Annotated in this window: 58 protein-coding genes, 3 tRNA genes and 1 riboswitch (1 of these 62 cut by a window edge); of the genes, 14 read left to right on the top strand and 47 right to left on the bottom strand. The window is 43.4% G+C overall.

Translation table 11 applies throughout. The annotated features are described in order from the left end of the window. Positions 1-173: 173 nt before the first annotated feature. From C4B60_RS06935 to acpS, 19 genes are all read right to left on the bottom strand, one after another. Positions 174-248, bottom strand: a tRNA-Glu gene (locus C4B60_RS06935). A 15-nt stretch (positions 249-263) separates the two neighbouring features. Then, a tRNA-Ser gene (locus C4B60_RS06940) sits at positions 264-354 on the bottom strand. A gap of 7 nt (positions 355-361) precedes the next feature. Then, positions 362-436, bottom strand: a tRNA-Asn gene (locus C4B60_RS06945). A gap of 292 nt (positions 437-728) precedes the next feature. After that, the gene (locus C4B60_RS06950; protein WP_104057288.1) at positions 729-1,208 is read right to left on the bottom strand and encodes a SprT family protein; all 480 of its coding nucleotides are present in this window, start codon (positions 1,206-1,208) and stop codon (positions 729-731) included. 324 nt (positions 1,209-1,532) lie between these two features. Next, complete coding sequence (locus C4B60_RS06955) at positions 1,533-1,946, bottom strand: hypothetical protein (RefSeq protein WP_104057289.1); 414 nt, start codon at positions 1,944-1,946, stop codon at positions 1,533-1,535. A 14-nt stretch (positions 1,947-1,960) separates the two neighbouring features. Beyond that, positions 1,961-4,141 (bottom strand): Tex family protein, encoded by a 2,181-nt coding sequence (locus C4B60_RS06960; protein WP_104057290.1) that lies wholly within the window; start codon positions 4,139-4,141, stop codon positions 1,961-1,963. Positions 4,142-4,230: 89 nt separating this feature from the next. Then, entirely contained in the window at positions 4,231-4,824 is a 594-nt protein-coding gene (locus C4B60_RS06965) for a PP2C family serine/threonine-protein phosphatase (RefSeq protein WP_104057291.1), read from the bottom strand. Next, the gene (gene sigB / locus C4B60_RS06970) at positions 4,824-5,618 is read right to left on the bottom strand and encodes an RNA polymerase sigma factor SigB (protein WP_104057292.1); all 795 of its coding nucleotides are present in this window, start codon (positions 5,616-5,618) and stop codon (positions 4,824-4,826) included. Before sigB ends, C4B60_RS06965 begins: the two co-directional genes overlap by 1 nt. Further along, on the bottom strand, positions 5,596-6,066 hold the full coding sequence (gene rsbW, locus C4B60_RS06975) for an anti-sigma B factor RsbW (RefSeq protein WP_135122099.1): 471 nt from the start codon (positions 6,064-6,066) through the stop codon (positions 5,596-5,598). The genes sigB and rsbW overlap by 23 nt, the downstream gene beginning before the upstream one ends. Then, the gene (locus tag C4B60_RS06980; protein WP_104057294.1) at positions 6,066-6,401 is read right to left on the bottom strand and encodes an anti-sigma factor antagonist; all 336 of its coding nucleotides are present in this window, start codon (positions 6,399-6,401) and stop codon (positions 6,066-6,068) included. The genes rsbW and C4B60_RS06980 overlap by 1 nt, the downstream gene beginning before the upstream one ends. Positions 6,402-6,481: 80 nt before the next feature. Continuing rightward, positions 6,482-7,492 carry a PP2C family protein-serine/threonine phosphatase gene (locus tag C4B60_RS06985; RefSeq protein ID WP_104057295.1) on the bottom strand — a complete coding sequence of 337 codons (1,011 nt, stop codon included), beginning with the start codon at positions 7,490-7,492 and terminating at the stop codon, positions 6,482-6,484. A gap of 16 nt (positions 7,493-7,508) precedes the next feature. Further along, positions 7,509-7,910 carry an anti-sigma regulatory factor gene (locus C4B60_RS06990; protein WP_104057296.1) on the bottom strand — a complete coding sequence of 134 codons (402 nt, stop codon included), beginning with the start codon at positions 7,908-7,910 and terminating at the stop codon, positions 7,509-7,511. Between the two features lie 4 nt (positions 7,911-7,914). Beyond that, positions 7,915-8,271 carry an STAS domain-containing protein gene (locus tag C4B60_RS06995; RefSeq protein ID WP_041056372.1) on the bottom strand — a complete coding sequence of 119 codons (357 nt, stop codon included), beginning with the start codon at positions 8,269-8,271 and terminating at the stop codon, positions 7,915-7,917. Further along, positions 8,268-9,101 (bottom strand): STAS domain-containing protein, encoded by an 834-nt coding sequence (locus C4B60_RS07000; RefSeq protein ID WP_104057297.1) that lies wholly within the window; start codon positions 9,099-9,101, stop codon positions 8,268-8,270. The genes C4B60_RS06995 and C4B60_RS07000 overlap by 4 nt, the downstream gene beginning before the upstream one ends. Before the next feature lie 128 nt (positions 9,102-9,229). Beyond that, positions 9,230-9,580, bottom strand: coding sequence for a type II toxin-antitoxin system PemK/MazF family toxin (locus C4B60_RS07005; protein WP_104057298.1), 351 nt, complete (start codon positions 9,578-9,580; stop codon positions 9,230-9,232). Between the two features lie 4 nt (positions 9,581-9,584). Next, positions 9,585-9,866 carry a CopG family ribbon-helix-helix protein gene (locus tag C4B60_RS07010; RefSeq protein WP_104057299.1) on the bottom strand — a complete coding sequence of 94 codons (282 nt, stop codon included), beginning with the start codon at positions 9,864-9,866 and terminating at the stop codon, positions 9,585-9,587. A gap of 156 nt (positions 9,867-10,022) precedes the next feature. Beyond that, entirely contained in the window at positions 10,023-11,180 is a 1,158-nt protein-coding gene (gene alr, locus C4B60_RS07015; RefSeq protein WP_104057877.1) for an alanine racemase, read from the bottom strand. Between the two features lie 69 nt (positions 11,181-11,249). Continuing rightward, positions 11,250-12,266, bottom strand: a complete 1,017-nt coding sequence (locus C4B60_RS07020) for a LolA family protein (RefSeq protein WP_104057300.1) — start codon at positions 12,264-12,266, stop codon at positions 11,250-11,252. Positions 12,267-12,606: 340 nt separating this feature from the next. Beyond that, on the bottom strand, positions 12,607-12,966 hold the full coding sequence (gene acpS / locus C4B60_RS07025) for a holo-ACP synthase (RefSeq protein WP_104057301.1): 360 nt from the start codon (positions 12,964-12,966) through the stop codon (positions 12,607-12,609). Between the two features lie 76 nt (positions 12,967-13,042). Here acpS and C4B60_RS07030 point away from each other — a divergent pair, with 76 nt between their 5' ends. Then, positions 13,043-13,645 carry a rhomboid family intramembrane serine protease gene (locus tag C4B60_RS07030; RefSeq protein WP_104057302.1) on the top strand — a complete coding sequence of 201 codons (603 nt, stop codon included), beginning with the start codon at positions 13,043-13,045 and terminating at the stop codon, positions 13,643-13,645. 570 nt (positions 13,646-14,215) lie between these two features. Here C4B60_RS07030 and C4B60_RS07035 read toward each other — a convergent pair. Next, positions 14,216-15,748 (bottom strand): PH domain-containing protein, encoded by a 1,533-nt coding sequence (locus C4B60_RS07035; protein WP_104057303.1) that lies wholly within the window; start codon positions 15,746-15,748, stop codon positions 14,216-14,218. Beyond that, positions 15,741-16,223, bottom strand: a complete 483-nt coding sequence (locus C4B60_RS07040) for a PH domain-containing protein (RefSeq protein WP_104057304.1) — start codon at positions 16,221-16,223, stop codon at positions 15,741-15,743. The genes C4B60_RS07035 and C4B60_RS07040 overlap by 8 nt, the downstream gene beginning before the upstream one ends. A gap of 246 nt (positions 16,224-16,469) precedes the next feature. On the opposite strand from C4B60_RS07040, the gene C4B60_RS07045 reads away from it, so the two are divergent. Continuing rightward, the gene (locus tag C4B60_RS07045) at positions 16,470-17,030 is read left to right on the top strand and encodes a hypothetical protein (RefSeq protein ID WP_104057305.1); all 561 of its coding nucleotides are present in this window, start codon (positions 16,470-16,472) and stop codon (positions 17,028-17,030) included. Between the two features lie 53 nt (positions 17,031-17,083). Here the strand turns inward: C4B60_RS07045 and cshA are convergent, their stop codons facing one another. From cshA to C4B60_RS07065, 4 genes are all read right to left on the bottom strand, one after another. Next, the gene (gene cshA, locus C4B60_RS07050; RefSeq protein ID WP_104057306.1) at positions 17,084-18,565 is read right to left on the bottom strand and encodes a degradosome RNA helicase CshA; all 1,482 of its coding nucleotides are present in this window, start codon (positions 18,563-18,565) and stop codon (positions 17,084-17,086) included. Between the two features lie 398 nt (positions 18,566-18,963). Continuing rightward, a complete protein-coding gene (locus tag C4B60_RS07055; protein ID WP_104057307.1) occupies positions 18,964-19,677 on the bottom strand; it encodes an alpha/beta hydrolase in 714 nt (237 codons plus the stop codon). Between the two features lie 128 nt (positions 19,678-19,805). Then, positions 19,806-21,179, bottom strand: coding sequence for a UDP-N-acetylmuramoyl-tripeptide--D-alanyl-D-alanine ligase (locus C4B60_RS07060; RefSeq protein ID WP_104057308.1), 1,374 nt, complete (start codon positions 21,177-21,179; stop codon positions 19,806-19,808). Between the two features lie 12 nt (positions 21,180-21,191). Continuing rightward, positions 21,192-22,274, bottom strand: coding sequence for a D-alanine--D-alanine ligase (locus tag C4B60_RS07065; protein WP_104057309.1), 1,083 nt, complete (start codon positions 22,272-22,274; stop codon positions 21,192-21,194). 284 nt (positions 22,275-22,558) lie between these two features. Between C4B60_RS07065 and C4B60_RS07070 the strand changes: the two genes are divergently transcribed. Continuing rightward, entirely contained in the window at positions 22,559-23,734 is a 1,176-nt protein-coding gene (locus C4B60_RS07070) for a dicarboxylate/amino acid:cation symporter (RefSeq protein ID WP_104057310.1), read from the top strand. A 62-nt stretch (positions 23,735-23,796) separates the two neighbouring features. Here the strand turns inward: C4B60_RS07070 and C4B60_RS07075 are convergent, their stop codons facing one another. The 3 genes from C4B60_RS07075 to C4B60_RS07085 form a co-directional block, all read right to left on the bottom strand. Then, positions 23,797-24,114 (bottom strand): DMT family transporter, encoded by a 318-nt coding sequence (locus C4B60_RS07075; protein ID WP_104057311.1) that lies wholly within the window; start codon positions 24,112-24,114, stop codon positions 23,797-23,799. Further along, positions 24,115-24,459 (bottom strand): DMT family transporter, encoded by a 345-nt coding sequence (locus tag C4B60_RS07080; RefSeq protein WP_104057312.1) that lies wholly within the window; start codon positions 24,457-24,459, stop codon positions 24,115-24,117. Positions 24,460-24,786: 327 nt separating this feature from the next. Continuing rightward, positions 24,787-25,167, bottom strand: coding sequence for a VOC family protein (locus tag C4B60_RS07085; RefSeq protein ID WP_104057313.1), 381 nt, complete (start codon positions 25,165-25,167; stop codon positions 24,787-24,789). A gap of 401 nt (positions 25,168-25,568) precedes the next feature. On the opposite strand from C4B60_RS07085, the gene C4B60_RS07095 reads away from it, so the two are divergent. Next, a complete protein-coding gene (locus tag C4B60_RS07095) occupies positions 25,569-26,654 on the top strand; it encodes an FAD-dependent oxidoreductase (protein WP_104057315.1) in 1,086 nt (361 codons plus the stop codon). Positions 26,655-26,688: 34 nt separating this feature from the next. On the opposite strand, the gene C4B60_RS07100 is transcribed toward C4B60_RS07095, so the two are convergent. The 7 genes from C4B60_RS07100 to C4B60_RS07130 all read right to left on the bottom strand — a co-directional run bounded on the left by C4B60_RS07100 (position 26,689) and on the right by C4B60_RS07130 (position 32,778). Beyond that, positions 26,689-27,270, bottom strand: a complete 582-nt coding sequence (locus C4B60_RS07100) for a CDP-alcohol phosphatidyltransferase family protein (RefSeq protein WP_104057316.1) — start codon at positions 27,268-27,270, stop codon at positions 26,689-26,691. 22 nt (positions 27,271-27,292) lie between these two features. After that, the gene (locus C4B60_RS07105) at positions 27,293-27,955 is read right to left on the bottom strand and encodes a TVP38/TMEM64 family protein (RefSeq protein ID WP_104057317.1); all 663 of its coding nucleotides are present in this window, start codon (positions 27,953-27,955) and stop codon (positions 27,293-27,295) included. Next, a complete protein-coding gene (locus C4B60_RS07110; protein WP_104057318.1) occupies positions 27,948-28,943 on the bottom strand; it encodes an ABC transporter ATP-binding protein in 996 nt (331 codons plus the stop codon). The genes C4B60_RS07105 and C4B60_RS07110 overlap by 8 nt, the downstream gene beginning before the upstream one ends. After that, a complete protein-coding gene (locus C4B60_RS07115) occupies positions 28,940-29,737 on the bottom strand; it encodes an ABC transporter permease (protein WP_104057319.1) in 798 nt (265 codons plus the stop codon). The genes C4B60_RS07110 and C4B60_RS07115 overlap by 4 nt, the downstream gene beginning before the upstream one ends. A 10-nt stretch (positions 29,738-29,747) precedes the next feature. Further along, positions 29,748-30,614: an ABC transporter permease gene (locus C4B60_RS07120; protein WP_167578596.1), complete on the bottom strand. Its 867-nt coding sequence runs from the start codon at positions 30,612-30,614 to the stop codon at positions 29,748-29,750. Beyond that, a complete protein-coding gene (locus tag C4B60_RS07125) occupies positions 30,595-31,836 on the bottom strand; it encodes an ABC transporter substrate-binding protein (RefSeq protein ID WP_245153901.1) in 1,242 nt (413 codons plus the stop codon). The genes C4B60_RS07120 and C4B60_RS07125 overlap by 20 nt, the downstream gene beginning before the upstream one ends. A 159-nt stretch (positions 31,837-31,995) precedes the next feature. Further along, complete coding sequence (locus C4B60_RS07130; RefSeq protein ID WP_104057321.1) at positions 31,996-32,778, bottom strand: hypothetical protein; 783 nt, start codon at positions 32,776-32,778, stop codon at positions 31,996-31,998. A gap of 298 nt (positions 32,779-33,076) precedes the next feature. Here C4B60_RS07130 and C4B60_RS07135 point away from each other — a divergent pair, with 298 nt between their 5' ends. Continuing rightward, positions 33,077-34,258, top strand: coding sequence for an FtsW/RodA/SpoVE family cell cycle protein (locus C4B60_RS07135; protein ID WP_104057322.1), 1,182 nt, complete (start codon positions 33,077-33,079; stop codon positions 34,256-34,258). Between the two features lie 29 nt (positions 34,259-34,287). Here C4B60_RS07135 and C4B60_RS07140 read toward each other — a convergent pair whose 3' ends face one another. Both C4B60_RS07140 and C4B60_RS21815 read right to left on the bottom strand, forming a co-directional pair. After that, positions 34,288-35,238 (bottom strand): diacylglycerol/lipid kinase family protein, encoded by a 951-nt coding sequence (locus C4B60_RS07140; protein WP_245153902.1) that lies wholly within the window; start codon positions 35,236-35,238, stop codon positions 34,288-34,290. A gap of 244 nt (positions 35,239-35,482) precedes the next feature. Then, positions 35,483-35,617, bottom strand: coding sequence for an Lmo0850 family protein (locus C4B60_RS21815; protein WP_280632257.1), 135 nt, complete (start codon positions 35,615-35,617; stop codon positions 35,483-35,485). 289 nt (positions 35,618-35,906) lie between these two features. Here C4B60_RS21815 and C4B60_RS07145 point away from each other — a divergent pair, with 289 nt between their 5' ends. Continuing rightward, positions 35,907-36,311, top strand: coding sequence for a CBS domain-containing protein (locus tag C4B60_RS07145; protein ID WP_104057323.1), 405 nt, complete (start codon positions 35,907-35,909; stop codon positions 36,309-36,311). 119 nt (positions 36,312-36,430) lie between these two features. Next, on the top strand, positions 36,431-38,737 hold the full coding sequence (gene helD, locus C4B60_RS07150) for an RNA polymerase recycling motor HelD (RefSeq protein WP_104057324.1): 2,307 nt from the start codon (positions 36,431-36,433) through the stop codon (positions 38,735-38,737). 130 nt (positions 38,738-38,867) lie between these two features. On the opposite strand, the gene C4B60_RS07155 is transcribed toward helD, so the two are convergent. From C4B60_RS07155 to C4B60_RS07165, 3 genes are all read right to left on the bottom strand, one after another. Continuing rightward, the gene (locus C4B60_RS07155; RefSeq protein WP_104057325.1) at positions 38,868-41,276 is read right to left on the bottom strand and encodes a heavy metal translocating P-type ATPase; all 2,409 of its coding nucleotides are present in this window, start codon (positions 41,274-41,276) and stop codon (positions 38,868-38,870) included. Positions 41,277-41,357: 81 nt separating this feature from the next. Further along, positions 41,358-41,567 carry a copper chaperone CopZ gene (copZ, locus tag C4B60_RS21600; protein WP_104057326.1) on the bottom strand — a complete coding sequence of 70 codons (210 nt, stop codon included), beginning with the start codon at positions 41,565-41,567 and terminating at the stop codon, positions 41,358-41,360. A gap of 14 nt (positions 41,568-41,581) precedes the next feature. Next, positions 41,582-41,872 (bottom strand): metal-sensitive transcriptional regulator, encoded by a 291-nt coding sequence (locus tag C4B60_RS07165; protein WP_104057880.1) that lies wholly within the window; start codon positions 41,870-41,872, stop codon positions 41,582-41,584. A gap of 234 nt (positions 41,873-42,106) precedes the next feature. After that, positions 42,107-42,211: riboswitch (SAM riboswitch) on the top strand. Between the two features lie 144 nt (positions 42,212-42,355). On the opposite strand from C4B60_RS07165, the gene C4B60_RS07170 reads away from it, so the two are divergent. The 5 genes from C4B60_RS07170 to cls all read left to right on the top strand — a co-directional run bounded on the left by C4B60_RS07170 (position 42,356) and on the right by cls (position 47,696). Continuing rightward, complete coding sequence (locus C4B60_RS07170) at positions 42,356-43,384, top strand: methionine ABC transporter ATP-binding protein (protein WP_104057327.1); 1,029 nt, start codon at positions 42,356-42,358, stop codon at positions 43,382-43,384. Beyond that, positions 43,374-44,024: a methionine ABC transporter permease gene (locus C4B60_RS07175; protein WP_104057328.1), complete on the top strand. Its 651-nt coding sequence runs from the start codon at positions 43,374-43,376 to the stop codon at positions 44,022-44,024. Before C4B60_RS07170 ends, C4B60_RS07175 begins: the two co-directional genes overlap by 11 nt. A gap of 21 nt (positions 44,025-44,045) precedes the next feature. Then, complete coding sequence (locus C4B60_RS07180) at positions 44,046-44,861, top strand: MetQ/NlpA family ABC transporter substrate-binding protein (RefSeq protein WP_104057329.1); 816 nt, start codon at positions 44,046-44,048, stop codon at positions 44,859-44,861. A gap of 21 nt (positions 44,862-44,882) precedes the next feature. After that, positions 44,883-46,085 (top strand): M20 family metallopeptidase, encoded by a 1,203-nt coding sequence (locus C4B60_RS07185; protein ID WP_104057330.1) that lies wholly within the window; start codon positions 44,883-44,885, stop codon positions 46,083-46,085. 162 nt (positions 46,086-46,247) lie between these two features. Beyond that, entirely contained in the window at positions 46,248-47,696 is a 1,449-nt protein-coding gene (gene cls, locus C4B60_RS07190) for a cardiolipin synthase (RefSeq protein ID WP_104057331.1), read from the top strand. A gap of 57 nt (positions 47,697-47,753) precedes the next feature. Here cls and C4B60_RS07195 read toward each other — a convergent pair whose 3' ends face one another. From C4B60_RS07195 to C4B60_RS07225, 7 genes are all read right to left on the bottom strand, one after another. Then, positions 47,754-48,746, bottom strand: a complete 993-nt coding sequence (locus tag C4B60_RS07195) for an NAD-dependent epimerase/dehydratase family protein (RefSeq protein WP_104057332.1) — start codon at positions 48,744-48,746, stop codon at positions 47,754-47,756. A gap of 423 nt (positions 48,747-49,169) precedes the next feature. Beyond that, complete coding sequence (locus tag C4B60_RS07200; RefSeq protein ID WP_104057333.1) at positions 49,170-50,366, bottom strand: YsnF/AvaK domain-containing protein; 1,197 nt, start codon at positions 50,364-50,366, stop codon at positions 49,170-49,172. Between the two features lie 209 nt (positions 50,367-50,575). Beyond that, the gene (locus C4B60_RS07205; RefSeq protein WP_245153903.1) at positions 50,576-51,454 is read right to left on the bottom strand and encodes a M15 family metallopeptidase; all 879 of its coding nucleotides are present in this window, start codon (positions 51,452-51,454) and stop codon (positions 50,576-50,578) included. 108 nt (positions 51,455-51,562) lie between these two features. Then, positions 51,563-52,711: a mannitol-1-phosphate 5-dehydrogenase gene (locus C4B60_RS07210; RefSeq protein WP_104057334.1), complete on the bottom strand. Its 1,149-nt coding sequence runs from the start codon at positions 52,709-52,711 to the stop codon at positions 51,563-51,565. Further along, positions 52,711-53,142 carry a PTS mannitol transporter subunit IIA gene (locus C4B60_RS07215; protein ID WP_104057335.1) on the bottom strand — a complete coding sequence of 144 codons (432 nt, stop codon included), beginning with the start codon at positions 53,140-53,142 and terminating at the stop codon, positions 52,711-52,713. The genes C4B60_RS07210 and C4B60_RS07215 overlap by 1 nt, the downstream gene beginning before the upstream one ends. Further along, entirely contained in the window at positions 53,142-55,247 is a 2,106-nt protein-coding gene (locus tag C4B60_RS07220) for a BglG family transcription antiterminator (protein WP_104057336.1), read from the bottom strand. Before C4B60_RS07220 ends, C4B60_RS07215 begins: the two co-directional genes overlap by 1 nt. Positions 55,248-55,330: 83 nt before the next feature. Then, positions 55,331-56,782 (bottom strand): PTS mannitol transporter subunit IIBC, encoded by a 1,452-nt coding sequence (locus tag C4B60_RS07225; protein ID WP_280632258.1) that lies wholly within the window; start codon positions 56,780-56,782, stop codon positions 55,331-55,333. A gap of 245 nt (positions 56,783-57,027) precedes the next feature. On the opposite strand from C4B60_RS07225, the gene C4B60_RS07230 reads away from it, so the two are divergent. Continuing rightward, positions 57,028-57,444: an organic hydroperoxide resistance protein gene (locus C4B60_RS07230; protein ID WP_104057337.1), complete on the top strand. Its 417-nt coding sequence runs from the start codon at positions 57,028-57,030 to the stop codon at positions 57,442-57,444. A 162-nt stretch (positions 57,445-57,606) separates the two neighbouring features. Continuing rightward, on the top strand, positions 57,607-57,671 hold the 5' end (the start) of the coding sequence (locus tag C4B60_RS07235) for an MFS transporter (protein ID WP_104057338.1). Its footprint extends 1,075 nt past the window's final position; only the first 65 of its 1,140 coding nucleotides appear in the window; it begins with the start codon at positions 57,607-57,609; the stop codon falls past the right edge of the window.

Below are 57,671 nucleotides of genomic sequence, written 5' to 3' on the forward strand. Positions count from 1 at the left end.
TTGATTATGAAAAGCGGCGAATCTCTTCGTCAGTTTCTCTCTTCACATCCTCACGCACCCTAGTGCGCTCCGGTGTTCATCGATTCACTTCCTCGACCTTCTTGCTTCTCACAACCCTCACTGGGTTTAATAATTCGTTAGTGCTAATTGATAGCTTTTAAGAATAAGTAAATTGGTGACCCGTACGGGATTCGAACCCGTGTTACCGCCGTGAAAGGGCGGTGTCTTAACCGCTTGACCAACGGGCCTATGTAAAAAATGTCTGGCGGAGAAGGAGGGATTTGAACCCTCGCGCCGCTTACACGACCTACACCCTTAGCAGGGGCGCCTCTTCAGCCACTTGAGTACTTCCCCATAAAAATGGCTCCACAGGTAGGACTCGAACCTACGACCGATCGGTTAACAGCCGATTGCTCTACCACTGAGCTACTGTGGAACGATAAAAAAGTCTATTAAGTTACCCTGTTGAAATTATGTATGCAGCTTCAAAAAAACATTATGTCATCTTACCGACGTTTAACATCTTAACAGAACCAAACAATGACTGTCAATAACTTTTCAAATGTTTTTTAAAAAAGCCCCTCATAGTTTTTAAGGGAATGCATGTAATATACCATAACCGCCTGTTGTTGTCAAAATGAAAACGATTAATTCGCAGCCTGTTTTACCTTACTCCTTCTCCTGCTTTTCAAACAAATAGAAGCAGCACAGACACGCTGTACTGCTTCTTACGCTTCTCTTGCTTCTCCTAAATAAGAGAGCTTTCCTCTGCACTTGCCGCAAGCATACCGTTCAGTGTTAACCCTGCGCTTGCGAATAAAAGATTGACCGCATGACTTGCACTGGTACGCATGTACTTTTTGAACTCTGCTTTGCCTTTTGATTTGCTGGGAAGGCAGCGGCGTACAAAAACGCGGGGCCGATACCTGTTTGATCAGTTCTCTGAAATCCCGGTCCCTGTGCTGATACCCTTTCCCTTCTAAATGAAGATGATAGTGGCATAGCTCATGCTTAATAATACCAATGAGTTCGTCCATCCCGTGCTCATCCAGGTAATGAATATTAAGCTCGATATTGTGAGAGCTCAGCATATACCTGCCTCCAGTTGTCCGCAGGCGCTGATTAAACACTGCCTTATGACGAAACGGCTTCCCAAAATCCTCTAACGAAATCCGCTCGACAATCTCCTGTATCGTCACCTGATCCACAGTCATTTCTCCTTATAAATAGAAACTATTGCACCAAATTGAGTATTCGGAAACTTAAAATTCACTTTCCGCTAACTAAAACTAAGAGGTTTAAGGTTTATGCTACTAACCCTTAAATTCCGTAGAACAATGCTATGCATTTCTCCAGTTGATTGAAGCGGAAGGCGGGGACTCCTGCGGGATGAAACGGGAAGGCTAAGATCCATTGGCGAAGCCAATTAGCTCAACTCCCGTCCCGCGGAAAGCCTCCGCCTGCAGCGGAAATCAACCAACCTTTATAGGTATTCACTTGTAACACTATTCGCTAGAACCACCATCAGTCTCTTAAATAAACATAAACACAACAGCAATAATCGGTATCGATGTAATCAGCTGTGTCGTCAAAAGCGAAAACGAGCGCACCTGCTTCTTAATCTCCTCAGGCATTGGCTGTCTCATGCGCATCAGCACCTGGCTTACACCGAAAAACATCGCTGCTGCAATAATCACTAATGGAAGCACGGGTGTTCCTGCATCCGGCCGCTCCACTGTTATATACGTAATAATAATAACTGCAAGCGGAACCAGCTCAATAATCGCTGTCGCAAAAAAGAAGCGCGTCATCGCTCCCTGAATGCTCAGCCCCTGCTGTTCTCCTTCCTTCCCGATTTTCACAATCGTACCTAAATGAGCAATATAATTAAATGTAATTCCTAAAGTCGCCAGCACTGTGGCAACTGTAATAATCGTATAAAACATCCTTTTCCCCCTGTTTAATGGTTTTCCTGCTGCTCCGGCTGTAGCATCGTGAGCGAAATTCTGCCTTTTTTAACATCAACCTGATCAACCCAAACTGTTACCACATCTCCAAGCGCGACAACATCAAGCGGATGCTTTACAAATCCTTTTTTCAGCTTTGAAATATGAACAAGTCCGTCCTGCTTGACTCCAATATCTACGAAGGCACCAAAGTCCACTACGTTCCGGACGGTTCCCTGAAGCTCCATTCCTTTTTGAAGGTCATCCATTTTTAAGACGTCCTGCTTTAATAAAGGCTTACTTAGCTCGTCCCGAGGATCTCTTCCCGGACGGATGAGTGCTTCTACGATATCTTTCATCGTATGAATTCCAGTCCCAATTTCTTCTGCCCACTGCTCAGGTGTCTTTTCCATCACTTTGGATTTTAGTTCTTCACTGCCAATATCAGCCGGGGTTGCCTTCATAGCCTTGAGCATATCTTTCACAAAAGAATATTGCTCAGGGTGAATCGGCGTCCGATCCAAGGGATTTTTGCCATCGGTAATGCGTAAGAATCCTATACACTGTTCGTAGGTTTTAGCGCCAAGTCTTGGAATCTTTTTAAGCTGCGTACGGTCTGTGAATTTCCCAGCCTCATCCCGTTGCTTAACGACGTTTTGTGCAACTGTTTTTGATAGACCTGCTACATATTGAAGCAAAGCCGGCGAAGCAGTATTGACGTTGACCCCTACCTGGTTTACAGCTGTTTCAACGACAAAAGTCAGGGATTCATTTAATTTCTTCTGAGACACATCATGCTGATATTGCCCTACTCCAACTGATTTTGGGTCAATTTTCACAAGCTCAGCAAGCGGATCCTGAAGACGTCTCGCAATGGAAACTGCGCTTCTTTCCTCTACCTGAAGATCAGGGAATTCTTCTCTGGCAATTTCAGAGGCTGAGTATACACTCGCACCTGCTTCATTAACAATCAAATAGAAGATTTCCTTTGAAAGACCTTTAAGCTGTTCTGCAACGAAAAGCTCCGTTTCTCTGGAGGCTGTCCCGTTGCCAATTGCCACAAGCTCAATATCATAATCCTTCAGGGTTTTTTGGAAAATTGCAGCTGCTTTCGATGGATCACTCTTTGTATGAGGGTAGATCACACCCACCTTTAGCATTTTTCCGGTTTCATCCACTACCGCTAACTTACAGCCGGTTCGATATGCCGGGTCTACGCCAAGTACCTTTTTCCCTTTTAACGGCGCCTGAAGAAGAAGGTTACGCAGGTTTTCTGAAAAGATATGGATCGCCTGATTTTCTCCCTTCTCTGTCAGTTCATTTCGTATTTCTCTTTCGATCGAGGGCTGAATTAATCTCCGGTAGCCGTCATCAATAGCTTCTTCTACGATTGCAGCGGTAATCGAATGAGGGAATTTAATCATTCTTCTTGTCAGCTCTTTCACCAGCCGGTCGCTGTCAGGCTGAATGGAAACCCGAAGCACTTCTTCTTTTTCTCCGCGATTTAATGCGAGTACGCGGTGAGGAACAATTTTATGTACAGGCTCCTCATAGTCATAGTACATTTCAAAAATGCCCTTTTCGTCTTTTTCGTTTTTCTTAACCTGGGAGCGGATCTTTCCGTGACGGAAGGTTTCTTTTCTTATGTATTCCCTGAAAGCAGGTTCATCTGCGACCTGCTCTGCGATGATATCCTTTGCTCCCGCTATAGCTTCTTCAATTGAAGCAACCTCTTTTTCTTCTGATACGTATTTTTCTGCTTCTTTTTCAACAGAGCCATTTTTCGGGTAAGATGTCAACCACACAGCAAGCGGCTCCAATCCTTTTTCCTTGGCCACAGTTGCTCTCGTACGTCTTTTTTGCTTAAAGGGACGGTATAAATCCTCGAGCACCTGAAGCTTTGCTGCCTTTTTGATCGAAGCAGAAAGCTCCTCTGTTAATTTGCCCTGTTCCTCGATAAGCCTCATGACCTCGGTTTTTCGTTCCTCAAGGTTTTGGAGGTATTTCCATCTATCATCGATTTCTTTTATCTGCACTTCATCTAATGCACCGGTCATTTCTTTACGGTATCGGGCAATAAACGGAACTGTATTTCCTTCATTTAAAAGCTGAATGACCTGCTCTACCTGCTTATGATTGATAGACGTCTCCCTGGCAAGCTGGTTAAGTAAGTGCTGATTCAATTCGCTGGACATAAGTTATTCTTCACTGCCTTTCCATATCACATTGACCTTCATTGTACCACAGGGATACTGGCCTGTTAAAAGCAAAAAAGAGACTACCATTATGGTAATCTCCCAATCACAAAAGTGGTATCATCCGTACCACTGACAATGGACTCCAGCTGCGAGGAAATATAATCAAGTGAGTGGTGTGACTGCAATAACGGGCGTACACGCGTAAGTACAAGTCCATCAGAATGGAGAAGAAATGATGCGCCGTCTTCATAGACAAATCGCTGAACCTTGAATTTCTGAGGTCTTCCCGATAGATACCCGGTTACCGGCAGAGGATAGGTAAGGTTCCCGCTGTGTGAGTAAAAGTAAAAACGCACATTCCCTACACAGCTGTATTGAACAACCTTTTTCACTAAATCAATTTTAACGATTGCAACAGCCGCCCCTCTTTTTTTTAGGAGTGAATGATTGCAGCGCTCCATCAGTGTCTCAACATCTTCTTCATGATGCATCGCTACTACGTCACACGCAGCAGTAGATGCTTCATTTGCATACGTTCCGCTTCCTAATCCATCAGCCAGTATGCAAATGAAGTACTCCTCTGTCGAAAACATAAAATAACTGTCTCCGCATACGCTTTTACCCATTTTCGTGTATTGACCAGCAACAGCTCTCACCTTCTCGTGGTGAAGCACATCCATTAAGTATAATCCTCATCCTGCTGGTTTTCCTGCTGAATTGCATCCCGAAGCTTCTTAATTGCACGACGCTGTAAGCGCGATACATGCATTTGAGAAATCCCGAGCTGATCACCGGCATCTTTTTGACTCAGATTTTCTAAATACGTGTACTGAATAATCTGCTTTTCACGGTCTGTCAGTACATGAAGGACTTTTTCAAGAACAAGACGCTGGTCTGTTTTTTCATAGTTATCATCCATACTTCCGACAATATCAAGAAGTGTGACTGTGCTGCCGTCAGAATCTGCTTCAATGGAATGGTCAACTGAAAGAGCCTGATAGCTCTTGCCCATTTCCATCGCTTCAAGGATTTCCTCTTCAGAAACCTCAAGATAGTCGGCAATTTCGCTTACCTTGGGGGATCTTTGAAGATCCGTTGTTAATTCTTCAACCGTGGCTTTAATCTTTGGACCTAATTCCTTAATACGTCTCGGTACATGGACACTCCATGTTTTATCCCGTAAAAATCGTTTGATCTCACCAATAATCGTAGGTATAGCAAAAGCTTCGAAGCTCTTTCCAAAAGTTTCATCATATCGACGGATAGCGCCTAAAAGCCCGATCATTCCTACTTGGGCGATGTCTTCATGATAAGATTTGCCTTTAGAATATTTTCTTGCAATGGATTCAACCAGATTGCGATAGTGAACAACCAGATTATGCTGGGCATCACCATCTTCAGTTTCCTGGTAAGCCTTAATCCATTTAAGAACCTCGTCTTTGCTTGGTTGATTAGGTTGAGACAGTTTTCGCATCCCTCTCCACCTGCTCTTCCTCAATATACTTGGTCATGAAGACGGTCACACCTTCTTTGTGGTGAATCTTAACCTCGTCCATTAGACTTTCAATCAGATACAACCCTAAGCCGCCCTCTCTAAGCATATCAACCGATGCACTTTCGTCGTAAGGGCCGACCTCTTCTTTAATTTTTAAAAAATCAAAGCTGCTGCCATGATCTGCAACAATTACCTCAAGTTTTTCCTGGTAAAGGGCAAACCCGACAACAACCTCCCCGTTATCATCCTCGCTGTAGGCATGCTGGACCGCATTGGTAATTGCTTCACTCGAAGCAATTTTGAGATCCTCAATATCGTCATATGTGAAGCCCATACGGCTTGCAATTCCCGAAATCGTTAATCGCATCACACCTACATATTGAGCTTTGGCGGGAATTTTCATCTCAATATAATCAAATGGTTGCATTATTCCACTCCACCTTTAACTTCGGGATTAATATCCATAATGTCAGCAAGTCCTGTGATGTCAAAAAGTCTTTTCAATCGATCGGAAAGACCGATTAACTGAAGGTGCCCGCCGTTTGATTTCATCCCTTTAAACAACCCGACAAATACACCAATACCGGTACTGTCCATGTAATTTACCTGGGACAGATCCACGATTAGCGTGATTCCTTCCTGTAATGAAAATGGTTCCATTTTTTCTCTCAGCTTTGGTGCTGTAAATGCATCTATTTCTCCAGCTATTGCTACCTTTACCTGTTCATCGGTCTGTTCAGTAACATTTATCGATATATTCATTATTTTTCCACCTCTTCATGTATCTAAAAACAGTATAATGGTAATCTACCCGCAAAATTCGATATTAAAACGTAATTTTCTCACTTTATCCGTTTGATGATAATTAATGTAAAATCATCTCGGAGCTGAAAATGCTGCAGTTTTTCCAGATCACGGAAAATTTTGTTTACAATCTCCTGGGGAGGTAAATCAATATAATTATTAATAAATGACATAAGTGTTTCCCGTTCGATAAAGCCTTCGTCCGTTCTGCACTCCGTCACCCCGTCAGAAAGAAGGATGATCATATCTCCTACGTCCACTTGCTGTTCATAGCGTTTGTAGGTTGCATTTTTATCCACTCCAAGCAACAGCCCTCTGGCTTCAAGATCAAGGAATTCTCTCATCTTTTTAGAATAGAAGAACCCCGGCTCGTGCCCGGCTGAAGAAAAGTGAAGAATATGGTTTCTAAGCTCATACATACCGTAAAACATGGTGATAAACATCGAATCATCTACGTTTTGTTCAACAACTCTGTTAAGACTTTCCAATACTGCACTTGGATCCTTTCTGTATTCAGGCAGGCTGTCCATTGCATATTTGATCATACTCATACAGAGCGCAGCAGGAATGCCCTTACCGATTACATCAGCGATTGCCACATTAACAGAGTGATCCCCATCATGCACAAAATGGAAATAATCACCGTTCATCTGCTTAGCTGGTACACTAAGGGCACCAATTTCCAGTCCTTCAACGGTCGGGACAGAAGTGCCGAGCAGTGTTTCCTGCACACTGGAGGCAATTTCCATCTCATTTTTAAATTCCTTCTGTGTATCTATTAAGCTCTGATGTTCTCTAAAAGCAAAACCATACGCTGTCATTACCTCAAGGAGGATGTCAAATGAGTGAAGGACTTCCTCGGGTAAATCCGGCACCAGCTTTTGCATGGCACTTTTTTGCAGGTTAACAATTTCCTCAGGAGGGATCTTATTTTCAAGACCGAGCCTGCTGAATTGCTGGGCAGCGTATAAGGATTGCTCTGATTGAGTTTCTATAAAATCTTTAAGTACGTTCAAATACTTCTCTTCCATTGATTTGCGAAAATCCATTTAGCTATTTACCCTCCTATCGGAGCCATTTGGTCGCACGAATATCAGTGCCTTCTCCCGGGTTAGAGTCAATATTAAAGTCATCCATCAGCCGTCTTACCCCTGGAAGACCTGCTCCAAGACCTCCTGATGTTGAAAAACCATCCTCCATCACCTTGCGAATATCAGGGATTCCCGGACCTTCATCCACCGCGATGATGCGAAGTCCTGTTTTTCCTTGTTCGTTTAATCGATCTATACAAAGCTGCCCTTGTCCAGCGTAGAGGTAAATGTTTCGGGCTAATTCACTAATAGCCGTTGTGATTCTGGCCTGGTCTACAGTTCCAAATCCCAGCTCTTTAGCCACATTTCTCCCCAGCTGCCTTGCAGCTACAATATCCCATTCATTTAAGATGGTTACACAGGATTGGATTTCCATTGAGTCAATCCCCCAATTCCTGTTGAAGTTTCTCTAAACCCTTTTCAAGATCTAAAGCCGTCATCACGTCATCCAGTCTGATTCCAAGCTCTACAAGCGTGATGGCTACAGCTGGCTGAATACCTGTAATGACAACCTTCGCTCCCATTAAACGGGACATGTTTATAACATCCCCAAGAACCTTTGCGATAAATGAATCAATAAAATCAATGGATGTAATGTCAATCACGACGCCTCTTGCGTTCGTTTCATGGATCTTTTTCAAGAGATCCTCCTGAAACTGCAAGGCTGTCTGATCGTCAAGCTCCCATTGAATCGATACCAGGAGACAGTCTTTTAACTTCAAAATGGGAATTCTCAATTTACTTCCTCCAATTCAACAATTTTACGATTGGTCATTTCCAACGCTTTTTCCATCCCTTTTCTAAGCGTGCTTGTGGTAATAAATTTATTTAAATCAATGCCGAGATTTACGATCGTCTGTGCAATTTCAGGACGGATTCCGACAAGCATACATCTTGCCCCTACTAAATGAACGGCTTCTGCCGCCTGGATCACATGATGGGCTACCATTGTATCAACGACCGGTACTCCTGTAATATCAATAAGCACTACCTCCGCACGATGGCTTACGACTCCTTCAAGCAGGTTTTCCATAATGAGCTTAGCCCGTTCTGTATCGATCGTTCCGACGAGCGGCATGATCGAAATATGCTCAACCACCGGAATTAACGGGGCTGAGAGCTCCTGCAAAGCGATTTTTTGAAGAGAAACCGTCTTCTCCCATGTAGATGCGTATGTATGGATGATTTCGTTTGATAAAGGCGCAAGCCAGTTATCCAAAAACTCCAAATATTCACCTTCACGATCCTTCGAGATCTTTTTTTCTTGAATCAAATCATCATGTACCACGTGTGTAAATGTTCGAAGACCAGATACAACAAAGGTAATCGGCCAGCCTAACCGGACTATTTTTTCAGAGAACATCTCAAGCTTGCTCTTATATTCACTGTTATTTTCATCCAGATTAAGCAGGATCAAGTCAACAAATTCATAGCTTGTCCCTTGAAATACCTGCTCGGAGACAACGCTTATCATTCGTTCATCAGCCGCTTCCTTAACACGGTCAATCCACTCTTCGATAATCTCTGTTTTCCGATTCTTTATATGAGAAATTATTTCATTATACAATCCTGTCACCTCTTTTTGTTTCTGTTTAGTATTGTAGTAAACAGCACTCTCTATTCTTACATTATAGAGTAGTAATGGTGTGTGGTCTATCCAAAAGAAAAAAACGCTCTATAAAGAGCGTTTCCACATTAGAGGTCGACCAATCCTAAGCTTATTTGCAAAGCCTCGTCTACCTTGTCCATCGTTTCATCATCGAGATGCGTTATTTTGTCAGTTAATCGTTGTTTATCTAATGTCCTGATTTGTTCAAGCAAAATAACGGAATCCCGTTCAAAGCCATTGCGCTTTGAGCTGATTTCAACATGGGTAGGGAGCTTGGCTTTTTGGATTTGAGCCGTTATGGCTGCGACCACCACAGTGGGACTAAACCGATTTCCAATGTCGTTTTGGATGATGAGAACGGGGCGGACTCCACCTTGCTCTGAACCGACAACCGGAGAAAGGTCAGCAAAAAATACATCACCACGCTTAACATTCAAAGCGTTATCCTCCGCTTACCAATCGTTCCACGGTATGCCCAGCCTCGTATTCGGCCTGTAGTGCTTCAGATGCCATAGAAAGATTGATTTTTGCCATCTCCATGTACCCTCGTCGCATTGCATCTTGAGTTTGTTTCTTACGTCGTTCTCGCATCAACATTCTTGTGGCGCGATAAATACATTCGTTGCGGCTGAGCTGCTCCTGCTCTGCAAATGCTTCCAGTTCGTTTAATAGCTGCTTTGGCAAACGCACCAAAATTTCTGACGTTACGCTGGATTCCGACACAAACTACACCTCCACCATCATTGCATACCATAATTGATTGCTATTTACTTTTTTAGATGTTCGTTCATCATTCAAGTCCATTTTCATAGTAACACTAAAAGCAGGACCTGAGAAGGACCATTTGTATTATTTCTGACATTTCCTTGCAAGCATTGACTAAACCAGTGGATTTAATACAAAAAAAGACTCGTTGTTTTTATGGTATACACGCGGCACCCGGGCTGAAACTGCACAGGCAACCTCATAGTTAATTGTCTCAAGATGATCCGCCACCTCATCCATCGGCAGGACATGTCCGTTCTCTCCGCCAAACAAAGTGACCTTTGTCCCTATAGGGTACTCCTTTGGCAGCCGGATCATGCATTGGTCCATACAAACTCTTCCAACAATGGGTACTCTATTGCCATCCACCAGCACCTTGAATCCCTGCATCTTCCGGATCCAGCCGTCAGCGTAGCCGACCGGCAGCGTCGCAATCCATTCATGTTCCTTCGCCTCATAAGTCGCCCCATAACTGATTTTATCTCCCGGGCTTACTTTCTTCACCTGTACAATGGTGGTGTATAAAGAAAGTGCCGGCTCAAGCGTAACAGGTAAAAGATCCGCTATCTCACTTGAGGGAGAAAGACCATACATCGATATGCCAAACCGGATGATGGAAAACAGTGAGTCTTTTCTCATAAAAGCAGCTGCACTGTTGGATGCATGAATAAGTTCCGGCTTCTGCTTAAGGGCATCCACAAACAGTTTAAATCGGTTTATTTGTTCATCCGCATACTTACGGTTGACTTCATCCGCTGTAGCAAAGTGCGTATAAATACCTTCTATATGAATAGCAGAATTTTTCTCTATTTCGTTCTCCAGTCTGATAAGTTCATCGGTTGTTTTAACGCCGAGTCTGCCCATGCCGGTATCACATTTTATATGAATACGGATTTGTTGTCCGTCTGACAGGTAATTTCCCGCTTCCTGGATCCATTCCTTTGTAAAAACAGTAAGCTGAACATTTTCTTCAGCAGCAAGCCCTGCATTTTGAGGTCTGGAAGCGCCGAGCACGACAATTGGTGCGGTGATCCCCTGTCTGCGCAGAAATAGCGCTTCATCCAGAAACGCTACTGCAAGATGTGTCGCTCCATTGGAAAGAGCTGTCTCCGCGACCTGAACGTATCCATGCCCGTATGCATTCGCTTTTACAACCGCCATAATACCGGTCTTTTGACCAGTAATTTTTGCCATATGTTTTATATTATGGGCGATCGCATCAAGATTAACCTCCGCCCAAGTATCCCGGTAAAACTCTTTTCGACTTCCCATCATTTTCCACACCCTTAGAACTATTTAAGGAGCGACTCTCTCGAATCAGCTCCTTAAATAAAGATGTGGTTATTTTACCATAGTCCCCTGGACGGAGGAAGCTACCGCAACCAGTTCCTCCTGCGTTAGATCATTGGAGGCAAGCATGTAGTCTACTCCGTTATAGCTCCAGCTTACAGATTGCTCAGTTAAGGAGCCCATCGCAAAGCCCAGGTCAACAACCTCACCAGGCGCATCTGTCGTCGTTACCATAACAGGTGCCGCTTCAAGCTTTTCCTGGATCAGGGTATAATTCTTTTCACCTGTAAAGGTCATGATGTGCCGTTTACCGCCGTCAATCGTAACTTCTTTTTCTTCATGAAGAGCCGTCCCTTCAAGCTGTGCAGTCGGGTAAAGAACGGTAAATGCTTCCGCTCCTTCTTCGCCATCTCCAAGCACCGGAACCTCAAGCTGAGCGCTCATCATGTTTTTCTCTAAATTAAAGTCGCTCTTTTGGAAAGAAGCGTCAAGATCAACCGCTGTAAATGTCAGATTGATTTTAACATTGCCCTCTGCATCCTTCACTTTTACGGATGATGGCGTTAAGGTTTTCTTGTCAAAAATGATTTGCTGCATCGGGAACATATGTTGATGCTTGTACCTTGTTTTTGACTCGAACACATAAGAGCCATCCTTTTCAGCAAAAGTAGATGAACTGTCCTCAGTAATATCTTTTACAAGTGATTCAATTAAGTATGCCTGGCTTCCGTTTGTCGGCCAGTCGCTTTGGAAGCGGAAACTCTTATTTAAGGCAGGTGTTAAGACAAATACACCCTCATCGTTTCGAATAATCATCTGGCTTTGCTTCTCTTCAGCATGTTTTAAGTGAACCCGGTAATAATGAGGATCTGAATACCATACCTCGACATCGTATTCCTGAGGCTCTTCCCCTGTTTCAAATACCATCTTGGCCGTTGCTTTATACCCCTTTACCTCTTCAACCTTTTCCTGTAAATCACTTGTTGCTTCTTCTTTTGTCGTCTCTCCGCAAGCAGTCAATAAAAGGATCATACACCCAATAAACAACGACACAGCTAGCTTCTTCATGGCTTCCTCCCCTTTGTTGAGTCAACACTCCGTTCATGTTGGTGCCATATGATCATATGAGACAAGCCTGAGAAATATTCTTTGTGCCAAACGGATCTTTTTATTCCTGTTTTCAAACGTATGGACCACCTCCTTCTTGCTGATCAGCCAATTTATTCAGCTCAGGCCGCCAGTCAGGGCTCGTCTCCTTTTTGCAGAGATTTTTGCCAGAAGGCATCTGCAAAAGGAAGCATGATATTCCTGAGCGTTGCAGCCAGAACCCTGCAGCATGGTTGTTAACAGGGGAATTTAGCTCAAAATAAAAAGCGCAAGAACCTCTTTCCCGTTCTTACGCTCTACTTTATGCCTCGTTTTGTTCAATAATGACTTGAGCTGCTGCATAATCTTTTGTATGTGTGATCGATAGGTGAACAAGTCCCGCTCTTTCCACTTTAATAAAAGGCTTACCATAGGAATCCTTTACTACTTCAATATCCTGAAAGGAGGTTTCCTGTCCGATCCCAGTGCCGATTGCTTTGGCATAGGCTTCCTTGGCAGCAAATCTTCCTGCAAGGAATTCTACTTTTCTGTCCCCTGTTAACGTATGGTAATAGTCCATTTCGTTAGGCGTTAAAATTCTTCTGGCGAGCTTTGGATGGCGCCCGATGACAGCCCGGATCCGGGTCAGCTCAATCAGGTCAAGTCCTATGCCGATAATCATTGTACCACCCTTTTTCTCTTGATTTATTGTATGATTAACAGTAATGATCCAAGGTTTAGAAGGAGGAATCATTTCATTGTTTGTACGTACTGAAAGCTTATCTCAGTTTATCAGGTTTTATCCGGTGGTGTCAGCCCTGGTTGTGATACACGCCGTTGTGTTTATTTTAACATCCCTTCCCGGCGGTTTGGGAGATCAGTTCCTGCGCATGATGATGGGAGCTAATTTTTTGATTAGTGACGGAGAATGGTGGAGGCTGATTTTGCCGATTTTCGCGCACGGCGGGATTGGACATGTGCTGTTTAATACGTTTTCGCTTGTGCTGTTTGCACCTGCGCTAGAGCGGATTGCAGGACATTTTCATTTTATTGTGATTTATATGCTGTCAGGAATTATTGCGAATGTGGCGACGTGGATGATTCAGCCGCCTATGTATTTGTCTGTTGGAGCGAGCGGCGCGATTTTTGGGTTGTTTGGTGTTTATGCTGCGATTTTGTTTATTTATAAGGAGCGTGCGCCGGCTGAGCTGAAGCAGATTTTGCTGCCGATTTTGGTTATTAGTGTGATTATGACGTTTTTTGGTGCGAATATTAATATTACGGCTCATATTGCGGGGCTTTTGGCAGGGTTTTTTATTGGGATGTTTGTGTTTCAGTCGAGGGGGCAGTCGGCGCGGTAAAGTTTGTGAGATTAGCAAATACCTCTATTAGTAAATGCCCCTTTATGAAACGGGTTGATTTCCGTTGCAGGGGCATGCTTTCCGCGGGGCGGAAGCTGAGCTAATTGGCTGCGCCAATGGATCTCAGCCTTTCCGCTCTATCCCGCAGGAGTCAGCCCCTTCCACTTCAATCAACTCCCTAGGAATTTGTTTATCTCTTCGGAATTAATTGTTAATGCCCCACGATAAATCACATTGGTTGCCATTATATAAGCTTACGCAATTTAATGCTTCTATGTATGGTGAGTGTTAAGAGTGAATGCCTCTTTGCAGGGGGCTGATTTCCATTGCAGGCGGAGGCTTTCCGAGGGGCGGGAGCTGAGCTAACTTGCTATCGCAAGTGGATCTCAGCTTTCCCGCTTCATCCCTTCGGAGTCCCCGCCTTCCATTCCAATCAGCTCGTTGGTACTACTTTTGCTTCTTCGGACTTAGTAAGTTATGGGGTTATACTACTCTCCCACCTTTCCCTTTTGAGTGTGCATACAAAAGAAAAAGCTTTTGCCGCGGGGGCAAAGGCTTTTCTTTTTAGGGTTATTCAAGGTTTAGTTCGTTGTGGGTTTGGCTGCTTTCTCTTTGGCTTCTTTGGCCTTCGGGTTCGTACCATTCCATGACCTTTTCGACGTCTTCTACATCAAGGTGGCTGACGGAGTTGACGCTTCCGGTGCTGTAGGATTTTATTACTGCTGATAGTGTGGCTACTTTGCCTCTTCTTTGGAAGATGGTTTCTCTTAGCTCGAGTGATTGTATTCTCTTTTTCTTCATGTAAACGGTTTGTTTATCAAATACCCTGAACCGGACGGTAAGTTGGTCTTCGCTCAGGCAGTAGCCCGCGCTCTTATACTGAAGCCAGGAAAGGCCGATAACAAGCGGGTACAGCAGGAGTGAAAATAACCCTGCAGGAAAAAAGAAATAAGAAACCGGTACGATGGCAATCGTGATAAATAACAGATTCCAAAACATATAACGGAAAATGGAGCGTTTTGGCGCCCCGATAAAATCTGTTTCCCACTGATAATCAGGAAGCACCTGCTTTAGGATCGGCACAGCCTCAACGGCACGAATCATCGGAAGCAGCCGTATTGTGTTTGAATCTTTTTCTAATACTGAGCCTCCCGCACTTTCAATCGTAACGGAGGTGTAGTTAAAGGGCTCTCTTAGGATATTCTGATTAAAGCGGATGCCCTGAATCCTGTTTAAAGGGATTGTCGTCTGCTTCTTTTCAAGCAGCCCCCTTGTAATGACGAGATCATTATCGATTAATTTAACCGTAAATTCCGCGTAGCGAATAAAAGTTAAAATGACTGCGATAAACCAGGCTACAAGCAGGACAAGAAATACTGCAATGGCGACTAGCAGCAAGCCGCTTTGGATCACTTCTACGAATTCATTCATTACTGCTTCAAATGGGATCAGTTCATTGAATTGAGAAAGGAAAATCAAGACACCCGAGATGACGACTCCTGCCCCTCCTGAGGTAGTAGCCATGATGATGAGATCCTTTATCGTCATTTTGTAAAGGACCTTCTCCTCCGGCTCTACTTCAGCTTGAAAGCCGTCTGCTCTCTCGGTTCCTTCCTCCAACAGTACTTCATTTGTTTCCTTAATCCGTTTTTTCGCTTTTGCGATAACCGAGTTTAAGTAATTTGCCTCTTCTTTTGTGATCGCTGTTAATTCAGCCTCAGATTCAAGCGAGGATGAGGAGCCTGCTGTTTCAACTTTTATTTTGACAAGCTTTAGCGGACGGTGAAAGATTCCCTCTGAATAATTCAGACTTTGAATTCTTTCAAACGGAATATATCGCTTCTTTTTTACAAATAATCCGTATTCAATCCTGAGCTCGCCTTCTTCAAGCCGATATGTAAACCTCCACCACTTAAGTATCCCGGACACCAGGATTACAAGCAGGAAAATACCCATTCCAATAAGAGGAAGATAATCAAAAAACGTTTCCTGTCCTCTGCGGTTTAAAAATAATAAAACCACCAGAGGGATAACAGCTTCTTTTAATTGTTTCACAAAATTTATGACAGTTGAAATGGGATGCAGCCTTTTTTCTTCAGACATCGTCCTTCGCCACCCTTGCCAGTGCTGAGATCGAATCTCTTAAGGAGTCTGCTTCCTCAATATCAAGCGCAGGAATTTGGTGAAGTGTCGCAGCAGTTGAGATTGAAATCGTTGCAAGCTGGTATTTACGCAGGATCGGCCCCTGCTCTGTATCCACGTGCTGGACGCGCACCATTGGCACAAGCGTTCGTTTAACAATAAAGATCCCGTGCTGAAGCTCTATTTCTTCTTCCCTTACTTCATAACGCCATCTTTTCCATTTGATTACCGGCAGCACAAAAACTGACAGCAGGCACACGACGACCGGGATAGCCGCAGCAGCAGCAATGATCCAGCCTGGCCAGTCAAAAATAACACTCAATGTAATAACGGCGGCAGCAAGTATGCCAACAACGGCAACATTGATCCAACCGTATAATTTCCACACCGTTAATGCTCTCTCTGAAATTCGTTTATTTGGTTCTCTACGATTCATCTCACTCTCTCCAATCTGATAACCACTCTGTCCACTATATAGTATACTACGGTTCACTAACCCGGATGTTTCACTTTCTCAAATTCCTTCGACAATTTCTACATTTACGGTATTCATTTTCAGTGACACCTTATATAATAGAAAAGGATTATTTTTCAAGTTCTTCATTTTTTTAATAAAGACTGAATCTTTACAATGTTTAAAACGTATGTAAGGAAATTATGTTTTGAAAGGAGGAATTACGTTATGGAGGATCATTTAAAGGAAGGAAATATGATATGGGTCGTTCTCGGAGTTATTACAATTATCCTTGGTCTGTTGTTATCCTTTATTTTACCAAGCCTGATACATATGGTGATGTTCACCGCTGGAGATTTGATCTACATAAAAACACCGACAGCATCTAAGATACTCTTTCCAATTGGAACTGTATTTTTAGCCCTTTTCTTTTTTCTTATGTATTATCAAAGTAAAAAAATGAGGATTGCTGCAGGTGTATCAGTTATTTTGTTTGTGGTTATCTCTTCTTTAAGTCTTTCCAGTTATTCTGTTATCAGGGAAGAACGAATTGTGCACAGCGATTTTTTTACGTTATCGTCTACTGAATATTCGTGGAACGATATCTCAAATGCAGTGCTGTTAAAAGGAAATGAAGAAACGCCGTATGAAACCTTAGTGCTCACGATGGCAGATGGTACAGAGCTATTTTATGATCGTGATCCAAAGCTGCGGACTGAGTTTAATAAAGTGGATTTTATTCTTGAATCCCACGGCATTTATTTTTCACTTAAGGATCGGCAAAGCTAAACAAAACAAGAAAGCTGCCAGGATAAACCTGGCAGCTTTCTTTCTTTTTGGTATTAACCTTCGTTACGTGAAGCAGAAGGACGTCTTGGCTGACGCTGACGGCTGTTGTAAGGCTTAGATCCGCCTTTTCCTCCGCCACCGCTGCGATTTCCGCCACGGTTGCCGTATTTTTTATCGTCTTTATGGTATGGCTTGTTACCGCCATGCTTTTTAGAAGATAAAGGTTTTTCCGGTGTGATGTCTACCGGCGTGTCGTCCGGCTCTTTCGTTAATGCTTTCAACGCTGCTGCGATTACATCAAGCGATTCGTTTTCGTTCATTAATTCACGAGCAAGTACTTTGTATTCTTCAAGATTGTTTTTCTCGATTGTTTCTTTTAATTGATCAACTGCTGCGCGCTGCATGCCTTCAAGTGCTTCTGTAGAGCTTGGCGGGCGAAGCTGAGTCATTTTCTTTTTCGTCGTTTGCTCTACTACGCGAAGGTAATTCATTTCACGAGGTGTTACAAACGTCATTGCCATACCTGTTTTACCTGCACGGCCTGTACGTCCGATACGGTGAACATAGCTTTCAGGATCCTGCGGGATATCGTAGTTGTAAACATGTGTTACGCCTGAGATATCAAGTCCGCGTGCAGCTACGTCTGTTGCAACAAGAACGTCAATGCGTCCTTCTTTAAATTTCTTAAGAACAGACATACGCTTCGCCTGAGTCAGGTCACCGTGAATTCCTTCAGCCATATAGCCGCGGATTTCAAGTGCACGTGCAAGCTCATCTACACGGCGCTTTGTACGTCCGAATACGATCGCAAGCTCAGGTGATTGAACGTTTAGAAGACGTGATAATACGTCGAATTTTTCACGCTCATGTGCTTTAACAAAGAACTGCTCGATGTTTTCTACCGTCATTTCCTTTGCTTTTACACTCACTGTTTCAGGATTGCTCATGAAACGCTCAGCAATTTTGCGGATCGGTCCTGGCATAGTCGCTGAGAAAAGAAGTGTTTGGCGCGTGCTTGGCACGTTTTTAAGGATTGACTCGATATCATCGATAAAGCCCATGTTAAGCATTTCATCCGCTTCGTCCAATACAAGTGTTTGAACGTTATCAAGCTTAAGTGTGCGGCGATTGATATGGTCTAAAAGACGTCCTGGTGTTCCTACGATGATATGAGGATTCTTTTTCATCGCACGAATCTGACGCTGAATGTCCTGTCCGCCATATACTGAAAGCACGCGTACACGCTTGTCGCTTCCGATTTTATAAAGCTCTTCAGAAACCTGAATGGCAAGCTCACGTGTTGGAGCAATAATCAAGCCCTGGATATTAGGTGATTTTGTGTCAATCTTTTCAAGCATTGGAATCCCGAACGCTGCCGTTTTACCTGTACCTGTTTGTGCCTGGCCAATAATGTCTCTGCCTTCAACAGATAGAGGGATCGTACCCGCCTGGATTGGTGTAGCTTCCTCAAACCCCATACGTTTAATGGATTTTAGTATAGATGGACTGATTGGTAATTCTGAAAATAATGTCAATTCTTTTCAATCTCCTTTGTGTTGTGAATCATCTATTTCATACACATCGCTATGATCGCTAAGAAGACTGCGATAGCTTTTCATCGTTGTCCTTATAAATATATATAGGGCGTACCCTGTCCAAGCCGCAAATCGAAAGCGGCTTGCATTATCCGCTGACAGGTGCTGACTTAAGCTTAGAAGTACAAAAGTTTTTATTGGTTCAGTTTGCTCCTAAGCAAAAAATAAAACTCGGTCATATGCCGAGTGCGCCAAAGATGCCAATCATTTAAATTGGTCTTCATGTTGATAAAGACAACCAACAAAAAAATACACTCTTCTTTATTGTCAAAAGAGCTCGTTGCATAAAATGTACCAGATGTCTTTATTATAGTAGCACGCATTTTAGCAAAATACAATCATCCATCATCGGGGTAATCGGTGCATTTCAAAAAGAAAGCGATCTCATGAAAAAGTTTATCGCAGTCGGCCGCATAGCAGATAAGGTGTTTGGACGTTTTGGATAAATATAATTTTTTTTCGTACGTTCCAATCCGGTCGTACACATACCTTGCTGCTTTTGGAGGGACTATTCCATCCATCTGCCCCTGTGCAATAAAGGTTGGGATATTGATTTTCTCCAAAAGAGGGATGGTTCGCTTAGCGATCTTTCGAAATTCAAATGTCGCTTTTAGCGGTGTATTGATGAGCTTATACTTATAATGGCCAAACCATTCGTTTTCATGCAGCTTTCTTCTTACCATATTACCGGCCAATTCATTTAAATCCTTGAAGATTTGCCGTGTATTGATATATAGTGCAGCGGCGCTTAAGAGCACCAGCTTACTGACCGGATAATGAATCGCTAAATGAGTGGCAATTAGACCTCCCATTGAAAAGCCAATTACATACACTTCATCGCAATAAAGCCACAGCCGCCTTAATTCCTCTTCTGCAAACGCAACCCACTCATCCGCATTTGTGTCTCTAAGATTAAGGGTTCTGCCGTGCCCAGGAAGGACAGGCACTGATACGATCCAGTCCGTATGCTCCCGGAGATACCGGGCGAGCGGATTTACTTCATATGCACCGCCTGTAAATCCATGAATTAATAAGCAGCCTACCTGACCCACTTAAACACCTCCAATTAGTTTTTACTACTTACTCCTACCCTAAAAAATGATGACTTATTCCTGTCAGTAAAAGCCGCAGCGACACAAAAAAGCCCCCTCCTCTGAATCCGTTCAGAGGAGAAGACTTGTTAATTCATTGCCTGAACGACTTCTTCAAGCTGCATGCCTCTTGAGCCTTTAACAACGATTAAATCACCTTTTGCCGTAAGTCCGCTCAGAATGCTGATCAGCTCAGGCTTATCTAAACCAAAAGAGCGTACCCGGCCCTTTGGAAAACGCTCTGCCGCTTCATCTGCAATCCATTGGGCACGTTCGCCAAAGGTAAGCACATAATCAATTTTTTCAGGCAAAAGCCCTCTGCCAATTTCCCGGTGAAAGGCTTCCTCATCCTCTCCAAGTTCTAGCATATCGCCTAATAAGAGGATTTTCCGGCCCTCTGTCTTGAGCTCCTCAGCGAATTCAATCGCCGCTTTCATAGAGGTTGGACTGGCATTATACGCATCGTTAATGATGGTTTCGCCTTTTGCCCCTTCTACTCTTTCCATTCTCATTGAGGTCAGCTCCATCGAAGCAAAACCGCCTGCGATGGTCTTTTCATCCATTCCAAGATGAAGCGCCACACGGATAGCGGCAAGTGCATTTAACACATTATGCTTTCCAAGGACCGGAACATCAATATAGTGGTCAGTGTCAGCCGTTAAAAAGATTCTGCTGCCCTTTTCTGACATCTCAATGTTTTTAGGGTAAAGACCATTCGTTTCACTATAGCCGTAAGAGCCCGTTTTAAATCCTGAAGCCTTTTCAACGAGGCTTTGCAAGAGAGGCTCATCTCCGTAGTAAAACAAAATCCCCTCTTCAGCAAGACCCTCGGTGATTTCAAATTTCGCCTGCGCAATGCCTTCACGCGAGCCCAGATCCTGTAGATGCGATTCACCGATATTGGTAATTACAGCAATATCAGGAGCCGCAAGCTCGGTTAAAAAGGCAATCTGGCGAAAGCCGCTCATTCCCATTTCAAGGATGGAAATCTCTGTATCATCTTTTACATTAAGGAGTGTTAACGGCAAGCCAAGCTGGTTGTTAAAATTCCCTTCTGTTTTTTGCACAGAAAATGCAGCAGACAGCACGCCTGCCACCATATCCTTGGTTGTTGTTTTCCCGTTGCTTCCGGTAATTGCCACGACTTTGAAAGCTGCCTGTCTGCGGTAAACATAAGCAAGTCTTTGAAGAGCAAGTTCCGGATCCTTTACAATCAGATGAGGCACATTCTCAGGAGGAGATGCTGCACCTTCCTGCCAGAAAACAGCGGATGCCCCGTTTTCAACAGCCTGAGGAACATATTGATGGCCATCGACCTTTTCACCTTTAAAAGGAATAAATAAATTCCCCTTCTTCAACGTACGCGTATTAATGCTTGCCCCTTCTACCACTACATCACTAAAAGCGGGATTTGGCAGCTCGATCTCCAGCATTTCAGCAATTTGTCCAAGCGTTCTTTTCATGTAATTAACTCCTTACACGGAATATTTAATCCGTTGTTTTTCTTTATGTCGTTCAATTCCAAGCTCTACAAGACGTTCAATTAGTTCAGGGTACGATACACCTGTGTTTTCCCAAAGAAGCGGGAACATACTGTACGGCGTAAAACCTGGCATCGTATTAATTTCATTGATAAAGATCTCATTGTTTTCAGTTAAGAAGAAGTCAGCTCTTACAAGTCCTGAGCAATCCACTGCCTGGAATGCTTTTTTAGCCATCTCCTGCAATATTTCTGCAATTCCCTCAGGCAGCTCTGCAGGAATAATCATCACAGAATCTCCATCCACGTATTTTGCTTTATAATCGTAGAAATCCTTTTTAGCAACGATTTCACCCGGCACTGACATCTCAGGGTAATCATTTCCAAGCACGCCGATTTCGATTTCCCGTGCCTTGACGCCCTGCTCCACAATAATTTTCCGATCATAAAGAAAGGCTTCTTCAAACCCGGCTTCAAGCTCTTTTCGGTCGGTACATTTACTGATTCCAACACTTGAACCAAGGTTTGCCGGTTTAATAAAGCAAGGATAGCTAATTTCCTTCTCAACATGCGAATAGGCAGCTTCACGATCAGCTTCCCATGCACTTCTGATAAAAGAAACATAGTTTACCTGTGGAAGTCCTGCTTCTTTAAACAGGTTTTTCATAATCACTTTATCCATTCCGGCTGAAGAAGCGAGTACGCCATTGCCTACATACGGTACGTTTAAAACTTCTAAAAGCCCCTGGACTGTTCCATCTTCCCCATTTGGCCCATGAAGAAGAGGAAAGACGATATCGTATCCTTCTTTTTTCTCTTCTGAAACAGTAAGAGCGGTCGATTGAAGACCTTCTGTTGCTGAAACCGTCTTATCTTCACCAAATTGCAGAGCTTCAACGCTTTCCACCGGTCCTTCAAGCGGCAAGCCTTTTCTCCACTCTCCCTCCGGCGAAATAAATACCGGATCAATTTCGAATTTTGTTAAGTCGAGCGCTTTAATGACGGCTTTGGCCGTTTGCAGGGATACCTCATGCTCAGCCGATTTTCCTCCAAATAATAAACATAGCTTCTTTTTCATCTATAAAATCCTCCATTAGGTTAGGTTCTATGTACCAGTCATTACGTTTGAAATCATACTCTACCATTTTAACACGTTTGAACAGTTTATAAATGGTATTCTCGTCCCGGCTTTTGTTTTCTTACTATAACAAAATGACGAGTAATTTCTAAATGATAAATAACCATCCATTAAATTCAGAAAAAATTTACTATTATAAATATAACAATCCCTCTTAACAAAGAGAAAGCAAAGCGTTATACTCCACCTAACAAATACAGCTGTTCACATCAGGAGGACGCAAAATGAAGAAGATCGGCTTACTTCCAAGGATTATTTTAGCAATTGCTTTAGGGGTGGTGCTCGGGAGCATAGCACCTGAATCCGTAATCCGGGTTCTCGCTACATTTAATGGACTTTTTGGTAACTTTTTATCCTTTGCTATCCCTTTAATTATCATCGCATTTATCGCACCAGGTATTGGTGTAATGGGCAGAGGTGCCGGAAAGGTGCTCGGCCTGACCACCGGATTGGCTTATGGCTCAACTATCGTCGCGGGTCTTGTTGCTTTTACATCTGCCACATTGCTCTTTCCCTCTATTCTTCAAAATCAAGCATCACAGGCATTTGATGATCCAGAAAATGCGCTGCTATCAGGTTTTTTTGAAGTAGAAATGGCGCCAATGATGGGTGTTATGACAGCATTACTGCTGGCTTTTGTTTTAGGAATCGGCGTTTCTACGCTAAAGAGCAATCATTTATTGAATATACTTGAAGAATTTCGCACGATTATCCAAAAGCTGATTGAAAAAATCATTATTCCTCTGCTGCCTCTGCATATCCTGGGCATTTTCGCCAATATGACTCAAGGCGGGCAGGTAAGCTCTATATTAAGTGTATTTCTAAAAGTGTTTATCATGATTATTGCTCTTCATTTACTTTATTTGATGTTCCAATATACTGTGGCAGGCGCGTTAAATAAACGCTCTCCATTTACAATGATTAAAACGATGATCCCCGCTTATTTTACGGCGCTTGGGACCCAGTCCTCTGCTTCTACCATCCCGGTAACACTTGATCGCACGAAAAAATCAGGTGTGCGCGGACGAATTGCAGACTTTTGTGTGCCTCTTCTGGCAACGGTACATTTATCCGGAAGCACCATAACACTTGTCAGCTGCGCAATGGCTGTCATGCTTATCCAGGGACAGTCGGCTGGCATTTCAGACATTTTGCCATTTATTTTAATGCTTGGCATCACGATGATTGCAGCGCCCGGTGTACCGGGTGGAGCCGTTATGGCTTCTCTGGGCCTGCTCGAATCCATGCTTGGCTTCACCGGAGCGATGACCTCCCTTATGCTTGCGCTTTACCTTGCACAGGACAGCTTTGGTACAGCCTGCAATGTGACAGGTGACGGGGCAATCAGCGCCATGGTGGATAAGTTAACCGAGGACTCAGCGGAAGAAAAAACGGCCTAGATAGTAAAAAGCTCAGAGTGTAAAACTCTGAGCTTTTTGTATGGATGAGAATATTCCTGTTATTACCCGGATACCAGCTTCAATCCTACCACGCCGGCAATAATCATTCCGACAAACAGGAGCTTTAAAGTATCTTTGCTTTCTTTAAAAAAGATCATGCCGATCAATACGCTTCCGACAGCGCCAATACCTGTCCAAACGCCGTAGCCCGTTCCTATCGGAATCACTTTTAAGGCAAGTGACAGTAGATAAAAGCTGATGCCCCCAAAAATGACCGCACCTGCTGTATACTTCATTTTTGTAAATCCTTCTGAAAGCTTCATCATGAGGACAAACAGAACCTCAAATAATCCTGCAATAATCAACATTGTCCATGCCATTTACTGTTCACCTGCCTTAACTGCCTCTTTCGCATCCGCAAGCTTCAAGCCGATGATCCCGCCTATTAATAAAAGCAGGAAGAATACCTTGGCGATGCTGACAAATTCACCAAATACCAGAATGCCAATCAGCGCTGTGCCGGCTGCACCAATTCCGGTAAAAACCGCGTATGCTGTTCCGACCGGAATTTGCTTCATTGCTCTTGAAAACAGCAGGAAGCTGATGATAATAAAAACAATCGTAATAGCAGAAGGCACCGGCTGGGTAAACCCTTCAGCAAATTTCAGCCCAAGCGCCCAAATGATTTCTGTAATGCCTGCTGCAATTAAATAAAGCCAAGCCATTTAGATCTTCCTTCCCAACATGAAACCCTGTCTGCAAAAGCCCTCCGGTCGTTCCGAGATGAGCTTTTGCCTGTAAGAATGCTTTTTCATTAGGGACACAGTAAAAAAGGCACCCTTAGCGGATGGCCGTTTGTTATATGTTGTACAGCTTTTCCCTGTTAAAAAAGCTCCTTAATTTCCGTTTGTTTAATCCATTTATCTTACTACATGCCTAAAAGGAAAACCAAATCTATGTCTCACTTCAGGTAAAAATATTCTGATTGCACCTTATACGAATAAAAAGAAGCGGCAGCATAGGTTTCCTCTGCTGCCGCTTTTCTGGTTTGTTTAATTCCTTTTTTCCATTACTGCGAAATAGTTTTCCTCGTGATCAGCGAAGTTGAAGATACGGTCTCCTCCCATTTCGACGATTTCACCAACGGTTATGCCTTTTTCGGTCATGCCGCTGTAAAGGTCATCAAGGGCTTCTGTAAAGAACATGAGGGAAGGGGTTTCGACGTTTAATTCGGGCTCCATTTGCTGGATAAATTTTTTGTCCTGCAGAACAATGCTTGTCCCTTCTCCATTTGAAGGTGCAATTTCGATCCAGCGCATGTCGCCGGGGGATGATTCCGCCTTCACGATAAATCCCATGTGTTCTGTCCAAAATGCCACAGCGCTATCCTGATCGTTGACATAAAGCATGACTTGTCCAAGCTTGGAAATCATTTTTATCTCTCCTTTATATTAGATCGTTTATTGACCCTTTCTTTTAAATGTGGCGTGTTGATTTCCGTTGCAGGGGCATGCTTTCCGCGGGACGGGGCTTGAGCTAACTTTCTTCGCAAGTGGATCTCAAGCTCCCGCTTCTTCCCGCAGGAGTCAGCCCCTTCCACTTCAATCAACTTCTGGGTAACTTGTTTGGTTCTTCGAAAGCAGCTTATTAAGGAATAAAATCTTTTTTTAATCATCTCCTCTCTTCGCCTTTCAAACATGAACGCCGCTGCACATAAACTACATCATTAATTCGTTATTTGAGCCCCTCTCCTTCTCTATTTGTGGATGTTTCTTTGCTTTTGTCCGTTATTTTTCTGTATGATGTTTCTATTAGGCGTAGAGGGAGGGTTTTTATGAAAACGATTGTTCTCGTTGGGGGCGGGCATACGCATTTATCCCTGTTAAAGAGGCTCAAGACCAATCCGGTGCCTGATACAAAGTGGATTTTGATTTCAGCGGATAACTATCACTATTATTCGGGAATGTTTTCAGGGTTTATTGAAGGGCTTTACACAATTGATGAAATCAGAATTGATCTTAAACAGGCTGCTGTTAAGGCAAATTGTACCTTTATAAAAGGAAGTCTCGAAAACATCGATCCTGTCAACAGGACCATCCACACGGAAAACGGATCTTTTTCGTATGATGTCCTTTCAATCAATATTGGCTCCCATACTTCTAACCCAACTATTAAAGGACTCAAGGAAGCTCAGGCGCCATTAAAGCCTGCTCATGAATTTCCGGATTTTATAAATACATTGCGTCATTCGCCTCATGTAGCCGTTATTGGAGGAGGAGCGGCTGCCTGTGAGATGATTCTTTCCTTAAAAGCATGGAAGAACAAGCATCATCGAAGGTACGACAAGCTTTCTCTTATTTATGCTGATGAACTGCTGAAAGGACGCGGTTCCAGTGCTGGAAAAAAAGTAGAGAAGTTATTAGAGGAAGGTGAGATTCAGCTTTATTCCGGTGAACGTGCAAAGTCGATTGAAGGAAACAAGATCATGACAGCTAACGAAATAATCATTCCATTTCAACATGTGATTTATCTTGGAGGAGCCCAGTCTCCTGCAGTGCTTAAGAAATCGGGCCTGCCAGTGGATGAGAAAGGTTTCTTGAAGGTTAATGGCATGCTGCAGTGCATCGATTTTCCTGAAATTTTCGCAGCTGGTGACTGCATCGGCTTAACCAATGCACCAGAATTAGAGAAAAACGGTGTGCATGCAGTTCGCCAGGGCCCTGTTCTGTGGCATAATCTTACGGCCTATTTATCAAAAAAACCGCTTATCGATTACAAGCCGCAAAAAAGAACCCTTGCGATCTTATCGACAGGCAGACGCCATGGGCTGCTTTTATATGGAAACCATTCCTTATACGGGAGGATCATGTGGCAATTAAAGAACCACATAGACAAAAACTTTATTCATACATTTCAGTAAAAAACAGGACTCTACTTCAAGAGAGGCCTGTTTTTTACGACAATATTCTTTTCGCTTCAAGAAATCGCTGCCCTGCAGTGAAAAGCTCCACAGCTAAAAATGCTAATGTGGACCAAAGCAGAATCGATGGAAATAGCATCATGACTGTTAAGAAGATAAAGCCTTCCGTTCTCTCAGCCAGTCCCGCCTGATAACGGAAGGATTTTACACCGTTGTTTTCAGACACATTTCCAACCGTTAAAAAGATGGTCATGGAGATCACGATGGACGCCATTAAAAGCAGCGCTGCCCATAAAATATGCGGGTATAAAAAAGCAACACCAAGAATGACGCTTATTTCCACTATGCGGTCAAAGGTGACGTCCATGACTGTTCCAAACGGTGAGGTTTTTGTCTTTCTGGCCATTGATCCGTCCACTGCGTCAAGGTAGCCTGACAGCCATAATAAGATAACCGCAGCAAGAGGCTGCCCGACATAAACGAGCGGTCCTGCCGAGACCCCGATGATAAAAGAAAAAACCGTTACCTGATTAGCGGTAAGCCCCTTTTTTAAAAGTCTGTCAGCACCCTTTTCAATAAAAGGCTGCACATATTTTCTGGCATGTGTATCAAGCATTCACTATCACTCCTAAAAAGGCTCAGCTTTTACTTTCGAGGCCCAGCCATTCTGCAACCTTTTTCCGGTAAAGAATCGGAAAGGCTAAAAGAACTGCACCGGCAATAATACTGATGACAATCGCCTTAGTATTTCCCTCAGCAAAGCTTGAACCGATAAAGCTGAAGCCAAATGTGCCTGGAATAATGCCTACCATGGTTCCTAATAGAAACGCCCGGAATTTCACATTCGCAAGACCAGCTGAATAGCTAATAAGATCAAAATTAATGACAGGCACAAGACGTAAAATGAGAACATAAAAAAATCCTCTCTCCTCCATCAGCCTTCTAATTTTGAAAATACGTCCTTCTTCGTTCGTTTGTACAATAGATTTTTCAAAAAAACGTGAAACAAAATAAGCAACGATGGCACTGAGTGTAGCGCCTATTAAAATATAGAAGAACCCCTGCAAAGCTCCGAATGCCAGACCCCCGGCCAGTGACAAAATAGACGATGGGAAAAGTATTAAAGGGCGGAAGGTGTAGATTAGGATAAAAAGCAGCGGTCCCCACACACCGAAGGATTGAATCCATTGCTGAATCTCCATAGGACTCACGTTTATGTAACGGTTGCTAAACCAAAGCAGCAGTCCAATTATTATGATAAATAAAGCTATAGGAAGAATTCGTTTTATTTTTTCATTCATTTACCTGCTCCTTGTCAAAAAGACGAACATCCCTTTGTTTCACCCAAATAAATCCTCTACTTCCAGGTTTAACATAAGAAAAATGTCCCTTTTCCGGAATGATGCAGCGTCTATTCGTTTCTACCAGTTTAACATGAGCATAAGATTCCCCATACTGATAGGTCTGATTAATCCACTCTGCTTTAAGGGAAATCGTGTCCTCTGGTATGGTTTCGTGTGATGTACTCCATTTCACATCATGGTTTAACGCATATATCGTCTCATTTAATACGATTGCATCAGCGTAATGTCTGGCTGCATATTCATTTACAGGATTCTCATAAACATGCTTCGGATCCCCTGTCTGCTGAATCTTCCCTTCAGCTAAAATGGCGACCTTGTCTCCAAGCAGCATGGATTCCTCCCTGTCATGGGTTACAAATAGAGCTGTCATTCGCTCTTCCTTTAGAAGCATTCGTACCCAGTCACGCAATTCTCTTCTTCTGTCAGGATCAAGACTGCTGAAGGGTTCATCGAGCAGCAGAAGCTTCGGTTTAACAATTAGCGCCCGAATGAGTGCAATTCTTTGCTGCTGTCCGCCTGACAGAGAGTGGGGATATTCATTAAGGTATTCATCGAGTCCCACAGACTTCAGATAGGTTATTCCTTCTGCTTTTGCACTCCTATGGGACATCGTTAATTTTAAACCATAGATCACATTTTCAAGAACAGTTAAATGCGGAAACAATAATGGCTGCTGAAAAACCATTCCAACCGGCCGATCCTGGACCTTATATCCATCAAACTGTTTCCCCTGAAGGTTTGCATGACCGGAGGAAAACGACTCCAGACCTGCGATGCATCTGAGTAAAGTTGATTTACCCGTTCCTGAAGGACCTACAATTGATAGAATCTCTCCTTCATTAAGAGACAGGTTTATCGATTGGAAAATGGTTTTTGAACCATATGTTTTTGCTGCTCCTTCTAAGGAAAAATATGCCTCTTTCATACAGCACCCCGATTAAAAAAAGAATTCTTTGTAATAAAAAATCTTGAGATGAGCTCAATGATTAAAACGGCAAACACAGGCAAAATGGCAAAAACAATAGAAAAAGCGGCCATTACCGTATCATCAACTGACTGCAAAAACGGATAATAAATGATAGGAAGCGTAATCACACTTCCTCCCCCGATAATCGCTGTCAGCACATATTGGCTCATGCTTATCGTTACCACCAGGAAAACAGCGCTTCTGACACTTGGCAGTAACAATGGAAGCTCGATTTCTCTGAAGGTGCGAAAAGGCCCTGCTTTTAACATCCGGGATTGATCGATAAGGTCAGAGCCAAGACGATCATAGCCTGCCTTCATAATTTTTATCGTGTAGGGGATCGTTGGCACAAGATGAACAATCACCACTCCCGTCCAGTGGTTTGCAAGTCCCAGCCTGATCATTGTGATATGCAGGCCAATTGCAGCTGCCATCGCAGGGACAAAGAGCGGAAGCAGCAGCAGCGTTTCCAGCATGCTCTTTCCTTTAAAGGAGGAATGAGATAGTGCTTTTCCAGCCATCATGCCAACTGCCAGATTAATCAGCGTAACAGTCAGGGCAATAAGAAGAGACAGCCAAAGGGCATGTAAAATCCGGTCATCCATCCAAAAGGAGGTCCATCCCCGAAGCGTCCAGTTAAAAGAGAGCGGCTCTCCCCATCTCCAAATCGGTGTGACGCTTTTTAATCCCAGCAAAATGGCAGGGAAAAGAAAAAACAGGATAGCTAAACTATAAAACAGGCTCCGTTTCATCTTATTCCTCCTATCTGCTGTGCTGGCTTTTTGAAATCAGCCACCTTTGCCGGTTAAGTATCATAAACGAGATAAGCGCAATAAACCCCATTACAGCTGCAGCGATAAACAACAGCGCGAACGCATAGGAACGTTCATCCCAGCTCACTCCGTAAAACCAATCATAAGCAAGCTCAGCTGTCATTTGAGGATACTGCACGCCAAGTAATGCCGGCACCTCATAAGCAGTAAAAATAAAAGCGGTCAGGATCAGTGCAACCTCTAGTAAAACCGGCTTTACCCAGGGCCATTCAATCGTTTTAAAAATATGCCGCTTTGAACCGCCGAGCACTTGAATTACCTCTCCATATTGTTTGGGCAGCTGGGCATACACAGGCAAAAGCATCAGAATGACAAAGGGAATTTCTTTCCAAAGATATGTTGTGATAATGCCGATTCCATTTCGATCCTGAACGAATACCGGAAATTGATCTCTCTCTTCGATCCACCCAAGGCCAAATAAGGCGGAGGAAATCAAACCGCTTTGACCAAGCAGCAAAAGAACAAAGTAGCCCCAAACAAAGTGGGGAAACAGCATTGGAATCCACACAAGCCATTTGCCGGGACTATTTTCAATAAAGGTGTGAAAAGATCGGACAATGCCCCAGCCAATAGCAATAGAGAGTAAGGTGGAAATGAGCGTAATCGTCAGGCTGTAGCCAAACGAGGCATAGAGGCGGCGCTCCTGAAAAAGACCCTGGTAATAGTCAAACGTCCACCCGTCTACCCCTCTTATGCTTTCCACAAAGGACATTGTCAGGCTGTAAAGGACGAGCAGCAGAAAAAGCAGCGCTGGCGCCAGCAATACAGCGGATCGATTATTGTGAAGCCACTTCATCGATCCACTTCTCCTGCAGCCACGGGACATATTCTGCATCAATTTCAGGAAGGAAGGCATCAGTCAGTGTCTGCTGATCGATAACGGTCTCCCCCCGGTCAAGCTCTTCAAACGCTGCTTTGTCTTCGTCATCCAGAAGCGCTAAATCAATCGGTGTATTTTCTCCCCAATAAGCAGGTTCCAGCTTAGCCAGCTGAGCCTCTGGTGAAAGCAGGAAATCAATCGCTGCCATCGCCCCTTCTTTAGCCCGACTGTTATCAGGAATGGATAGGAAATGTGTGTTGCCAATTGAACCGGGCTGCTGAAGCACGAAGGATTCGGTGGTCTCCGGGAAAATACCCTTTTCAACAAGGTCCTCTGCCCTTGCTTCGTTATAGCCCATCGTCATCCAGACCTCACCCTGGCTATATAGGCGGTCAAGCTCCGTAAGCGATGAAGGGTAGGTTGCCCCGCTTCTCCACAGGTGTGGAGTCATGTCGTTTAAATACGCCCATACCTCCTCGGACTCTGTTTCAGCAACCTCCTCTGAAAAAGGTGAATCAAGGAGCTGCTCAATGGATGAGGCCTTACCGTATAAGACATGGCGAATAAAGGCATCACCTGTAAAATCTCCTGCTGCAGGGTAGGTGAACCTCCCTGGATTCTCTTCTGCAAATTTCATTAACTCATCCAGTGTCGCAGGTGGCTCCTGTATTTTTGATGCGTCATAGTGAAACACAAATTGCACTTTCCCCCATGGCGCCTCAAGCCCATCCGTTTCGGTTCCAAAGTCATATTGGAAATCAAGACTCTCAGTATCATAAAAGGCCTGATAGCTCGGGATTTGATCTGTAAACGGACCAAACAGCAAATCGTTTTCCTTGGCTCTTTTGAAATTTTCTCCATTCATCCAGATAAGATCGATCGTACCGTCATCCTGCCCAGCCCTTTTTTCCGTTTCAAGCTTTTGAATAATTTCATTTGTATCAAGAGGGATCCGGTCGAGTGTGACATTATGCTCTGCCTGAAGTTCCGGTTTTACATATTCATCTATGTATTGGTTAATTCCTTCATCTCCGCCCCACATATACAAGCGAACAGTTTCTCCGTCTGCCTCCTGAAGGATTTCTTCCCAAGACTTATCCTTAATATTTTGGGCTGCATTTGTATCTTCTGTATGATTCGAACAGCCCATAAGGAATAAGCCAGCTATTCCCGTCAGCACCGCCATTGTTTTTTTCAAACCATCACCACTCTCAATAATTTTCCTAGTTCTATTCTCTTACTCTAGTGTATCCCCTTTTCCATTAAAAAGATAACGCAAAGCGGCTGCATCCGGATCAACGATTGGGAAAAATGCATAGAAAAAACAGCCGTCTGAATAGACAGCTGTTTTAAAATCTCAGGACGTCTGCTTGACAGAAGCAGTCCATTCCTTTGATTTCCGTTCATAGGTGAGCCAGGCGGAGGGCTGATCTTTTATCCTCGCTCTAGTCTCTTCTTCAAGGTCGTCAAGACTCTCATAGTCCCCGACAAGCCATAGTGGAATTTCCACTTTTCCCTTAGCTGCTGACGCATGCTGGAAGGAAATAATCGCTCCTTCTTTTAGAAGAGGTACTATTGACATGATTACCTCTTTAGGAATATCAGGAACTGCTTTTTCCTTCTTCCACTTTATCAGCCCTTTGCTTTTACGGTGTTGGTTCCATTTTGCCGTAAGCACCTGGCTAAGCATGGAATAAAAAAGTGTCCAATCTCTATAGTAGATGCGATTTAGCTCCCCATCCTCTTCTGCGAGATAAACAAATTGATTGTTAAGCTTACGAAAGAAAGGTGCGCGCAGATGCTGCTTCATATGACCTAAATACAGCAGCTCCGCTATTTCATGCGCAGTCATCTCATCAAGCCCTGCCTCATCTTCAAAATCAATCCAGCAGAAATCACCGTAGCTCGAGATCGGTTCCCGGAGCAGATTCTCCTTTTCATCTGAACTGACGTATTCCATATGCGTATGCATATTATAAGAAGCATTTTCGTACTGGTGCTTTAACAATAAAAGGTGATGGAAGTGCTGTGATAGTGCGAAATAAAAGTCTCTAAATTCAATGCCGTTCGACAGCACATAGTTTTGGCCTGAGTTTATATGCAAATAAACCCATTCATGTGAACCCGCATTGGACTTCAAATAACCATCACCCTTCTTTTTTTAAGTTTATTGTACCAAATCCTGCAGAAAAAAAAATAAAAGAAACTTTATTGTAGTAAATTCGTCTATTTGTTTAAAAGGGATGCAATTTCTACTCCTTTTACTTGTTGAATCATGTTAAAGTAATAAGATTAATGAGAATTGAGAATTACCCCCGATTTTGATAGTCTAGTAGAAGTGAAAAGGATATATAAAGTAATGACAGTAATATGCCCCTTAGCCATCAATTTTTACACATTTTTCTTTACTAAAGTATGAAAGAATTCAGGTGAATAGATTGAACACACAGAATAAATTATCAGATCGTATTGATTGGACCTTGGTCATTTTACTGATCTTCTTTATGATCGCAAGCGTTCTTGCGATTGCCTCCGCTCAGACAACCGGTCAATACGCTGCTACAAATACTAATTTTGCCCTCAGGCAAGGGCAGATTTATATTCTCGGATTTATCATTATCGGAATTACAATGTCCCTCGATATGGACCAGTTCCGAAAAATGGCATGGGTGCTTTATGGGTTTGGCGTTATTTTACTTGTGGGTCTCCTTGTAGCACCTCCAAGCATCGTGCCTTATATTAATGGAGCATACAGCTGGTACAGGTTCCCGGTTCTCGGAACGCTTCAGCCTTCAGAGTTCATGAAGACCTTTACGATTATTGCTTTGGCTAGAGTCGTTGCCTCCCATAATGAGAACTTTGCACAGCGCACCTTTAAAACAGACCTTTGGATGCTTACGAAAATTGGGGTCGTATTGGGTGTTCCGTTAGTATTAATAGATGCACAGCCTGATTTAGGGACCATGCTTGTATTTATGGCCATTGCAGCAGGTATCGTTTTAGTGTCCGGGATCACTTGGAAGCTTCTTCTGCCGGCATTTCTGGCGATTGGTGCAGTCAGTTCGACACTGATTTATATCGTTATTTTTGCGCCATCGCTTATTACACGCTACTTTGATGATTACCAGCTTCGCAGAATTTACTCGTGGCTTGATCCATATACATACTCTTCAGGGGATGCCTATCAGCTTACTACTTCCATGAGTGCGATCGGATCAGGAGAGATCTTCGGGAAGGGTTATCAGAATCGGCAGGTTTATGTGCCGGATAATCATACCGACTTCATTTTCAGTGTAGTTGGAGAAGAGTATGGATTTATCGGTGCCAGTATCATTGTCAGTTTGTTTTTCCTTTTAATTTATCATTTGACCAAGGTCTCCCTGCAAACAAAGAGTCCATTTAATGCGTATGTCTGTGCCGGAATTATTAGTATGATTACCTTCCATGCCTTCCAAAACATCGGCATGACGATACAGGTTCTGCCAATTACCGGAATTCCGCTCCCTCTGATCAGTTACGGGGGAAGCTCGCTGATGGGTGTAATGTTTGCGCTCGGTCTTGTTTTTTCGATGCGTTTCCATCATAAAACCTATATGTTTTCTTCTGAGGAAGAGGTTTAAAAAAAGAGGCAGAGAGGTGCCTCTTTTTTTTATTCAGTAACCACCTTTGGCTTAACGACTCTAATATGTTCTTTTAGTACATTTATACGGAATGTATCCCCGTCGTAGTGCTCTCCGTCCAGATCGATTAATTGTGAGGACGGGATTGACACAGCTATTGAAGAAGCCTGGAAATGGTCGATCGTTTCTTTATCCTGCTCCCAGTCTACCGTTGTTTTAGCAGAGATAATTTCTTTAAATAACGGAAACCCTGCTTCTTTAACGACCATAATGTCGACAAGACCGTCGTTGAGCTGAATCGATGAAAGAGGAAATTCCGTTGCGCCTATAGATCTACCATTTAGAATTAACAGCATAACCGCCTCATCCTTTAACATTTGCCCGTCATACTCGATCTCAAATGAAAAACGACTAGGATCTGAGAAGGTTTTAAGTGCGCTAACATAATAGCTGAACCTTCCAAACATTCCTTTTGAATCCTGATCTATGTTTTCTGAAGCCTGGGCAATCAAGCCGGTGCCCCAGAAGTTTCCAAAATATCGTTCATTGGACTGAACAATATCTATGCCAGCTTCTATCCCTCCCTCTGTTATGAGAGCTGCTGCTTGCTTTATATTTAAAGGAATTTGTAAAGACCTTGCAAGGTCGTTGCATGTTCCAGCAGGAATAATACTGAATGCAGGACGCCGGTCTAACGGAGCAATACCGTTGATACATTCATGCACCGTGCCGTCTCCGCCAAGAGCAATGATCAGATCTACTTCTTCCCCGTGCTGCCTGCAAAAATGCTCAGCATCACCCGGTTTTTGCGTCTGAAGAAGTGTAAGATTCGGTATACTCAGGCTGAGCGGGCCAATAATTTGAGCCAAAATCTTATCTACTTCCTTCTGCCCGGCGTTGCCATTATAAATTAACATCGCTGATTCATACATCGCTTTTCGTCCCTCCTTTTTCTTACTTTCCCCTATACCCTCTTTCATCATTCAAAGCACCTTTTCCGTCATCTTCTTTACAATAAATCCGCATTTTTATCTAATTTTTTCTTAATTACTGATACGGAGTGCCTGGCACCACCCGGAATTTGTCGAACGCAGTCGACATGGTTCGGGTGGTGCCAGGCACTTCAAACTGCAAAATAAAAAAGGTCCCCATCATTTAATGAGCACCTTTCTGGTCGCTATGTAATTTCCAGTTTTGCTTTTGTGTAACATATGGGACTGCTGATCATGTACTAGAAATTTCATGCGGGCCTTTTACAGATTCAAGGACTTCCAGACGTGATTTTGTTTTTGTGATTTTCACACCTACTTCTGACAGCTTGACAATCATCCTTTTAAGACTTTCATTATCCCTAGCCATGATCGACACCTCACTTTTTTACGGGTTTATTATTTTACGTTTTGCATTTAATTATGGTTTCATTTTTCGCAAAATTTTTATTCGGGTTGTTACCGTTATAATACCACCTGTCCATAAAATTAACCGTGATTTCTTCAGAAAAATAATAATTTTGAGGACAAAAAGTGACATCGCTCACATTTAAAAAAGATTGGGTGTTTTTTGCTCCTTGAATCTGCAGAAAAAACGAATAAAATCCCACTCTGTTCCAATACTAACAAGTGTTTTTAAAATACGTGGAGGTGTAGGAATGAATGTACGTGATGTAATGAGCAGCACGGTTGTTTCCTGTGAAATAACTGATTCAATCGAACAGGTTGCTTTAATGATGAAGGATCAAAATATCGGTGTTCTCCCAGTACTTGATCAAGGGAAAATTGTTGGGATGGTAACCGATCGTGATGTCGTTATCCGTGGAGTTGCTGAGCATAAAGGAAAACAGATCGATCAGGTTATGACGCATGAAGTGATTTCTGTTACACAGGACACTACTGCTGAGGAAGCGGCAAATCTTATGGCTGAAAAGCAGGTCCGAAGACTTCCAGTTGTTGAAAACGAAAAAGTTGTTGGAATGGTTTCACTCGGTGATTTGGCCGTTTCACCTCAAGCAAATGACGAAGCCGGCGACGCTCTTACTGATATTTCACAGCCATAAAAAAACGGAAGGGGAAATTTTACATTTCCTCTTCTTTTTTTTATGCCGGTGTGGTACGATTGTAAACGCTCTTTTTTCGCGGCTGCGATCGACTATCATGCGAATGAGGTGACAGGGAAATGACAAACCAACCCAGTAATTCTTCTCAACAACACCCCGATTTTAAAGACGAAATTGACCGTTTAATCTTCACACGGCTTTACATTGATCAGGCATTGGCTTCCTCTCAGAAGAGTGCCGGCAGCGCCCGGGAACATTTGAAAGAAGCCTTCGAAACGCTTCACTCACTGGACAGCAGTTTAAGCTATATGAACCTCCTAACAGGGGCAAACCTGCTGCAAATGAACACCGACCAGGCGAAAAGACTCCAAAATGTCTATGATAAGCCTTATTTTGCCCGCATTGATTACCAAAAGAGAAATGAAGAAAAAGAACAACTCTACATAGGGAAAGCCTCCCTTCACAACCCCGAAAACCAGTCGCAGATTATTGTGGACTGGCGTTCTCCCGTGGCCAATGTTTATTACGACGGCAGACTTGGCGAGGTTGAATATGAAGTGAACGACGAAATAACGGAAGGCTTTTTGTCCCTTAAAAGACAATATCAGATTGAAAAAGGCCAGCTGCTCGGCATTCAGGATATTGACCTTACCACAACAGACGAGCTGCTCCAGCAATCCCTTTCAGGAAATGCCGATAACCGGCTGACTGAAATTGTTTCGACCATTCAAAAGGAGCAAAATGATATTATCCGTGCACCGCTCAACCGACCAATCATTGTTCAGGGGGCTGCCGGGAGCGGAAAAACAACGATTGCTCTTCACCGGATTTCTTACTTTCTTTATGTCAACAGTGAAACCTTCCATCCCTCTAATCTTATGATCCTTGCCCCAAACAAGCTTTTTATCGAATACATCTCAGACGTTTTACCGGAGCTTGGCGTAGAGAAAATCAAACAGACCACCCTCATTGACTACATGAAGGAAGCGATCGGACATAACCTCAAGATTCTGGATCCTGACCAAAAGCTGTTAGCGATGATTGAACAAAATGAATCAAGTGAAGAGCTGAAGTGGCTTTCACAGTTTAAAGGCTCCCTGCAGTTTTTAGCCATCGTCGACAGGTACCTGGCACTTGTCGAAAGTTCCCTCGCCCCTAAAGAGGACGTCATGCTTGAAAAATTCCGCATCCTTAGAGGGAACCGGCTGAGGGCACTGTTTTTAGATGATTACTGCTATCTGCCCATTTACAGACGCTTTGACAAGATAAAAGGCGTCATTCAAAACCATCTTCGCACAAAGAAAAAGACCATTCTTAAAAAAATAGAAGACGTTTATGATGGAGCACTGGAAAAAGCTTTGTACGGAATACGAAATGATGCAAAGCGACGAAAAAAAGTCACCTCCATTATGGATACGAAGGCGTCAAGAACTGAAGCAATTAAAAAGGAAGCCCGCTCCACTGTCAGAATGTATATGAAAACGTTTGAAAAGAAAACGGCTATTGAATTATATAAAGAGCTTCTTTCTTCAAAGGAACTTCTTCAGGCAGCAGCTCCAGAGCTGTCCGAAAAGGAAGTGGAGCTGCTGATGGAACATAGCATGAGGATCTTCTCCAGGCGATCATTTGAGCTTGAGGACTTAGCGCCAATCTATTATCTTCAGGGCAAATTATATGGTCTTCAGGATGAAGCCAGGGTAAAAAGTGTTTTCATTGATGAAGCCCAGGACTACAGCTACTTCCAGATGGCGTCTCTCAGGAAAATTCTCGACACCAGCTTATTTACCATTGTCGGAGATCTCGCTCAAGGGATCCATTCCTACCGCGGGATGCGTGACTGGCACTATGCAGAAAAAGAAATTTTCAAGGAGGCGCATTATTTTACGCTTCAAAAAAGCTACAGGACCACCATTGAAATTATGGAAGCAGCAAATGCTGTTTTAGCAAAAATGGAGGAATCCCTCCCGCTTGTTGAACCTGTCGTGCGCCATGGGAAAAAGCCTGTCTATCATCCCATCTCTGGGGACAGGATGTGTGAAACAATGGAAAAGGATATCGAAGCACTAAAAGCGGACGGGTTCACTTCAATCGCGATTATTGGAAAAACACGGGCTGAATGCACGCACATTTTCAAGCTTTTTAAAAAGAGCACCCTGCCGATTCAGTTAATCGCTGAGCATGAAGACTTAAAAAAAGACCGCGTCTCCCTGCTCCCAGCTCACCTGGCAAAAGGACTGGAATTCGACGCCGTCTTAATCCCATCACTAAACGAAGCATACAAAAACAGCGAACTCGACCGCAAACTGCTCTACGTCGCCATGACCAGAGCCATGCACCGCCTCCACCTCTACAGCCAAACACCCGACTCCCTCCTCATCGAAGGAATCGGAAAGATTATTGAGCTGGACGATGACATCGAGCGGTGACGCATCGAGCGGTGACAGGCACTTGTCGAATTCAATTCGCGAAGTGACAGGCACCTGTCAAAACATGTCGAAAAATACCCCCCATGCGTTCTTATGCGCATGGGGGGTATGTTAGTTTTCATTAGTTTTCTTATAGTTTGACCCGTTGGAGGCGGAGGGCGTTTAGGACGACAGATACGGAGCTGAAGGCCATGGCGGCTCCTGCTACCCACGGAGCTAGTAGGCCGATGGCTGCTATAGGGATGCCAAGGGTGTTGTAGCCGAAAGCCCAGAAAAGGTTTTGTTTGATGTTTTTCATTGTTTTACGGCTCATCAAAATGGCGTCAGCAATGCTGTTGAGGTTGCCGCGGATTAGGGTGATGTCTGCAGCTTCTATCGCCACATCAGTTCCTGTTCCAATGGCCATTCCGATATCTGCCACAGCTAATGCCGGAGCGTCATTTATGCCGTCTCCTACCATGGCAACAACTCTTCCCTCTTTTTGAAGCTTTCGTATTTCGTCCGCTTTTCCTTCTGGAAGAACCTCAGCAATTACTCTGGTTATTCCGGCCTCTTCTGCAATCGCATGAGCCGTTTGAGCGTTGTCTCCTGTCATCATCAAAACGTCAATCCCCATTTTATGCAGACGGGTAATGGCTTCTTTTGAGGTTTCCTTTATCGTATCAGCTACGGCTAGTATCCCGGCTAATTCATGATCAATCGAGATAAGCATGGCTGTTTTCCCGGCTTTCTCAAGAGCAAGCATTTTCTCCTCCGCTTCCTCAACCGAAACAGCTGCTTGCTTTAACAGATTCCGTGTTCCGATGAGAATGTTTTTATCATCCACCTCTGCACGAATTCCAAATCCAGTTATGGCATCAAACTTACGGGGAGAAGAAATTTTGATCTCCCTCTCTTCCACACCCTGAACAATTGCTCTAGCAACCGGGTGCTCTGACCCTTGTTCAGCTGATCCTGCGAAATAAAGAAGCTCAGCCTCAGAACGATCCCCAAATACTACTACTTCCGTTAACACGGGCTCTCCTTTTGTTATCGTTCCTGTTTTATCAAGCACAACGGTATCCACCAATTGGGTGGCTTCCAAATGCTCTCCGCCCTTAAATAAAATACCGTACTCTGCTGAACGGCCGGAGCCCGCCATGATGGAGGTTGGCGTAGCAAGACCGAGTGCACACGGACAGGCAATGACAAGAACAGAAATTGTTGCGATAAGTGCCGGTGCAAACTCACCAGGGCTCACAAAAAGAATCCACACGCTAAAAGTAAGAATGGCAATCGCAACAACGATCGGCACAAAAATGCCCGATATTTTATCCGCCTGACGCTGAATAAGCGCTTTTGACCCCTGCGCCTGTTCAACCACCCGGATAATTTGGGAAAGGGCTGTATCACTCCCTACCTTTGTGACCTTGACCTTAATAAATCCATGCTTATTAATGGTGGCCCCAATAACAGGATCTCCTGATGCTTTGTCTGCGGGCACACTTTCTCCTGTGATCATGGATTCATCAATAGCTGTGCTGCCTTCAAGGATCACGCCGTCCGCCGGAATTTTCTCACCCGGTCGAACCACCGCCACATCCCCTGCTTTCATTTCCTCGAGCTGAATTTCTACTTCATGTCCATCACGGATAACACTTGCTGTCTTTGCCTGAAGCCCCATCAGCTTTTTAATCGCTTCAGAGGATCTTCCTTTTGCCTTCGCTTCAAACAGCTTGCCAAGCACAATGAGCGTAATTAACACAGCACTCGTTTCAAAATAAAGACCCATCTGGTGCCCTGGCATACCGAGCATTTCAAGGGCCAGATAGACACTGTAAAAATACGCAGCCGATGTACCGAGCGCCACCAGCACATCCATATTGGCACTACCGTTTCGCAGCGCTTTATAGGCACCTGTGTAAAATGATTTACCAACGTAGAATTGAACCGGGGTCGCAAGGGCCATCTGCACCCATGGATTCATTAGAATATCCGGCACGTACATCCACTCCGTAAAGGAAAAATGCCCCACCATTGTCCAAAGAAGAGGAAGCGAAAGGATCATTGAAATGAAAAATCTCCGCTGCTGCTTATGAATTTCAACGAGACGGTAATCCTTTCCCTGGCCCTCCTGCTCCTTTTGCTTTGCTCCATAGCCGAGCTTTTCGACCTGTCTGATGATATCCTGATTCGTAAGTACGCCTTTTGTATATTCTACAGTGGCCTGCTCGAGCGCAAGATTTACATTTGCTGACCTTACTCCCTGAAGCTTGCTGAGACCTTTCTCAACTCTTGTGGAACAGGCAGCACAGGTCATTCCGGTAATGGCTAACTCTGTTTTAGCTGTCACAACCTCGTACCCGAGATCCTCAACTTTTTGTTCAATCTCAGGAAGAGAAAGCTTGTCCGGATCATACGAAACACTTGCCTGCTCCAAAGCTAAATTAACGGATGCCGTCTCGACACCTTCAAGCTTTACAAGTCCTCTTTCCACTCTTCCCGAACAGGCAGCACAAGTCATTCCGGAGATTGAGAATTCATTTTTTACTGCTGTCATCTCTTTCACTCTCCTATACCCCACTTGGGTATATTTTTCTTTTAAAGAAAGGGCGCCGGCAAAAGCCTCACACCCCTGTTATTATTTTATTTTATAGCCCTGTTCTTCAATTGCTGCTCTGATTTCACTTAGGGTAACGAATCCGCCCTGAAAATCAACGTCTACAGTTCCCTGTTGGAGGTTTACTTTTACTTCGTTCACTCCACCAAGATCCCGTACATTTGACTCAATTGCATCCACACAATGCTGACATGACATGCCTTCCACATTTAACGTAACTGCTTCTACCATTAGATTCATTCCTCCTATTTTTTCATTAATCGTTTCATTGTAGCCAGTAATTCATCTACTACTTCAAGGTCACCCTCCTGAATCCGTTCGACAATACAGCTTTTCATATGACCTTCAAGCAGCAGCTTTGACACACTATTCAGTGCTGACTGCGTCGCTGCAATTTGAGTAATCACATCATCACAATAGGTATCTTTTTCAATCATACCCTTTATTCCCCTGATTTGTCCTTCTATACGATTCAGGCGGCTTGTTAAATTATGTTTCATTTCCTCAGAGTGGTGACTTTTCCGTCCATGGCCCATTGAGCAGTGTTCACCCTCAGGCTCAAAAACAGCTTCATCAGCTTTAAGAACATCCATTCATTTCACTCCCTGCCTTTATTTCTACCTTTAGTTTAATATACCCCATTAGGGTATGTCAAACTCTACGTCTGTATCCGCTCCCATTTTTCAGAATAGTATTATTTTTTCTTAATGGTTTGACAGGAAAATTTAAGCATAGTAAAGTAAGGGACAACATTTAAATAGAACAATTTCTTCTTATCACGAGAGGTGGAGGGACTGGCCCTATGATACCTCGGCAGCGGACTTACTTTTAAGCACCGTGCCAACTCCAGCAGACATTTGTCTGAGAGATAAGAAGAGGTGTTTGCGTATGCAGCCTCTTCTTGTTTTTACAGGGAGAGGCTTTTTTGTTCCTCTGATAGAGGCAGGTAAGCCTCCCCCAACTTTTAAACCAACTTATCTTATTAGATTAGACGGATATAAAACAGGGAGGATGTAAGCATGATTCAATTTGAAGGAGTAACGAAAACCTACGGGGAAGGGTCCAATGCGGTTAATGCGCTGTCGGGCATTGACCTGACCGTTGAAACGGGCGAAATATTTGGTGTCATCGGCTTTAGCGGAGCCGGAAAAAGCTCACTGATCCGCTGTGTCAATCTTCTTGAGCGCCCGACAAAAGGAAAGGTATTTATCCATGGCAAGGATTTAACCAGCCTCTCTAAAAGAGAAGTCAGAAGCACCCGTAAGGATATCGGGATGATTTTTCAGCATTTTAATCTGCTAAATTCTAAAACGGTTTTTCACAATGTCGCGATGCCCCTTCTCTTATCCGGATTCGGCAAAAAAGAAATGTCAAAACGGGTGGCAGAGCTGCTTGATTTTGTTGGGTTACATGACAAGGCAGATCAATATCCGGATCAATTGTCCGGTGGTCAGAAGCAGCGTGTCGGCATTGCACGGGCGCTTGCGACTAACCCTTCTGTTCTTCTTTGTGACGAAGCAACGTCCGCACTGGATCCTGAAACCACTCAATCGATTTTGGATCTGCTTCGAAAAATAAATAAAGAATACAAGATCACCATTCTTATTATCACGCACGAGATGGGTGTCATTCGGGAAATTTGCGATAAGGTGGCTGTTCTTGAAAATGGCGTTGTTCTTGAGCACGGATCAGTCTTTGATGTTTTCACCGATCCTAAGCATCAGACAACGCAGAAATTTGTTCGGTCGATCATGAACGACCATTTACCTGAAAGTATTTTAAACGACATCAGAAATAAAAAGAACAACCATGTTTACCGCATTCAATTTACCGGCAGTTCAACCGGGCACCCGCTTCTTTCTAAAATATCCCGGGAATTTGACCTGGATTTAAACGTTTTGTACGGAAATATCACTGAAATTCAGGGAATCCCGTACGGAAATTTAATCGTTGAATTTATGGGTGAACGAAACCAAATACAAAAAGCTCTTCTCTCCATCCAGCAGCAGAGCATTACTGTAAAGGATGTGATTCACCATGCTAGTTAGTTCTGAACAAATCATTGATGCACTTTGGGAAACAATCTGGATGGTTTCTTTTTCCCTCGTATTTTCTGTGATCATCGGCCTGCCTCTTGGAATCCTACTTGTCATCACAAGAAAAGGACATCTTTTGGAAAATGCTTCAATCTTTAACACGCTAAACGGCATTGTGAATATTTTCAGATCCGTTCCGTTTATTATTCTTTTAGTTGCAATCGTCCCGGTTACCCGTTTTATTGTCGGCACATCAATCGGTACATCCGCTACAATTGTCCCGCTTGTCTTTTATGCAGGCCCTTATATCGCCCGCCTTATTGAAAATTCTCTATTAGAGGTGGATAAAGGCGTTATTGAAGCAGCGGAAGCAATGGGGGCAACACCAGGTCAAATTATTTTCCGCTTCCTATTGCCTGAGGCGCTCAGCTCACTGGTGCTTGCAATGACAATCGCGACTGTCGGACTTGTCGGCGCGTCCGCAATGGCCGGGGCTGTCGGGGGCGGCGGTCTTGGTGATTTAGCGATCACTTACGGCTATCAGCGATTTGACACGGCGACGATGTATATCACACTCGGCATCCTGATCATTATGGTACAGGCACTTCAATCAACCGGAAATATTTTATCCAAAAAAATACGAAGAAGCTAAAAACAACTGGAGGAATTTATCATGAAAAAATGGACACTAACAGCAGCAATTTCCCTATCAACCCTCATCATCAGCGCATGCGGAAATGATGGAGACACCATTAAAATAGGCGTAAGCGGATCAGATACGCGCATTTGGGATTTAGTATCACAAAAAGCAGCAGAGGAAAATATTGAAATCGAAATTGTCAGCTTTTCTGATTATGTACAGCCTAATATTGCGCTGGCTGAAAATGAGCTTGACTTAAATGCTTTTCAAACCATCTCATATTTTGATGAGTTTATAGAAGAAAGAGAGCTTGACCTATCCCCTATTGGTTCAACGGTGCTAGCTCCAATGGCTCTTTACTCAGAAAAAGTAGAATCTGTTGAGGAACTGCCTGACGGTGCAACGATCGCAGTCCCAAATGAATCTACGAATCTTGGACGGGCTCTTTTATTGCTCGAGGAAGCAGGGCTAATTACGTTGGATGAGGATGCAGGGCTGACTGGAACAGCAGCAAATATTGTTGATAATCCTAAAAACATTGAAATATTGCCGGTTATCGCAGGTCAGACTCCACGCTCCCTGCCCGATGTGGATGCATCGATCATTAATAACGGCATCGCAGTAGATGCAGGCTTCAGCCCGGTAAATGATTCTATTTTCCGTGAAAGTGATACAGCTACTCCATACATTAATATCATCGCAAGCAGAACAGAGGATACGGATCGCGAGGACCTGCAGCGAATCGTTGAATTGTACCAGGAGGATGACGTGGCCGAATTTATTGAAGAAGAGTATGACGGCGGCATGATTCCAACCTTTATTCCAGTCGATCAATTAACGGATTACTAATTTGAAAAGGAGTTTTCACCTATGTCATCACCCAATTTCCAAACAGTACTAAAAGACTCGGTTCTTCACTATATTGAATCAAGAAAAGAAGGTTACATCAGAACAAGCCATTCCATCCATGCCCGACCTGAAATAGGCAATGAAGAGTTTTATGCCCAGCAGCATTTAACGAATCACTTAATTTCTGAAGGCTTTAAAGTTGAAAAGGGAGTCGCAGGGCATGAAACAGCTTTTTATGCGGTCAAAGAAAGCGGCAGGCCCGGCCCAGCTATTGCCTTTTTAGCTGAATATGATGCACTGCCTGGCCTTGGTCATGCATGCGGCCATAATATCATTGGAACAGCCAGTATTGCAGCTGCCATCAGTGTCGCCAGTGTAATCGATTCGCTAGGCGGAAAAGTTATTGTGCTTGGAACTCCTGCTGAAGAAGGCGGACCAAATGGCAGCGCGAAAGGAAGTTTTGTAAAGCATGGCTTCCTTAACGAAGTGGATGCTGCCCTTATGGTTCATCCATCGTATCATTCCGGCCGCACCACCACTTCCCTTGCAGTGGATCCACTAGACTTTGAATTTATCGGAAAGCCGGCACACGCAGCCTCCTCACCCCATCAGGGAATCAATGCGCTCGATGGTGTCATTTCCCTATTTAATGGCGTAAACGCGCTGCGGCAGCATGTCCCGGATGATGTACGCATTCATGGCATTATCACACACGGAGGAGATGCGCCTAATATTATCCCTGAATACGCAAAAGCACGATTCTACATTCGTGCAGCTAAAAGGGAAACATTAAATGGTGTTACTGAAAAGGTTCGCCATATTGCTGAAGGCGCGGCTCTCGCAACCGGGGCCTCACTAAATGTAATTGCGTTTCAAAATGAAGTGGACAATCTGGTTCCTACTCCGCTTTTTGACGACATTTATGAAGAGGTCTTTACTTCTCTTGGAGGAAAAGTATCACCAGAAGGGCGTAACGGCATAGGTTCAACTGACGCAGGCAATATCAGTCAGGTGGTCCCGACAATCCATCCTTATATCCAAATCGGTTCTAAGGACCTTGTGTTGCATACCGACGCATTCCGGGAAGCAGCTAAATCAGAAGGCGGCGACCGCGGGCTGCTATTAGGTGCCAAGTCATTAGCCTTAACCGCTCTTGAATTGTACACGAACCAGGATAAATTGAAAGAAATACAGGAACAGTTTAAAGACCTCCACAACAAGTAATCATTAGAGCCGTTCAGGTACACCTTGAACGGCTTCTGTATGCCTTCCTTTTTTATGCTATTATTTAGAGAAGAGAACCTCACTTCTCTTCCCCTATTTGTTTTTTTAGGATACGATAGGGAACTGTTAGTAATAGACTATTTTAGATTGGCAGGGAAGCCTATGGATTGGATCTCCTATGTTGTTGGATTTGTCTTTTTTTTAAACTTTATATTTGCAGGAATCCTTATCTTTTTGGAGAGAAAAGATGCAAGCTCGACCTGGGCATGGCTTATGGTGCTCTTCTTTATTCCTCTTGCAGGCTTTGCCCTTTACCTGCTTTTAGGCCGTCAGTTAAATAAAAAACGGCTGTTTAACTGGGAAGGACATAGCCGGGTTGGTATACAGCAGCTGATTCATTATCAGATCGAGGCTATTCATAATAAGGAATTTGTTTTTAAATCAAAGGAAGCTGAAAAGCTGCAGGATTTAATTTTTATGCATCTTTACAATAATGATGCTGTGCTTACGCAGGATAATGAAGTCGAGATTATTGTCGACGGACAGCATAAGTTCGAAACATTATTTAAAGATATTGAAGATGCAAAGGATCATATTCACCTGCAAACCTATATTTTAAGGAGGGATGACCTTGGAAGCCGTCTTCTTTCCTTACTTATTAAGAAAGCGAAGGCAGGCATAAAGGTTCGGATACTTTATGATGATATGGGCTCACGCGGGATGAATAAACGCTTTTTCCGGGATCTGCGGGCAGCGGGCGGAGAAATAGAAGCTTTCTTCCCCTCAAAGGTACCGCTCATTAATCCACGTTTGAATTTCCGAAATCACCGGAAGCTTATTATTATTGATGGGAGAATCGGGTATATCGGCGGTTTCAATGTAGGAGATGAATACCTTGGAATCGATAAGCGGTTTGGCTATTGGCGCGATACCCATTTGCGGGTCGAAGGAAGTGCCGTGCATCCAATCCAGACCCGCTTTATCCTGGATTGGAATCAGGCTTCCTACCGGTATGATATTAATTATTCAGATGAATATTTCCCCCCTATTCCTTTAAAGGGCGAGGTTGCTATGCAAATTGTCTCGAGCGGACCGGATTCTGAGTGGGAACAGATTAAAAATGGCTATATTAAGCTGATTACAGGTGCAAAAAAGTATATTTATATCCAAACTCCGTATTTCATTCCTGATGAAAGTCTCTTAGATTCGCTCAGAATTGCTGCTCTTTCAGGTGTTGATGTGCGGATTATGATTCCAAACAAACCTGATCATATGTTTGTTTATTGGGCTACTTATTCCTATGTGGGTGAATTAATGAAGGCTGGAGCGAGGATTTATATCTACGAAAACGGCTTTATTCATGCAAAAACACTCGTAACAGATGATACAGCAGCTTCCGTCGGGACAGCTAATATCGATTTAAGAAGCTTCAGCTTGAATTTTGAAGTTAATGCATTTATTTATCATCAGGAGACAGCAACGAATCTTTGCCAGATTTTTATTGAGGATATGGAACTTTCCACAGAGCTTACACCAGAGCTTTATCAAAAAAGATCTCTTTACATCCGCTTTAAAGAATCAATTTCAAGGCTATTATCTCCTATTCTATAAAAAGTAATTTACATTAAAAAATCGCTTCTCCATTGGAGAGAAGCGATTTTTTCATTGCTATTTTTCTTCAGCGGCTATTAGAATTTCCTTTTCCTTGTCCTCAGACAATCCGGCTTTCCAGCTATGATTGTTTCGTTTGGTCAGCCATTGATACGTGTCCTTAATAGTCTCCTCAGGAGAACGGAAGGTTAATCCGTGAGCAATGGCATCCTTCGCATCCGCCACTAAAAACCCGGATGGAAAGTCTTCACTGAGTGGAATCCAAAAAGGCATTTCTACAAATGGTGTTACCTCGAAGGAATGTAACACTTCATCCTCCACCCATTTAAACTCTGCATCGCTTCCTGTTACTCTCTTTGAGGTTTCCAGGAGCTCCTCCATCGTCGGGTTATAATCCAGACCAGCTGCATTATAGGTGCCGGATTCTTTATTCTCAGTCATTCGAATCACCCATTCACTTAAATCCCGTACGTCTATCCATTGAATTTCTCTCTCGGGCTTCCCGGGAGCGAGTACCCTGCCTCCTTTTGACACCCGGTAAACCCAATACGTATAGCGGTCAGTCGGATCATCCGGACCAACAATAAGACCTGGACGGATACATAAAGCACGGGATCCGAAGACTTCTTTGACGATCTCTTCACATTTTTGCTTAAGGGGGCCGTATGTATCGCCTGTGACTTCCTCTGTATCACCGGTCATTTTTTTCAAAGCAGTCTCCCCAACTTTAGCAGCACCATGTGCAAAATCCCCATACACAGATATAGTGGAAATTAACACATAATGCTTCACACGATCCTTCAAAAGGTTGACCGTTGCTTTTACTTGGCTCGGAACATAGCCTGATACATCAATGACAGTATCCCAGCTTCCCTCTTCTAAGGCAGAGAGATCTCCATTTCTGTCTCCTACCCTTTTTTCAACCTCAGGAAATAAATCCTGATTGGTTTTTCCACGATTGAAAATGGTCACAGTGTGTCCTGCTTTTAATGCGCTTTCTACCATATGTCTGCCTACAAACTGAGTGCCGCCAAGTATTAAAACATTCATTACACGCTCCCCCTTCTTGTTTTCTTCTCCTTAATTATACTCTGCTCTTTTGAGAGAGAACAAAAAACAAGAGGAAAGAAATGTAGAAACAACATTCCCATGACAATGGAAAGGGGGTGGGACAAATGTGTCTCACCCTCTTAAACCCGGTTCACTGCGCTTCAGGGGGACGCTTTCCGCGGGGCGGGGCTTGAGCTAACTTGCTTACAGCAAGTGGATCTCAAGCTCCCGCTTCTTCCCGCAGGAGTCGCCCCCTTCCGCTCCGTTCACCTCACGTTTATAAAATTAAAATAAACGTTTTGTCTCAACCTCCTTATCCGGTTTTCTGAGCAGGTGGAAGCTTTCCGCCGGACTTGACTTGAGCTAGCTTGCTATCGCAGGTGGATCTCAAGCTTACCTAACTTTTAAATCTGGACTGCTTTGTTATTCTTTGAACCCCGCATTTCTTCTCTCTGCCAGGGGATCTTCCTCTCGGCGATGGGAACGCTCCATGTTTTGTTCTGAAGAGGAGGCTCTGCCGGCAGAACGGCTTTCAAATTCATTTCTTTCACCTGAATCGCTTTCTCTTTCATTATCTATAGAAGCTTCTTCTTTTCGAATCGTCTCTCGTATTTTTTCGGTGTCCTGCATCTTTTCTTTTCCAATCACAATCTCATCTGTTACGACAGGTTTCTTTGTAACCTCCACTTTTTCTTCGATGATTGGCACGCGAATCTCTTCTCCCTCCATGATAGGAGATGCATCATCAGCCGGCTGTTCATCTACTGGGCGTCTCTCCACATAAACATCCTCCTGTTCAACAGGAACATCCATTTCTTTTTCTTCAGAAACCACTTCTTTACTTACGTGAACCTCACCTGTTTGGACCCTTTCCTTCTTTGCCTGCAGCTTTTCTTCACGAAGCTGCATTTTCCGTTCTTCCCCGGCATCCAGAGTCGTATCACCGGATTGAGTCATGTTATGTCCCTCTCGAGTATCTCTATCCAATTCAGAAGATGGCGTATTTCTTTCAGATCTTTCTATATTCATTCCTGATGTCTCTGTACCCATTCCGGATGTCTCCGTACTCATATTTGACGTGTCAGCGCCCATTTCTGAAGTCTCTTTAGTCAAACCGGAAGTTTCTGTACTCATTCCCGAAGTCTCGGCTTTCATGTCAGGATTCTCAGTATTCATTTCTGAACGGTTGATTTGCTGATCCTGATTAGGAGGCTCTGCAGTCATTGTTCCCGATCCCTCAGCTGCGCTGGCTGCTTCTGCCATGCCTGACGCCTCTGTTCTTGAGGTCAGCACTAAAAACTTTCCGTCGTTAATTTCATTTGCATAGTCTTCTGCCTTAAAGCTGGTAATGCCAAGATCCATCAGTTCATCTTTTACATCCCGATTAGTACCTGGCCCATCAGCTGTTAATGCATCTTTAATCTTACCGAAGAATGATTCGTCCTGATGCTCCGGTGAAGAAACATGCTTCATATTAATTCCAGTAGTGCTTAATAAATCATTGTTGCCGTTTGATACAACCGTGATGTCTTCCTGATTATATCCTTTTGCGGTTAAATCCTCTAAGCAGCGGATGACCTCTTCTTGTGTACTGTAAGCACCTACAACTTCCATGTTCATCACAAAATCCTCCTTTGTTTAAATGCTAAAATTTTTATTTTTTAAGCTTTATATCCAAAATTAGAAATCATCATGTAAATTAGATACCCGGCATTAATTAAGCTAAACACAACCAATTATTTGTAATTTATTTGTCTTTTTAAAGGGAATTATTGGGTGAAGATGGAAGACAAAAAAACTGCCCGGAATATATTCCGGGCAGTGAGTGGTTAAATATTTAAATATTCTTCAAGTGTTAAGCCGCTGTCGTGCACTTTTTGGGCGAGCTCTTTACCCAGATACCGGAAATGCCAGGCTTCATATTGATAGCCTGTAATTTCTTCTTTACCTGGCGGGTAACGGAGAATAAAGCCATACTGGTGAGCATTTTCCTCCAGCCATTTCGCAGCTTCTGTTTCACTAAAGCTGTCATCAGCCCAGTTTACTTCCTTGCCGACTTCTCCAATATCGAAGCCAAGTCCCGTTTGGTGCTCTGAGTAGCCAGGTGGTGCGCTGAATCGATCTGCTTCTTCCTGGCCGTGGTCATTTACGTACCTTTGATACAGTTCCTCCTGGTATTCAAAAGAACGGAATGTACTAAATGCGATCAGTTCAAAGCCTTCTGTTTCGGCAGAAGCCTTCATTTCTTCAAAAGCAGCTCTCGCTTCCTGATCTTCTCCAGGAGCGTAGTCTACAGGCAGCGGATATTGTTTATTCGCAACAAGGACACCTTTCACATACGTCGGTTCCTTAACCGTTTCAGGGGTTTGCGGTTCTTCTTCTACTGGTGGTGTATCTTCATTTAATTCTTCATCATTTGGATCAGGAAGTTCTTCTTGCGGCTCTTCTTCCGGCGGCTCTGGCGTTACTTCCTCCTCTGGCTGTTCCTCTTCACTTCCCTGATTAAACGGCTGATAGAATAGCCCTTGGATCGCTTGCTGTGGAGACCAGTTATAGACGCTAAGTGCTCCTAGAGATGCACCGACAAGTATTGTGAATAGGACGGCAAGTGTAATCCACACCTTCATTCCTTTTTTCTTTTTTGCATAAAGCCGATCTTTTCTCATGGTAAGATTGTTCCCTTCCTTTATCGCAAATCCTTTACTCACTAACTTCCATTCTATCAAAAATTGATGTTATTACACCAGAAAAGAATTTGAATACCCAAAAAAGCCTGCATAAGTCTCAGGTTTAGACTTATGCAGGACACATTTTAATTAGCTATTGTATTCCTGAATGACAGCCTGGACAAGTGGATCATCATTTGACAAATCTGCTGCTTTTGCAAATGCTGCCTCTGCTCCAAGTGTTTTGATGTCATTCTGAAGGCTCTGACTTTCCGGATCAGCTTCTTCGTTGAAATAAAGAGCTGCTGCGATGGTTTTGATTAAACCTTTTGGCTCAACCCCATCCTTCATTAATGAAACGGCTGGGTAGACAAGACGCTCCTTTGGTCCAAGCTTTCTTAGCGGAGCTCGTCCAACACGGGCCAAATCATCAGACAGATAAGGATTTTCAAATCTGCCAAGAATCTTTTCAACATATCTCTCGTGCTCCTCAGGAGACAAGCTGTATTTCTTCGTTAAAAATTCGCTTGTTTCTGAAAGAACCTCTTCCACCTGCTGCTTGACTGAAGAATCTGCAATGGCCTGATCTACTGTTTCAAACCCTTGCTCTAATCCAAGGTAGGCAATAGCAGCATGTCCTGTGTTTACAGTTAGGAGCTTGCGTTCAATAAATGGGGCGAGATCCTCTACAAATTGAACTCCCTCCATTTCAGGAATTGCACCCTTCCAGTCATTTCTTTCAACAACCCATTCAAAAAATGGTTCTACCTGAACCGTCAATGGATCCTCATGCTGCTGAATCGGAACAATTCTGTCCACAGCCGAGTTTGGAAAACCAATCTTTTGGGCTGCCTCGCGTTTAACGTCCTCATCTAAGTGCTTTTCAATTTCTGCACGAAGAAAATCGGTTCCATTAATCATGTTTTCACAGGCAACGATGTTCATTTGCTTTAATGAGCCTTGTGCTTCATAGGCTTTTGTCAGCCCTGAAGCAATATCCTTAGCGATAAATGGAAGAACGCCCGGTCCAACAGAGGCTGTAAGCAAATCAGCCTCTTTGATTGCTTGGGCGGTCTTATCCGGTTCCTGAGCGCTGTTAATTCCTGAAACACCTTTTACAGTAAAGGAGGTTTTCTCCTCTGAAGCAATCTGAACGGTGTATTCCTGTTTATCATTAAGCGCCTGAATCACCTTGTCATTTACATCAACAAAACGAACCTCAAACCCTGCCTTTGAAAGGACAGCGCCGATAAATCCTCTGCCTATATTTCCTGCTCCAAAATGAACGGCTTTTTTCATTATTCTGCTTCCTCAAAAATGCTGATAATTTCTTCCTCTGAAGATGCAGCGACAAGCTTTTCTACATTTTCAATTTCTGAGCAGACAATGGCAATTTGAGACAGCAGCTCCAAATGCTCCCCATCTTTACCTGCGATTCCGATGACAAGTTTAACGGTTTCACCATTAAACTCTACGCCTTCAGGAATTTGAAGAAATGAAAGCCCTGATGCAAGAACCTCCGTTTTCGCTTCTTCAGTACCATGTGGAATCGCAACAAAATTCCCCATGAAAGTAGATGTTAACTCTTCTCTTTGTTTCATAGCAGGAACATAGCTTTCTGTCACATAGCCCTGCTCGACTAAAATTCTTCCTGCCTGTTCAATTGCTTCCTCCTGAGAAGAAGGTGATGCGTTTAGTTTGATATTTTGTGGTTTTAATAAAGTACTCATTATTTTCCCTCCAGAAATGAATTCATTTTTTGGCGAATAAATTGATCGCATTTTTGTTCTAATAAACGATAAATAGCCTGTTCGGAGCCATTTGAATACAGCTCCAGTTGTGCATCCTCTTCAATGATTGAAGCACTGATCATGCTTAGTAATTCATAAATTTCTGTACCCATGCCATCTGGCGCTAAAAGAAGAATCATTCTTTTCATTTGACTGACATTACTATCCATTGATTTCACCGGCATTGGCTCTTCCACTTCAAAAATCACGAAAAGCGGCCGGTTAATTTCTGCAGCTCTCGCATGGTACAGCGCCAGATTTGTTTCCGGAATGCCAAGTCCGCCCAATGCTTCTCTTGATTTCAGCAGGGTCAGGATGGTGCCGCTTCCTTCTGCTGCTTCATGTGCAGCTCCATACTTATCTGCCGCTGTCAAAAGTTCATCCTGGGATGACACTCCCGGCATTTTAATTAAAGCAAAATCCTTCAGCAGCTGAATCATGATAGCCGTCAGCTGCTGTATTTTTTCCAGCGAGTGAACAACAGGCTCTTTAAAGACAGCAGGGTCTTCTATTTTCCTATACCCTTTTTTCGAGGTAATCAACGGCATATTTTTTTGTAAAAACCGTCTTACTCTGTCAACATCATTTTCTGGAAGCAGAGGGTTGACCAGTAAAAATTCCCGATCAATGTCCACAAGCCCTATGGTTGAGATGATCACATCATACTGGTCAACCGGCAGGGTTCTTGCGTCCGTTAATGAAGCAAGCGTAATCGTCGTTATTTCGGGAAATTCTTTTTTCAGCCTGCTTGCCAGCATTTTTGATGTGCCTATTCCGCTCGAGCAAACGACTAAAGCAGAAACAGAGATTTCTTCCTTGCGAATTTCAAGAGAAGAAGCAAAATGCAGAACAAGAAAGGCAAGCTCTCCTCTGGAAAATGTCATGCCTTGGAAAAGCTCCTCAAGTACCTGCTCAATGCTCCGGTACAGAATCGGGTAATCCTCTACAATTGTTTCTGTCAGTGGATTAAACGCCTGAAGCCCCTCTCCGGCCCGGTGAATAGCAGGCTCAAGATGGGCAATTAAGCCTTCTGTTAGGGAGCGGTCCCCTGTAAAATCTACACCTACCTGCTGACCAACCTGCTGGATCAGAGTTTGAACCAAAAGCGTCAGCTCAGTATTATCTGTACTTTGGACCGGCAGCTGATCTTTCCGATTAGCACCTTTTAAGTGAATGGCAATATAGCCGGCTTCCTCAATCGGAATTTCCACATTAAATTCTTCAGCGAGGGATTGTGTCAGGGATTGAGCGACAGTAAATTCAACGGTCTGGCTCAGCTCATCCTTTACTGAATCCTCAAGCCCGATTTTCTCTCCGCTCATAATCCGCTGAATCGCGAGTGAAATATGAATAACAAGCGCTAAATAAGCACCGTCTGCCAAGGTGTAGGGAAGGTCCTTTACCTCATCCATAATGAGTCTTTCCACTCTCGTTAAAAGCTCCCTGCTTACAATTCCGCCAACTTTATCATCTACCATACCCGGATAAATAAAATGTTCATCTACCATCGAATAAAGAGAAGAAGCGTCCATTTGCTCGATTAGCAAAGCGGCAAGCGCCCTTCTTTTTTCCCGCTCAGAGCCCGTTAATTGAATGCCGATTCCTCTCCGGCGAACGACGGAAAGCCCGTAAGGTTCTACGGACTTCTCGAGTGTGTCTAAATCATGCAGCAGGGTGCCGATCGCACAGTTTAATAATCTTGTAAGAATAGCTGTTTTAACAGGCTTATGATGCTTAATTAAGTAATGGAGCAGCACGACGATACGTTCCTCCTGCTGCAGGTCGTGATCCTTGCCTTCTCTTAGAGCGGTTTCGAGCTCATGAAGCTGCTCCTGTCTTCCATTAATTTGAACACCTGCGCCTGTTTGTTTTTTTAGATTCACAGAATAGCCGCTAAGTACTCTTTCTACATTCTTTAATTCGCGGTGTATGGTTCTTGAGCTTACATCCAGTACATCAGCCAGCTCACGGATCGTTGTAAATTGGTGCTGAGTACGCAGCAGCCATTCGATAATTTTTCGCTCTCTGCCTGTAATATACTCCATTGCGCCTCAGCACCTCCATTACTAGTTAATCTGGTAAATAAAGCTAGTAAGCATGAATAACCTTTTCACCACATTTAGTCAGTTTATTTTAGTTTTTCAATTATCTCGTCATATTTAGGGCTGTTCAGGAAGTTTTCTACAGAGACGTGAATTGCATCCGGTTTTTTATTCATTGCCCGCTCCGTCAAATCCTTATGCGTAATAACCAAATCAGCATCATCCGGAATCTGATTGATCGCTGTATTTGTTACATCAAAGCTGAGTCCTGCTTTTTTCATTTTGTTTTTCAGCAGGGAAGCACCCATCGCACTTGAACCCATGCCTGCATCACAGGCGAAAATGATCTTTTGAATGGTTTCTTTTGAAATTTCATTCGGAGCATCTGATGCAGAAGCACCGGCAGACGTTCCTTCTGCTGCTGTTAATCCGCCTGCAACTGAGCTCTTCTTGCCTTTCATTTCTTCCATTTTAGCAGTTGCGCCCGCTAAATCGTCTTCTCCTGCTTTAGATGTGCGCAGGAAGATTGACGCTACAACAAAGGATACGATTGTTGCAATCAGTACACCAGCGACCATGCCAAGATAGTCTCCAGGTGGTGACATGGCAAAGTAAGCAAAAATACTTCCCGGTGAAGCAGGTGCCCGAAGTCCAACATCAAACAGATTAAATGTAAAGATTCCGCTCGCTCCACCTGCAATGGCCGCAACAATCAGAACAGGCTTCATTAGGACGTAAGGGAAATAAATTTCGTGAATCCCCCCGAAGAAATGAATAACAGAAGCACCTGCTGCTGTTTGTTTTGCTGTTCCTCTTCCGAAAAAGATATACGCAAGCAATATACCAAAACCTGGACCAGGATTTGACTCAAGCATATACAGAATTGATTTCCCATTCTGTAATGTCTGATCTGCTCCAAGCGGTGTTAAAATCCCGTGATTGATTGCGTTATTTAGGAACAGAATTTTACCAGGCTCGATGAAAATACTGACCAGCGGAAGTAATCCTGCATTTACCAGCACTTCTACGCCTGAAGCTAACACATTCGTAAAACCTACTACGACAGGACCAATTCCTAACAGAGCGAAAATCGCAAGAATTGCTGCTAAGATACCTGCTGAAAAGTTATTAACCAGCATTTCAAAGCCGGATCTGACTTTTCCGTCAAGAAATTCATCAACCTTCTTAATTAGGTACCCGCCAAGCGGTCCCATAACCATTGCACCAAGGAACATTGGGATGTCTGCTCCTGCAATAACACCCATTGCAGCTGTTGCCCCAACAACCCCTCCTCTAAGGCCATGAACCATTCTACCACCTGTAAAGGCAATTAATAGCGGCAGAAGGTATGTGATCATTGGACCAACTAGTCCTTCTAATGCTTCATTTGGAAAAAAGCCATCCGGTATAAATAAAGCTGTAATTATTCCCCATGCAATAAATGCACCAATATTCGGCATAATCATGCCGCTTAAAAATGAACCGAACCGCTGAACTTTTGCCCGAATTCCTTTTTTATTCGTTGAAGTTTGTTCCACTTTTTTTCCCCCTTTAAAAGCTGATTTCGCTCTTATACTATAATCATAAAACGCTTTCAGCTCACTCTCAATAAAATCTATTTAGGTATTTGGCAAGAGCGTGTGTGCCATTTTACTAGTTGGGTTTGACCATTTCTGTTTTGGAGAATGTTTAGTTGTTCTTAAAAACGTGAACAGTAATAGCGTGGAGAAATTTAATAGACATTCATTTACTTGAATGATAACTAATTGAGGAGATGAGATTAATGCCAGTATTAACTTCAGCTGCAACAGCACAAGGCGGACGTGAAGGTGTTGTTCGCTCATCAGATGATTTAATTCACTTAGAGCTTGGCATGCCAAAGGATGGCGGGGGTGCTGTAGGAAAGTCAAACCCCGAGCAGCTTTTCGCAGCAGGCTATGCATCATGCTTTGACGGCGCCTTTAATTTAATTGCTAAAAAAGCAAAGAAGGATGTAGAATCCAGTACGACAGCACATGTGAGTCTTGAAAAAGACCCGGAAGACGATGGATTTAAAATTTCTGTTAAGCTTGCTGTAGAGGTTAAGGGAGTCAGCCAGGAAGAAGCGGAAGATCTGCTTCAAAAAGCACATGAATTCTGCCCTTACTCTAAAGCAACAAGAGGAAATATTGAAGTCGATCTTGAAATAACTGCTGAGTAACGCTGGAAAATTTTTCGTGCGATTCTTTTATTTAAGCTTAACCACACTCTTTTTATAGAGTGTGGTTTTTTATTGATTAAAAAACTCCTCCTCCCTCTTATTCCCTATTCTTCTGCTATACTATTAGTCTGTAACTAGATTGGAAGATGGAGTGAGTTAAAGTTGAAGCAGCAAAACTGGTTATCTGTTAACTTTTTTACGTTCTTTTTTACTTGGGGAATTTTTCT

Source organism: Jeotgalibacillus proteolyticus (assembly GCF_002926065.1).
Lineage (GTDB): Bacteria > Bacillota > Bacilli > Bacillales > Jeotgalibacillaceae > Jeotgalibacillus > Jeotgalibacillus proteolyticus.

What these genes read in the sequence shown, in the direction of transcription:
- C4B60_RS06990 (WP_104057296.1), bottom strand. Translation starts at nt 7,910, where the DNA reads ATGGAAATCCAATCCTGTGTAACCATCTTAAATGAATGGGATATTGTA.
- C4B60_RS07180 (WP_104057329.1), top strand. Translation starts at nt 44,046, where the DNA reads ATGAAAAAATGGACACTAACAGCAGCAATTTCCCTATCAACCCTCATC.
- C4B60_RS06985 (WP_104057295.1), bottom strand. Translation starts at nt 7,492, where the DNA reads ATGGATTTTCGCAAATCAATGGAAGAGAAGTATTTGAACGTACTTAAA.
- C4B60_RS07065 (WP_104057309.1), bottom strand. Translation starts at nt 22,274, where the DNA reads ATGAAAAAGAAGCTATGTTTATTATTTGGAGGAAAATCGGCTGAGCAT.
- C4B60_RS06960 (WP_104057290.1), bottom strand. Translation starts at nt 4,141, where the DNA reads ATGTCCAGCGAATTGAATCAGCACTTACTTAACCAGCTTGCCAGGGAG.
- C4B60_RS07040 (WP_104057304.1), bottom strand. Translation starts at nt 16,223, where the DNA reads ATGAATCGTAGAGAACCAAATAAACGAATTTCAGAGAGAGCATTAACG.
- C4B60_RS07115 (WP_104057319.1), bottom strand. Translation starts at nt 29,737, where the DNA reads ATGAAACGGAGCCTGTTTTATAGTTTAGCTATCCTGTTTTTTCTTTTC.
- C4B60_RS07230 (WP_104057337.1), top strand. Translation starts at nt 57,028, where the DNA reads ATGCCAGTATTAACTTCAGCTGCAACAGCACAAGGCGGACGTGAAGGT.
- C4B60_RS07035 (WP_104057303.1), bottom strand. Translation starts at nt 15,748, where the DNA reads ATGTCTGAAGAAAAAAGGCTGCATCCCATTTCAACTGTCATAAATTTT.
- C4B60_RS06955 (WP_104057289.1), bottom strand. Translation starts at nt 1,946, where the DNA reads ATGTTTTATACGATTATTACAGTTGCCACAGTGCTGGCGACTTTAGGA.
- rsbW (WP_135122099.1), bottom strand. Translation starts at nt 6,066, where the DNA reads ATGCAACCATTTGATTATATTGAGATGAAAATTCCCGCCAAAGCTCAA.
- helD (WP_104057324.1), top strand. Translation starts at nt 36,431, where the DNA reads ATGACAAACCAACCCAGTAATTCTTCTCAACAACACCCCGATTTTAAA.
- C4B60_RS07105 (WP_104057317.1), bottom strand. Translation starts at nt 27,955, where the DNA reads ATGAATGAAAAAATAAAACGAATTCTTCCTATAGCTTTATTTATCATA.
- C4B60_RS06980 (WP_104057294.1), bottom strand. Translation starts at nt 6,401, where the DNA reads ATGAATATATCGATAAATGTTACTGAACAGACCGATGAACAGGTAAAG.
- alr (WP_104057877.1), bottom strand. Translation starts at nt 11,180, where the DNA reads ATGGGAAGTCGAAAAGAGTTTTACCGGGATACTTGGGCGGAGGTTAAT.
- C4B60_RS21815 (WP_280632257.1), bottom strand. Translation starts at nt 35,617, where the DNA reads ATGGCTAGGGATAATGAAAGTCTTAAAAGGATGATTGTCAAGCTGTCA.
- C4B60_RS07080 (WP_104057312.1), bottom strand. Translation starts at nt 24,459, where the DNA reads ATGGCTTGGCTTTATTTAATTGCAGCAGGCATTACAGAAATCATTTGG.
- C4B60_RS07170 (WP_104057327.1), top strand. Translation starts at nt 42,356, where the DNA reads ATGATTCAATTTGAAGGAGTAACGAAAACCTACGGGGAAGGGTCCAAT.
- C4B60_RS07215 (WP_104057335.1), bottom strand. Translation starts at nt 53,142, where the DNA reads ATGAGTACTTTATTAAAACCACAAAATATCAAACTAAACGCATCACCT.
- C4B60_RS07085 (WP_104057313.1), bottom strand. Translation starts at nt 25,167, where the DNA reads ATGATTTCCAAGCTTGGACAAGTCATGCTTTATGTCAACGATCAGGAT.
- C4B60_RS07060 (WP_104057308.1), bottom strand. Translation starts at nt 21,179, where the DNA reads ATGAAAAGAACGCTTGGACAAATTGCTGAAATGCTGGAGATCGAGCTG.
- acpS (WP_104057301.1), bottom strand. Translation starts at nt 12,966, where the DNA reads ATGATTATCGGCATAGGACTTGACCTGATTGAGCTGACCCGGATCCGG.
- C4B60_RS07045 (WP_104057305.1), top strand. Translation starts at nt 16,470, where the DNA reads ATGGAGGATCATTTAAAGGAAGGAAATATGATATGGGTCGTTCTCGGA.
- C4B60_RS07210 (WP_104057334.1), bottom strand. Translation starts at nt 52,711, where the DNA reads ATGAAAAAAGCCGTTCATTTTGGAGCAGGAAATATAGGCAGAGGATTT.
- C4B60_RS07200 (WP_104057333.1), bottom strand. Translation starts at nt 50,366, where the DNA reads ATGAACATGGAAGTTGTAGGTGCTTACAGTACACAAGAAGAGGTCATC.
- C4B60_RS06965 (WP_104057291.1), bottom strand. Translation starts at nt 4,824, where the DNA reads ATGGATGTGCTTCACCACGAGAAGGTGAGAGCTGTTGCTGGTCAATAC.
- C4B60_RS07020 (WP_104057300.1), bottom strand. Translation starts at nt 12,266, where the DNA reads ATGAAGAAGCTAGCTGTGTCGTTGTTTATTGGGTGTATGATCCTTTTA.
- C4B60_RS07155 (WP_104057325.1), bottom strand. Translation starts at nt 41,276, where the DNA reads ATGACAGCAGTAAAAAATGAATTCTCAATCTCCGGAATGACTTGTGCT.
- copZ (WP_104057326.1), bottom strand. Translation starts at nt 41,567, where the DNA reads ATGGTAGAAGCAGTTACGTTAAATGTGGAAGGCATGTCATGTCAGCAT.
- C4B60_RS07220 (WP_104057336.1), bottom strand. Translation starts at nt 55,247, where the DNA reads ATGGAGTATATTACAGGCAGAGAGCGAAAAATTATCGAATGGCTGCTG.
- C4B60_RS07185 (WP_104057330.1), top strand. Translation starts at nt 44,883, where the DNA reads ATGTCATCACCCAATTTCCAAACAGTACTAAAAGACTCGGTTCTTCAC.
- C4B60_RS07175 (WP_104057328.1), top strand. Translation starts at nt 43,374, where the DNA reads ATGCTAGTTAGTTCTGAACAAATCATTGATGCACTTTGGGAAACAATC.
- C4B60_RS07100 (WP_104057316.1), bottom strand. Translation starts at nt 27,270, where the DNA reads ATGCTTGATACACATGCCAGAAAATATGTGCAGCCTTTTATTGAAAAG.
- C4B60_RS07120 (WP_167578596.1), bottom strand. Translation starts at nt 30,614, where the DNA reads ATGAAGTGGCTTCACAATAATCGATCCGCTGTATTGCTGGCGCCAGCG.
- C4B60_RS07110 (WP_104057318.1), bottom strand. Translation starts at nt 28,943, where the DNA reads ATGAAAGAGGCATATTTTTCCTTAGAAGGAGCAGCAAAAACATATGGT.
- C4B60_RS07095 (WP_104057315.1), top strand. Translation starts at nt 25,569, where the DNA reads ATGAAAACGATTGTTCTCGTTGGGGGCGGGCATACGCATTTATCCCTG.
- C4B60_RS07165 (WP_104057880.1), bottom strand. Translation starts at nt 41,872, where the DNA reads ATGGGCCATGGACGGAAAAGTCACCACTCTGAGGAAATGAAACATAAT.
- C4B60_RS07145 (WP_104057323.1), top strand. Translation starts at nt 35,907, where the DNA reads ATGAATGTACGTGATGTAATGAGCAGCACGGTTGTTTCCTGTGAAATA.
- C4B60_RS07195 (WP_104057332.1), bottom strand. Translation starts at nt 48,746, where the DNA reads ATGAATGTTTTAATACTTGGCGGCACTCAGTTTGTAGGCAGACATATG.
- C4B60_RS07070 (WP_104057310.1), top strand. Translation starts at nt 22,559, where the DNA reads ATGAAGAAGATCGGCTTACTTCCAAGGATTATTTTAGCAATTGCTTTA.
- C4B60_RS07140 (WP_245153902.1), bottom strand. Translation starts at nt 35,238, where the DNA reads ATGAAAGAGGGTATAGGGGAAAGTAAGAAAAAGGAGGGACGAAAAGCG.
- C4B60_RS07075 (WP_104057311.1), bottom strand. Translation starts at nt 24,114, where the DNA reads ATGGCATGGACAATGTTGATTATTGCAGGATTATTTGAGGTTCTGTTT.
- cls (WP_104057331.1), top strand. Translation starts at nt 46,248, where the DNA reads ATGGATTGGATCTCCTATGTTGTTGGATTTGTCTTTTTTTTAAACTTT.
- sigB (WP_104057292.1), bottom strand. Translation starts at nt 5,618, where the DNA reads ATGCGAAAACTGTCTCAACCTAATCAACCAAGCAAAGACGAGGTTCTT.